Below are 56,129 nucleotides of genomic sequence, written 5' to 3'. Positions count from 1 at the left end.
GTGCGAGCGGATCATATGGCGGCAGCAGCGGCTCAGACACGATCGACATGGCGGTCAACGTACCGGCGCGACGCACAGTGGGCCTGGTGGACACATTCGCGTGATGCTGACGCCTTGAGCTCCGGCGCCACTATGGGCCGAAGGCATGGAGGTCTCAAGGCAACGGGTTATCGGCGCCCTTCAAAGGGCGCCGATTCGCGTCGGGCATTGGATGAAGAACCGCGACGGCGCGCGCAGCGCCGCTGGAAGAATGACTGCCTTGTCACGAACGTTGAATGTGCGAGGAGACTGATTCCAGATGCACCACTACCGTGACTGCGCGAGGGCCGCGCTTAAGGATTAGCGGTGTGAAGCCGCTTTCTTTGCTTACTTTCTTTGCGGCGGCAAAGAAAGTAAGTGCCGCCCCGCACAGGGGCAACGCCAATAGACCACAGCGAATTCAAGGAAAGGCCAACCCCACCGGCCGCGACAGCAAAAACCCCAAAAACCAGAGATAGCCCGCAATAACCCTTCTTTTCGACCCATCGCGCCGCAGGCAAATAAACAACAATCACCATCACCAGCACTAAAGGCAAGCAAAGCAAACCTCATGGCAACCACGACCGCACCCCAGCAAGCCGCGCCCGCCTCCCCGGGCCCCTTGAAGCGCATCATCCTGATCGTGCTCATCGCGATCATCGCCGCGGGCGCAGCCGGCGCGGGCGTATGGTTCTTCATGTCCAAGCGCGCTCCCGCCACAGCCTCGGCGGAAGCCGCGCCGGCCCCGGCACCCGCGCCGCTGTTTTTCCCGCTCGAATCGATGACCGTCAATCTGCAATCGGACGACGGCCAGCAGCACTTCCTGCGCATCGGCCTGACGCTGAAACTCACCGACGCGAAGACCCAGCAGGAACTGACCGAGCACATGCCCGAAGTGCGTAGCCGTATCCTGCTCGCGCTGTCGAACAAGCACCCTGACGAACTGGCGCCGCTCGAAGGCAAGCGCGCGCTCGCCACGGAACTCCGGACACTGATCGAACAGCCGACCGACAAGGGCGCCGTGCCGATCCATGTCCAGGACGTGCTGTTCACCGAATTCGTCGTGCAGTGACGTCGGTCGTGACGTTAATCAGCGCTGCCATCATCAACCGCCACGGGACGCACGAGGAATAAGGAATGGGCCACGAAGAGTTCATGTCCCAGGAGGAGGTCGATGCTCTCCTCAAGGGCGTAACCGGCGAGTCCGATTCGGAAGCCGAGCAAAGCGAGCGTGTGGGCGTACGGCCCTACAACATCGCGACGCAGGAACGCATCGTCCGCGGCCGGATGCCTGGCCTCGAAATCATCAACGACCGGTTTGCGCGTCTGTTGCGCGTCGGTATCTTCAACTTCATGCGGCGTTCGGCGGAAATCTCCGTCGGTCCGGTGAAGGTGCAGAAGTACAGCGAGTTCACCCGCAATCTGCCGATCCCGACCAACCTGAATCTGGTCCACGTGAAGCCGTTGCGCGGCACGTCGCTGTTCGTGTTCGACCCGAACCTGGTGTTCTTCGTGGTCGACAACCTGTTCGGCGGCGACGGGCGTTTCCATACCCGAGTCGAAGGCCGCGATTTCACGCAGACCGAGCAGCGCATCATCATGAAACTGCTCAACCTCACGTTCGAGCACTACACGGCGTCGTGGAAAAGCGTGCGTCCGCTGCAATTCGAATACGTGCGCTCGGAAATGCACACGCAGTTCGCCAACGTGGCGACGCCGAACGAAATCGTCATCGTCACCCAGTTCTCGATCGAGTTCGGCACGACGGGCGGCACGCTGCACATCTGCATGCCGTACTCGATGATCGAACCGATCCGCGACATTCTTTCGTCGCCGATTCAGGGCGAGGCGCTCGAAGTCGACCGCCGCTGGGTCCGCGTGCTGTCGCAGCAGGTGCAGGCCGCGGAAGTGGAACTGACCGCCGACCTCGCGCAGGTGCCGGTCACGTTCGAACAGATCCTGAACATGCGCAAAGGCGATGTTCTGCCGATCAACATCCCCGAACACATCACGGCGAAAGTCGATGGCGTGCCGGTGATGGAATGCGGCTACGGAATTTTCAATGGTCAGTACGCGTTGCGGGTCCAGAAAATGATCAGCGCAGCCGACACGATGAAGGAAGGTGGATATGAGTGACCTGAACGCAAAAACCGAGGCCGAGCTGGCCGCTGGCGAGCCGCAACTGGCCGCCGACGCAGCCGCAGCCGAAGACGAAGCGGCCATGGCGGACTGGGCCAGCGCGCTGGCCGAGCAGAACGACAATTCGGAAGTCAGTGCGACGACGGCCGGCGTGTTCCAGCCGTTGTCGAAAGTCGAGCCGACCTCGACGCGCAACGACATCGACATGATCCTGGACATTCCTGTTCAGATGACCGTCGAACTCGGCCGCACCAAGATCGCGATTCGCAACCTGCTGCAACTCGCACAGGGGTCGGTGGTGGAACTGGACGGCATGGCGGGCGAGCCGATGGACGTGCTGGTCAACGGCTGTCTGATCGCACAGGGTGAAGTGGTGGTGGTGAACGACAAGTTCGGTATCCGTCTGACCGACATCATCACGCCGTCCGAACGCATCCGGAAGTTGAATCGATGAAACGCGTAGCCGGTCGCGCCGCGTCGCGCACTGTTCCGATTCGCGCCGCACTGGCTGCCAACGTCGCGGTGGCGCTATCCGCCCCGGCGTCGATCTTCATGTTGCTCACACCGTCGGCCGCTGTCGCGGCGGACATGAATGCGGTCAACAATGCCGCGAAAATCGCCTCGGGTGTCGGTGCGGGTAGCGCGGTTCCGGCGCTCGGCGTCGGCGCGGTGTTGCAAACCATCGTCGGCCTGCTGGTCGTGATCGGCCTGGTGTTCGCTTGCGCATGGCTCGCACGCCGCTTCGGCTTGCAGCCGGCGAACCGCGGCGGCCTCGTGAAAACGATTGGCGGCGCCTCGCTCGGCGGCAAGGAACGCGTCGCGGTGGTCGAGATCGGCGATACGTGGCTCGTACTCGGCACGGCGCCCGGCAACGTACGCCTGCTTCACACGATGCCGGCCGGTTCGGCCGCCGTCGATGCGCTCGGCGCGTCGCAAGCCGGTCCGGCAGGCACGCAGGCTACCGGTACGGCACTGCCGGGCACTTTCGGCCAACGCTTTCGCGATGCATTGAAAGGCGAAGTGGGCAAACGTTTCAACGGGCAAGGCGGCGAGGTTCGGTAATGCAGTTCAGTCTTTCTTCGGCGCGTCACGCGCAATCCGCTCGCATGTCCAGCACCGCTTCGAAAGTGATTCCCGTGCTTGTGCGCGCTCTACGCCGCGTCACCCCCGTTGCGCCCGTCGTACTGGCGGCGCTGATGCTCGCGCTGCCGACCCTGTCGTTCGCGCAAACGGCCGGCTTGCCGGCCTTCAATACGAGCCCCGGCCCGAACGGCGGCACGACGTACTCGCTGAGTGTGCAGACCATGCTGCTGCTCACGATGCTGTCGTTCCTGCCGGCCATGGTGCTGATGATGACGAGCTTCACGCGCATCATCATCGTGCTCTCGCTGCTGCGCCAGGCGCTCGGCACGACCACGACGCCGCCTAACCAGGTGCTCGTGGGGCTCGCGCTGTTCCTTACGTTGTTCGTTATGTCGCCGGTGCTCGACAAGGCTTACACCGACGGCTACAAGCCGTTCTCCGACGGCACGATGCCGATGGAGACAGCGGTGAACCGTGGCCTCGCGCCGTTCAAGACGTTCATGCTGCGCCAGACCCGCGAAAGCGACCTGGCGCTGTTCGCCCGCATTTCGCACGCCGCGCCGATGCAGGGTCCGGAAGATGTACCGTTGTCGCTGCTGGTGCCTTCGTTCGTGACGAGCGAATTGAAAACCGGCTTCCAGATCGGCTTCACGATTTTCATCCCGTTCCTGATCATCGACATGGTGGTGGCGAGCGTGCTGATGTCGATGGGCATGATGATGGTGTCGCCCGCGACCATTTCGCTGCCGTTCAAGCTGATGCTGTTCGTGCTGGTCGACGGCTGGCAATTGCTGCTCGGCTCGCTGGCACAGAGCTTCGTTTAACCGCGCTTCTTAACTGCGTTTTTTCACCGCGTTTTTTCACCGCCCCTCGCGCCCTTCACGCTTCCGGTCCTCTCGCCATGAATCAAGAATCCGTCATGACGCTCGCGCACCAGGCCATGTATGTCGGCCTGCTGCTTGCCGCGCCGTTGCTGCTGGTCGCGCTGGTGGTCGGTCTGGTGGTGAGCCTGTTTCAGGCCGCCACGCAGATCAACGAAAGCACGCTGTCGTTCATTCCCAAGCTGCTCGCGATTGCCGTCACGATGGTGATCGCCGGACCGTGGATGCTGACGACCATGCTCGACTACCTGCGCCAGACGCTCACCAACATTCCGACGCTCGTCAACTGAGCGCAGCGCCGGTCTCGACCTCCCCTTCCCCACCACGATGTTTTCCGTCACCTACGCGCAACTGAACGCCTGGCTCACCGCGTTCCTGTGGCCGTTCGTGCGCATTCTCGCGCTGGTCGCCACCGCACCGGTGCTCGGCAACCGTTCGCTGCCAATGCGCGTGAAGATCGGCCTTGCGGCGTTCGTCACGATCATCGTCGCGCCGACACTCGGCGCGCTTCCGCAGGTCACGGTGTTTTCCGCCGAAGGCGTGTGGATCATCGTCAACCAGTTCCTGATCGGCATCGCACTCGGCGTCACCATGCAGATCGTGTTTCAGGCGATCAGCGCGACCGGCGACTTCGTCGGTCTCGGCATGGGCCTCGGCTTCGCGACGTTCTTCGACGCCCAAGCGGCCAGTTCGAGCCAGGTGCTGTCGAGCTACATGAACACCATCGCGATGCTGGTGTTTCTGGTGATCGACGGCCATTTGCAGATGATCAGCGCGCTGCTCACCACCTTCCAGTCGGTGCCGGTATCGGCGAACATTCTCGGCGCGCCCGGCTGGCGCACGCTGGCGAACTTCGGCAGCACGGTGTTTTCAGCGGGGCTGTTGCTGTCGCTGCCGGTGGTCGTCGCGCTCCTCATCACCAACCTCTCGCTCGGTATTCTGAATCGCGCCGCGCCGCAGATCGGCGTCTTTCAGATCGGCTTCCCGCTCACCATGCTGATCGGCATGCTGCTTCTGCAATTGATGACCCCGAACATGATTCCGTTCTTCATACGGCTCTTCGACGTCGGCCTCGATCAGATGGGGCGCGTGGCGGCGGGGTTCAGGTAGTGAAGTTTTGACTAAGGGTGCTACGTCGCCTTTGCGTCGACACGTTGTAGCGAGTCGCTAATCTTCATGCCCGCCCAGAGCGGGCGTTTTTTCGCGTGCAATCCGAACTGAAGCGATTCGCTTCGCGTGCGGTATTGCAACGGCGTCCGCGGTAGCAGGATAGGTTGCCGTCTTAGGTCGCGACTTCAACGCTTCCGAGAAGATCACCCTGTCTGCGTTGCTCAGTTGGCCCACATCAGGCATCCACAAATCGTTACAGAAATATCCATTTTTTCGGACTTGTCGGATACCTAATCCCTCTGTGATTCGCCGAAATGGATTGCGGGATAGGTGCGCTCAACGACCGCACGCGAATCCCATCCACGTTGGCTCATTTCATACGGGAGACATTGAGAATGCCGGGAAGCGAAAGGAACGAAACGACGTGTCGGATTACGACACTCGGTGGGACGGGGTACAGGCTCGCGTGCTTCGAGGGAGACGAGATCCATGCGTAAGGCGCTCGTGGTGCAAGGCAGCCCGACAACGACAGGCGGCGTCGTCATTGGCGGTTCGGCCACTCACATGATGGACCAAGGCAAGCCGTTCGCACTGGATGGCGACGAAGCAACATGCGGCAATTGAAAGGGCGTGTTCAGGATAGTCGGCACGGCTACGCGCCGGTGCTACAGGGGACAGCCCGGCGTTGTCGAAGGCGATCTGGTGTTGTGTCCATGCGGACTCAACTATGTGATGGCCAGCCTCAATCCTGGCTGTTTCTACTGGACTGACGACATCGCTGTGGCCGCGAGCCGTGTCGTATCCACTATCGACAATTCGGCGCTGGCAAAGGGCATCTATGACGAACAGGTGCGCGTCGCGACGACGGTGGCGAGCCTCGAAGGCTATCCGTACTTCATCGAATCGGCCAACGGCAGCACTATATCCGGGCGGCTTGACGAATACGGTTATCTGCCACGTGTCCACGCCGAAGCAGTCACCCATTACAAAGTGTATTGGGGCGATGCAGCGCTTGCGAGACAGGAAGGGTCCTGACCAATGCCGAATAAAACGACCGAGGTAGAAACCAATTCGACGCCGAATTCGATCAAGGAAGTGCAACTGAAGGCACTGACTTTTCAGGAGTTGTGGGATCACTATCCATCGGGCGATCCCTACGATAATCCAGCTTATCGCGACCAATGCGCTATTCGGATGAGTGTGACATTCCACCGGGTCGGCGTCGAAATGAAGTCATTTTCACAGAGATGGGTTAAACCGCTCTCGGGTCAATCGTCCATTGGGCGGATCATGCTTGATGGCAAAGCTACCGCGACGCGAGCCGACGAATTGGGCAAGTGGTTGCAGCTGCGTCCGTTTGCAGGGCTCCCGAAGGCGGAAGATATAACGGGCGCGGATTGGGAATCAAAGGTCAAGGGCCGCACCGGCATCATTCAGTTTTCGCGCTATTGGACGCGCGAAGGCGAAAGCGTAGGCACTGCAAGCGGTGGGCACATTGATCTTTGGAACGGTTCACGACTGACGATCAGCGGCTTCTTTGACGGCGTAGCGACTATTGGGCGTTACGTGGGTATCCAGTCATTTCGGCAGGGTGCAACCGTAGCTTCGGAGGTGAGTTACTCCGACCTGCGTGGCTCAAAATCGATCCTGTTCTGGGAGATCAAGTGAAGCGCATTGGTGTCTCGTTGGCCGGCTGTTTTTGCGGTCTATTCCTGACATGGGCATGTTTATATGCCTTCAGTCACAACCAATGGCCACATCATGCCGATAAATCCATGGCCAGGTGCCATGAGCTCGGCAAATGCGCTGTCTCGTCGTGGGATACGGCGCTTCTTCTCGCATACCTGTTGGGGCCGGCCGTGCTCCTGGGCCTCGTCAATTCGGTTGCATGGAAGCGCTGGTCCGCCTCGAAATGGGCTGGTTGGTTGTTTGGCCTATCAATCTTGACGGTCGCGTTCTACTCGACTGACTACATCTCAGCAGGTTTTTAGGTTTTCCATCGCTTGGGCCGGTGCAAGCGCCGACTGCGCAATGCAGCGCACTCCAAAAAGACGAAGGGCGGAACCGATTCACACCGGTTTGCGCCCTTCTCCGTCTCAGACCGCTCGCGTTATCAGCTCAGGTACTGGAACAGCGAGATGTTCTGAATCTTCGCGAACGCCTGTTGCGCCGCTTGCAGCGCAGCCTGCGTCATCGTGTATTTGCCGATCGTCTTGACCATGTCGGTCTGCGTCAGATCCGCCAGGTTGCTGGAGGTCTGCAGCGTGTTGGTCTGCGTGACCGTCTGCAACGCCTGCACTTCCTGCTCGCGACCACCCACCGCCGCTTGCGCCGTCACGACGTTGTTCATCGTGTTCTCGAGCTGGGCCATGCTGGTAGTCAATGCGCTCTGGAAGCTGGCCGTCGAGGCGCCGCCCGACACCGGCGTTTGCAGCGTGGTGATCAACTGGCTCAGATTGGCGAACACGTCCATGCTGCCTTGCGTGGCCGGCGTCACCGTGAAACTGTCGCCGGCGTTCGGCGCACCGGTAATCGACACCGACTGACCGCCGAGCGTGATGGCCGAACCGGCGGTGAACGCCTGCGGCGCACTCGTGGTCACCGCGCCGGTAGCCGGATCGGTCTGGCTCACGGTGTAGGTGGTGGCCGACGAGAAATTGATCGAGTACTTGTCCGCGTTGGTCGGATCGGTCGGGTTGTTCAGGCTCACGGAGCTGATCACGCCCGTACCGGTGTTACCCGTCGTCGCGGCCGGCACGGAGTTGGTGCCGATCGGCGCCACGCTGCCGAAGATCGAAATGCCATTGTCGCCGGTCTGCACGACGTGCGAGTCGGTAATCTGCACGCCGGGCGTGCCCGTGTCGCCGGAATAGGTCACGACGCCGGCCGAGTTCGTGGTGTACGGCTGCGCGCTGCTTTGATAACCGGCGAACAGGTAGTTGCCCTGCGGATCGGTCGAATTGGCGAGCGTCATCAGCTGGCTGCGCAAGCTTTGCAGCTGCGTCGCGATCGAGCCACGGTCGCCGTCGTTCAGCGAACCGTCGCCGGCGCGCAGCACCAGCGTATGAATGGTTTGCAGCACGGTGTTGACGCTGCCGAGCGTGGTGTCTTCCTGCTGGAGCGACGCCAGCGCGGTGCCCTGATTGGTCGTGTATTGCGACAGGGTCGTCGCCGTCGAGCTCAACTGCACCGCCTGTGCCGCGCCGAGCGGATTGTCCGACGGCGTGGAGAGGCTCACACCGCTCGAGATCTCGGCGTACAACTGCGACAGTTGAGCTTGCTGATCGCTCATCGTCGCGACGTTCATATTGAAGTACTGCGTGCTGGAGATGCGCATTGTCAACGCCTCACTGGAAGATGCCGAGTATCGTCTGGAACAGGGTCTGCGCGGTCTGAATGACCTTGCTGTTCGCCTGATACAACTGCTGATACTGAAGCAGGTTGGCTGCTTCTTCGTTGATGTTCACGCCTGAAACCGACTGCTGCGCGGTGGTGATCTGAGTCACCAGCGAGCTCTGCGCCGTGCTCGAGGTCTGGATCTGGTTGGTCTGATTGCCGATCTGGTTGACGTAGTTCGCATACGCGCCCGTCAGCGTGACCGTGCCGCCCGACATCGCTTTCGCGGTGGACAGGTTCGACAACGCCAGCGCATTGCGGCCGTCGTTGGTGGCGCCGGTGTTCGGGCCGATGGTGAACTTGTCGCCGGCAGCGGGTGCGCCGCTGATCGTCACCGACACGTTGTTCATCTGGCCGAGGGTCGCGTTGTTGATCGTGAGCGTGGCGCCGGTGGCCGACGAATACGGCACCACGGTCGCCGCGCTGGCGATCGTATACGTGGTGGCGGGCGAACCGGCCACCGTCACCGTCGAGCCGGCCGGGAAGCCGGACAGGCCCGTGCCGTCGTACGACAGCGTGGTGGTCGAATTCGGCATGGTGTAGCCGGCCGTCACCGTGCCCTGCGTAATCGTGCCGGTGCCGGTGTTGCTCGCCACGGCGTTGGCCAGCACCGGCGCCGCGGCGGCGATTGCCGATGCGTCGGTAGTGGCGGTCGCGAAACTGTTCAGCGCACCGCGGGTCGGCTCGACCGTGAACGAATCGCCGGCGTTCATCGTGCCGGTGGTCGAGAAATTCAGGCCGTTGATCGGCTGGCTCAGGTTGGTCGCCGAACCCACCACGCTGCCCGTCGAATTGTCGGTCAGCGTGTAAGTGGTGCCGTTGTAGGCCAGCGTGTAATCACCGGTGGTCGGTTGCGCGGGGTTCGCGAACGACACATTCAGCGACGCGTTGCCGGTGTTCTGCGTGTTCGCATAGACCGTCGGGCCGCTCACCGAGAACAACGCGCTACCCTGCGCGCCCGCGAGCGTGATACCCAGGCTGTTCTGCGCGTTGACCTGTGCGGAGAAGCTTACGGCAATCGCGCCGAGTTGCGCCTCGCCCGGGTCGAGCGTCTGGCTGCGGAACGCGAGCAGGCCGCCGAGCGTACCGCCATCGATTTTGCTGTCGGGCAGGTTCTGCGGCGCCGCCGCCGGGTTTGCGCCGGCCTGGCCGAGATATTGCACGGACAGTTCACTGGTGTCGCCGGTCGAAGGCGCGGTGCCCAGGTTGTAGCTGTTGTTGGACGACACGAGCGGCTGGCCATTGCTCATGAACACGCTGTAGCTACCGTTGCTGTTGACGACGTTCACGCCGATCAGTTGCGACAGGTTGGACACGGCGAGATCGCGCTGGTCCAGCAACTGATTGGGCGGCTGCCCCTGCGTGCTGGCCTGGGAGATCTGCCCGTTCAGCTGCGCGATCTGCTGCGTGTAGCTGTTGATCTGCGACACGGTATTGGTGAGCTGCGTGTTGACGCTCTGGCGCAGCGCGTCGTATTGCTGACCCGCGGCGTTGATCTGGTTCACCAGCGTCTGCGCGCCGCTCATCGCGGTCTGACGCGTAGCCAGACTCGACGCATTGTTCGAGACGTTCTGCAAGCCGGTGAAATAGCTGGTGATCGCACTCGCGATCCCCGCAGTCGGACTGCCGATCAGATTATTCAGCTGCGAAATCAGCGTGTTGTACGTCGACAGCGAGCTGCCCGAGCTCTGCGCGTTGTTCAGCTCGGTAGTCAGATACTGGCTGTACTGGCGCGTGACGGTCGTGGTCGAAACGCCTTGCGGCAAATAGCCCGAGCCCGTGTACTGGCCACCGCTTTCCGCGTACACCGGTGTTTCGATGGTATAGCCTGGCGTCGACGCGTTGCTGATGTTCTGGCCGGTCGTCGTGAGTCCCCACTGGGCTGCGTTCAGTCCACTGAGGCCGAGATTGATGAGATTGGACATGCGTCATCCTGAAGGGCGACACCGTACACATGCCGCCGCGTTACTTGAACATTCTGTTTAACGGCCTCAACAGGGAAAAATTGAGGTCATTCCGATGTGTGTTCGACGTTTGTTTCAACGTTTGCGAGGCTAGCCTGCCGGGTTCGTCACTCGTCGCGCATGAGCATGCGGACGGCGCGAAAAACAGGGTGATGAAGCAAGGGTGATGAACGGCAAGCGAACGGTGCGCGAGCAGTCCCGCTCACGCACCGGTGATCCAGCATTTCCGTTAACGCACCAGCGAACGGCGCTTCATTTCGAGTTGCGTAATCAGACGTTGCAGCGTGTTTTCCGCACTGCCCGGCAGCGCCAGAAAACGGAAGCCAAGTTGGTAACGCTGCGTGCCGTTCGGCAGCGCCGTGGAGCGATGCGACACGAGTTGCAGATCGAGCGAGAGCCGGCCGAGCGCGCCGAGCAACAATTCGCAATCCATGAGGCGCGTGCCCATCGGCAATTCGGCCACGCGTTCGTCGGCGGTGCGCATGCCGACGCCGCCGAGCGAGAGGTCGTGCACTTCGAAGCGGAACGTATCGCCTTCGGGCAAACGGCCGGTGCACATGTACGGATCGAGAATCGGCGCATCGACACGGAAATACTCGCGGCGCTGCACGTAGAACAGCACCTCGGGGAAGTCGGCCTCGAATGCGGGCAGTCCTTCGAAACGGGTTTCGCGCGGTGTGGTGGTGGCGAACTCAACGCGCACGCCATCCGGCTGCGCATGGAACTGGCAGCCGGGTGCGCTGAGCAGGCCGCGGTTCTGATCGGACAGTGCACCCCAATCGAACGTGAAAGTGCGTCCGCGCACGTCGACCTCGAGCAGACGCGTGACGAGCTGTCCGCCTGCGTATTGAACAGTGAGGAAATCGCCGCGATTGACGAGATTGCGCAACTGAACGCCAATCTCCAGCGGATTGCGCCGGCCAAAATCGTTGACGCCTTCGTCGGTCGCTGCGTGCAGCTGGCCGGGTGTGTCGGTCTGGCCGTTCAACTGGGTAGTATCCATGGGCTTGCCGGTATGCTTGTTCTTGCGGGCGCGTGCCAAGGCTCCTGGCAGGGCTTTCACGCGGTCTTCCTCGAAGCCGCAGCACGCGCATCAAACCGGACATTACAACGTTTTCCGGTATTGGGTCTAACTCATTAGCGGCAGCGTCCGGCCAAAATTTAGGGGCGTGCCATGAATTATTTGCGCAAACGTTAAACACACCTCACGCCTTTCGCGGGTGGACCGGCCGCCCATGGGCAGCCGGCCGTCTCCGTCTTGTTATGCACCTGGCCCCGTCGCGTGCATGGCGTTTATTCGATTCGATGCCCGGCTGATTCAAACTGCATGGGCGTGTATCAGCCCATTTTCTGCATGATGGACATCAGTTTTTTCGCGTAATGCGGATCGGTGGCGTAACCGGCGCGTTGCATGCCATTGGCAAAACCGTTCACGTCGTGCGCCGAATTGATCACCTGCGCATAACGCGGATTGCCTTTGAGCAGGCTCGCGTAGTCGGTCATGGCTTCCTGATACGAGTCGTATGCGCGGAATTTTTCGACAACACGCTGCGGCTTGCCGTTCACGTATTCGGTCGTGACCGTCGACACGGTCTTGCCAGTCCAGTCCTTGGTCGCCTTGATGCCGAACACGTTGTGGCTGGTCGAACCGTCCGCCTTTTTGATCTCGCTCTTGCCCCAGCCCGATTCGAGCGCGGCCTGACCGATGATGAAGCGCGCCGGAATGCCGGTCGCCGCGCTGGCCGCCTGGGCCGGCTCGGCGAGCTTGTCGACGAATGCGTCGACCTTCGGCGAAGTGCCGTCGCCCTTGAGCGGCGGTGTGAGCGCGCTGTTGGCCGAGTAGCCCTTGCCCATCGCCAACTGGCCATTGGCCTGAGCGTTGCCGTAGGCCTTGGCGAGCGCATTGAGCGCCGCGGTCTGGCCTTCGTCGCCGCCGCTGCCGCCGCCCAATGCGTTGGCCATGCCGGCGAGGCCGCCCGCGCCATTTGCGCCGCCGCCCACCTGCATGCCCTGATTGCGCATCATCTGCTTGAGCATGGCGTCGGCCACGCCGATGCCCTTTTGCGAAAGCTGCTGCGACAACTGTTGATCCATCATCGACGTGAAGGTGGCGCTGTCGTGCGAATCGAACGGACCGTCTTGCGGGGTCGCGTCGCGCATGCTCTTCAACATCATTTGCGTGAACACCGCGTCGAACTGCTGCGCGGCCATCTTCATGCCGGCTTGCGGCGAAGCCTTGGCCTGAGCGCTCAACTTCGCGAAACCCTGCACGTCGAGCGCGAAGCGCTGGGTCAGGTCGTTCGCCGAAGCGGCGGAATTGGTCGTATCCGAATTCATCCTGTGTCTTCCTTAGATGATTTCCAGGTCGGCGCGCAAAGCGCCCGCCGCTTTCATCGCCTGCAGGATCGACATCAGATCCGCGGGCGTCGCACCCAATGCGTTGAGCGCCTTCACCACTTCGGCGAGATTGGCGCCGGCGGTCACGAGCTTCAGTGCGCCGTTGTCCTGCTTCATCTGGATCTGCGACTGCTTGGCGACCACCGTCTGGCCGTTCGAGAACGCGCCCGGCTGGCTCACCACCGGCTGCGTATTGATCACGACAGAGAGATTGCCGTGCGCCACCGCGCAGTTCTGCAGCGTGACCATCTGGTTCATCACGATCGAGCCGGTGCGCGCGTTCAGGATCACCTTCGCGGCCGCTTGCGCCGGCTTGACGTCGAGATTCTGCAATTGCGCCATGAAGGCGACCTGCTGCTCCGGATCGCTCGGCGCGCGCAGTTGAATCGTGCGGCCGTCGAGCGCGGTCGCCGTGCCGCCGCCGAACGCGTTGTTCACCGCTGCCACCACGCGCTGCGTGGTGTCGTAGTCCATTTCGTTCAGGTCGAGCTGCATGGTGCCCGCTTGCGACACCGAGGTCGGCACCGCGCGTTCGACGATCGCGCCGCCGGCAATGCGGCCCGCGGCCAGCGTATTCACCTGCACCTTGCTGCCGTTCGCGCTGGCGCCCGCGCCGCCGACCGCGAGATTGCCCTGGCCGAGCGCATACACCTGGCCATCGGCGCCCTTCAGCGGCGTGAGCAGCAACGTGCCGCCGCGCAGGCTCTTCGCATTGCCGAGCGACGACACGGTGACGTCGATCGCTTCGCCCGGACGCGCGAACGGCGGCAGCACCGCCGTCACCATCACCGCGGCGACGTTCTTCAACTGGATGTTCGACAGCGACGACTGCGAATTGCTGGAGCCGGCCGCCTGGTTGTTAATCGAGATGCCGAGGTTCGCCAGCATGTTGGCGAGTGTCTGCGTGGTGAACGGCGTCTGGGTGGTCTGGTCGCCCGTCCCGTCGAGGCCGACGACGAGGCCATAGCCGATCAGCGGATTGTCGCGCACGCCCTGGATCTGCACGAGGTCCTTCAGACGTTCGGCGTGGGCAGGCGTCACCGCCGGCAGCGCCGCGCAGGCAAGCGCGACGAAGGCGAGCATGCGGCCGAAACCGGTGAATCGCGCGAGGCGGGTGCGGGAAAAGACGGTACGCATGATCACCACGGCGACACGTTGAGGAAGAAGCGTTGCAGGAAGCCCATGTTCTGCGATTCGTCGATGTAGCCCTTCGCGGAATATTCGATCTTCGCGTCGGCGACCTGGGTCGAGTACACGGCGTTCAGGTTCGAGATGGTGTTCGGATTCACCACACCGGAAAAGCGCACGAACTCGTTGCCCTGGTTGATCAGCATCTGCTTCTCGCCGCTCACCATCAGGTTGCCGTTCGGCAGCACGCCCGTCACGGTGACGGTGATCACGCCGCTGAACGTGTTCGATGCATTCGCACCGCCTGTTGCGGCGAACTTGTTGGCGCCGTTCGCACTCAGGTTGACCTTGCCGAACAGGCCGCTGAGAAAGCCGGCAGTCGGTACGTCGAAGTTGGTGTTGCCGCTGCGGTTGACGCCCGCACCCGACGACTTCGTTGCGTTGACGTTTTCCTGGATCACGATCGTCAGGATGTCGCCGACATTGCGCGGCCGCTGGTCTTCGAACAGCGGCCGGCCCGCATAACCCGGGTTGTAGATCGAGCCCGGCGACTGCGCCGAAGGCGGCATCGGCGGCAGCGCTGTCATCGGTTGCTGCGTGATCGGCTGCTTCGGCACGAGGCCGCAGCCACCCAGGGCGGCGAGCAGCGTGAGCTGCACGAGCGCCTGAGCGGTGCGCGAATGAACCGGATTGCGAGTGAAGTGCGACATCATGATTACCGCCTGTTAATTCCAGTCCCTCGAGCCTTAAACCTGCATCTGGCTCAGGGTCTGCAGCATCTGGTCGGAGGTCGTCACGGCCTTGCTGTTGATTTCGTAAGCGCGTTGCGTCTGGATCATGTTCACCAGTTCCTGCACCACGTTCACGTTCGATGCTTCCACGTAGCCCTGATTCAGCGTGCCGGCGCCGTTCAGGCCCGGCTGCGCGACATTCGGCGCGCCCGACGAAGCAGTTTCCGCGAACAGGTTTTCACCCTTCGCATCGAGGCCGGCCGGGTTGATGAAAGTCGCGATCTGCATCGAGCCGAGCTGCTGGCTGTTGGTCGAGCCGGCAACCGTGATCGACACCACACCGTCGCTGCCGATGGTGAGCGACGTCGCGTTGTTCGGGATCGTGATCGCCGGAATGACCTGGTAGCCGCTCGAAGTCACGAGCTGGCCTTGCGCGTTGGTCTGGAACGAGCCGTCGCGGGTATAGGCGGTCGTGCCGTCGGGCATCTGCACCTGGAAAAAGCCTTGTCCGTTAATGGCGACGTCTTTCGAGTTGCCGGTCTGCTGCAGGTTGCCCTGCGTGTACAGACGCTCGGTGGCGACTTGCTGCACGCCCGTGCCGAGCTGGATGCCGGACGGCAGTTCGGTGTTCTGCGTCGAATTCGCGCCCGGCTGGCGGATGGTCTGATACAGCAGATCCTCGAACACCGCGCGCGAGCCCTTGAAGCCGTTGGTGCTGACGTTCGCGAGGTTGTTCGAGATCACGTCCATCTGCGCCTGTTGCGCATTCATGCCGGTGGCGGCGATGTAGAGTGAGCGATTCATGGTTCTTCTCCAAGGCGCCTAAGCGCCCGTTAGCTAAAGCTGAGCAGCTGGTTGGCGGACTGGTCGTTCTTGTCGGCGCTTTCCAGCAGCTTGGTCTGCATCTGGAACTGACGCGCATTGGTGATCATCGAGACCATCGCGCTGACCGGATTCACGTTGCTGCCTTCGAGCGAAGCCGGTGCCAGCGTGACGGTCGGATCGGCGTCGGCGGCGTTGCCGTCGCCGGTGCGAAAGAGACCATCGTCGCCGCGCGTCATGGTTTGCGGATCCGGATTCACCAGCTTCAGCTGATCGACCGTCACCACCGCGGTGGGCGGATCACCCGGCGTCAGCGCGGACACCGTGCCGTCCTTGCCGATAGTGATTTGCGCGCCCGGCGGCACCGACACCGGGCCGCCGTTGCCGAGCACCACCTGATTGGTGGCGTTCACCAGCTGGCCGTTTTCGTCGATATGCAGATTACCGGCGCGCGTGTAAGCCTCGCCGCCGTCGGTGGTTTGCACCGCCAGCCAGCCCGGCCCTTGAATCGCCACGTCGAGCGGGTTGCCCGTCTGCTGGATCGGCCCCGGCGTGTAGTCCGCGCCCGGCGTCGACGACAGCACGAAGGTGCGGGTGGTGTTGTCGTTGATCGAACTGCCGTCGCCGAACGACATCGGCACGGCACGGAAAGTCGCCAGTTGCGCGCGAAAACCGGTGGTCGATGCATTGGCCAGGTTGTTCGCGACGATAGCCTGCTGTTCGAGCGCTTGCGTGCTGCCCGACATCGCGGTGTAGATCAGCCGATCCATGATGGGTGGGTCCCGGTCGCTTACAGGTTGATCAGGGTCTGGTCGACGGTCTGCTGGGTCTTGATCGTCTGCGCGTTCGCTTGATAGTTGCGCTGCGCGGTGATCAGGTTCACCAGTTCGCTCGTCAGATCGACGTTCGAGTTTTCCACCGCTCCGCCTTGCAGCACGCCGTGGTTGGTCGAGCCCGGCGCCGAAATCTGCGCGACGCCCGATTGCGAGGTTTGCTGGAACTCGTTATTGCCGAGGTTCACGAGACCGTTCTGGTTCGAGAAGTTCGCCAGCACGATCTGGCCGAGGGCCGCGGTTTGCTGGTTCGAATAGTTGCCGGTCAGCGTGCCGTCGGCGCCGATCGTGAAGCTCGTCAGCGTGCCCGCTGCGTAGCCGTCGGGCTGCAGCGAGTTCACGCCGTCCTTGCCGCCGTACTGCGTCGTGCCGGCGATGTTCAGCGTCAGGTTCTGCGGCGTCGACGAACCGTCGGTGGTCGGGATCGAGAAGTTGTAGGCGAACGGCGTGGTGGTCGCGACGCCGGCCGCGGTCGTCGTGCCCAGCAGCGTGCCCGACGAGTTGAAGTTCGCGTGGCCGATCAGGCTCGCCGTGCCGGTCGAGGTGCCCGCGTACACGTTCCACGTACCGGCCGAGGTCTTGGCGAAGTACATGTTGACCGTCTGCGAGCCACCGAGCGAGTCATAGACCGTCGTGCTGGTCGAGTAGTTGTACGTCGACGAGCTGTTCTGGTTGAACGCCACGGGCGTCGGCGCAATCGCGACGCTGTCGCCGGTCGCGGGCGTGCCGTTGAACGTGATGGTCTGGCCGTTGCCCAGCGAGATCGCGGAGCCCGCCGTGTAGGTCGCGGCGGCGGACGTCGTGCCGAGCGTCGTGTCGGTCACCGTGTAGGTCGTCGGGCTCGTGAAGTTGACGGTGTAGTTGTCGTTGTTCGTACCCGATGCAGTGTTCGTGATGGTCGCGCCGGGCGTGGTGAGCGTGCTGCCGCCGGCGAGCGTCGGCGTGACGGTCGGCGTGCCGAGCATCAGCGGATCCTGCGCGTTCAGGTTCAGGCCGGCGACGATCTTGGTGGTCGCCTGCGGTGCGATGTTCGCGGTCGGCACGGTGAGCGGCACGGTCTGCGCGGTGTTGATGATGCCCGAGCTATTCGCCGCGTAGCCCATCAGTTGCAGGCCCTGTGCGTTGGTGATGTAGCCGTTCTTGTCGAGCTGGAACACGCCGTTGCGCGAGTACACCAGCGAGCCGTTGTTCGACAGCTGGAAGAAGCCGTTGCCGTTGATCGCGACGTCGAGCGCCTGGTTGGTGCTCGTGATCGTCCCTTGCGAGAACTGCTGCTGCACTTCGGCGAGCTTCGTGCCGATGCCGACCTGGTTGCCCACCGCCGTCGCCACGGAATTGGCGTACATATCGGCGAATTGCGCGGCGCCGCTCTTGAAGCCAACCGTATTCGCGTTGGCAATGTTGTTGCCGATCACATCGAGATCGCTCGACGATGCCGACAAACCACTCAAACCTTGTTGGTAACCCATGACGGTCTCCGTATCTGGAAAGTCGTGACTGACTGAATCTGAATCAGAGGATGGCGGCGACGCTGGTCAGGCCGACCGTCGAGCCGTTCGAGAGCACGAGGCCCGGCGCACCGTTCTGCATGACGACGCTTTGCACCGTCGCACCCGTGAGCGTGGTGGCCGTGGCCTGCTGACCGTTGATCGTGCCGACCGCGCTGATCGTGTAAGTGCCGTCCGGCAGCGTATTGCCGGCCGTATCGGTCGGCGTCCAGCCCACCGGAATCGTGCCTGCCGACTGCTTGCCCAGGTCGATCGTGTTGACGATCGTGCCCGCCGAGTTCTTCACGACGACCTGCAGATCGCCCACCGAGTTGGCGAGCTGCACGCCGAACGCGCCGGCCTTGCCGCTCGCGACCGACACGGAGCTGCCCGGAGCGAGCACGGTCGAGCCGATCAGCAGCGCCGCTTGCGACTGCTGGCCTGCCGACATCTGCGTGGCGAGCGAGCTGAGCGTCGTGTTCAACTGGCTGATGCCCGAGACCGTGTTGATCTGCGCCAGCTGCGAGGTCATCTGCGAGCTGTCCATCGGATTGGTCGGGTCCTGGTTCTTCAACTGCGCGACGAGCAGTTGCAGGAAGGTGTTCTGCAGATCCGTCGCCGACGTGCCCGAGGTGCTGCCCGTCGAGCTCGTGGAACTAGAGGCACTGTTCGTGCCGTTCATCGTATCGAGCAGCGTTTGCGACACGGTCGTGCCGCTGCTGCCGATGGTGGTGTTGGTGGTCAAGGAGCTCTCCTCAGGTTCCGATCGTGAGCGTTTTCAGCATCAGTGTCTTGGCGGTGTTCAGGGTCTCGACGTTGGCCTGGTAAGAGCGCGAGGCCGAAATCATGTTGACCATTTCCTGCACCGGATCGACGTTCGGCAACGTGACGTAGCCGTCCGAATTCGCGGCCGGATTGCCGGGGTCGTAGGCGGTCTTCATCGGCGTCGGGTCGTCGACCACGCCGGTCACCTGCACGCCGCCGACCTGCTGGCCGGATGCCGTGCGCGCGCCGCCGAGCGGGCTGACCGCGAACACGACCTGCTTGGCCTTATAGGGCTGGCCGTCCGGGCCGGTCGTGCTGTCCGCGTTGGCGAGATTCGACGCCGTCACGTTGAGCCGCTGCGACTGCGCGGACATCGCGGAGCCTGCAACACCAAAAATGTTCATCAGGGATGGCATGGTTTCCTGACCTCTCTCCCACCGGGTTGAGCCGGTTTCAAGTTAATTCCCGTAGCGATTGTTCTTGCGTACCGCTGAGTCTGTCGCCGCGGCTTCTTACGAGCCCGACTGGATCGCCGACAGCATCGTTTTGATCTGGCTGGACAACACCGTCATGCCCGATTCGAAGTGCAGCGTGTTATCCGCGAACTGCACCCGCTCCGTGTCGATGTCGACCGTGTTGCCGTCGAGCGCGGGTTGTGTCGGCACGCGGTATTGCAGATTGCCGTAGTCGTCGGACGTGCCGCCGGTCGGCGTCAGCGTCGACTTGCCGGCCATATGGCCCGGCGCGGTCGACGCCATCGACATACCGCTCGTCACGCCCGCGGGCTGCGCCATGGCCAGCGTCGAGTTGTTCGACGCGGCGGTGCCGGCGCTGCCGCCGGCCTTCTTCAGCGCGCCGGCGAGCGACGAGGCGAAGTCGACGTCGCGCGCCTTGTACCCGGGGGTATCGGCGTTGGCGATATTCGACGACAGCAGCTCCTGCCGGTAGGCGCGCACATCGAGCGCTTCACGGCCAAAGGCGAATTCGGCATCGAGTTTGTCCAGCATAAGAATCTCCGGAGAACGTTCCCGAGGCTTCCCATGCGTGCCTCGCGAGAGGACTGCGCCAGGCGGGAAGACCTTTTTGCATGAGGTGCATCTTATGGGCCGAACGCAAGCGGCAATCGGACGAATAACCGGGAAAGGGGGCTTCTATTCAACGTTTGCGCAAAGGGGGCGCTCACTAGAATGCAAGGCGTACCGATGCATTCGATGGAGAAACACGATGGACCAGCCCACCTTCGATCCGACGCACCGCGCAAACCGCGCGGCGGCGCATCGCGTCGGTGCGGGCGCTCACGCCGCACGGCGTGCCGCGCGGGCCGTCTCGCGTCTCCTGACTCGCCTCGCGGTGAGTCTGACGGTATGGGTCGCCGGCGGCATCGTGCTGCTGCCGGCCAGCGGCCAGGCTCAGGAAGCGGGCGGCCCGATCGTGATTCCCGGCCCCGGAGAAAAGAATCCGGCCGCGCTCGCCGATCTGGCCGAGCACATGCAGGCGGCGCCCGCGAAGCGCGCCGGCTCCGCCGCCACGCTGGCCGCCGCCACCGCGCAGTCGCTCACGCCGGGTCCGACGGCTCGCGACGCCGATTCGTTCACGCGTGCCGCCAATGCGAGCGGCTCGATCGTCATCCCGGGCGCGGGCGAACCACCGGCCGCGCCGCAAATGATTCGAACCAACTTCAAGCCCGACGCCAACGGTGTCGTGACGATTCCCGCGCCGGGCAGCGCCAATGCGGCGAACGCTGTCGCAAGAGTCAACGTGGTGCCGGGGTCGCGTCAGGTGGTGCCCGTCGTGGTGACGCCCGCACCGCAGTTAAACAGTGCACGGCAAACCGCGGGCATCCAGCCGGTGGCCGCCAACGCTCCGCTCGCCGCGGCCGCCGGCGCGTCGGCGGGCTTCGACAGCCTGGCATCACGCGGTGAGCCGCCGCAGTTAGGCGCGAACGGCAAGCCGATCGTGACCAGGGCGGTCGCCGTTCCGGCTGCTGTCCCGGCTGCGCCGGCGATTGCGCGTGCGTCGGCGACGCGGCCTGTCGCACCTGCCGTCGCCCAACAGAATCTGCGTCCCGCGACGCTTGCACAGGCTCTGCCGCTGCCCGGCCAGCAGGATCCGGAAGCAATCCGCAGCGCCGCGCTCGGTTTCCTGCAACAGCAATCCGCCGGCTTGCCCGGCAAGGTCGACATCACCGTGGCGCCGGCGTTTCCGCGCGGTCTCGCGCAATGTTCGACGCTCGAGCCGTTCATGCCGAGCGGCGCGCGTCTGTGGGGCCGCATGACCGTTGGCGTGCGCTGCGCGGGCGAGCGTCCGTGGACCATTTATCTGCAGGCGCGCATCTCGCTGCACGCCACCTACTATCTGGCCGCCCGTGCCATGGCGCCAGGCGAAGTGCTCACTGCCGCCGATCTCGTCGCGCGCGACGGCGACCTGACGGGCTTGCCGCAAGCCATCGTCACGGACCCTTCGCAGGCGGTTGGCTCGGTCACGCTCACGCGGGTCGCCGGCGGCATGCCGCTGCGCCGTGACATGCTGAAAAGCGCGTCGGCGGTGTCGATCGGACAGACGGTGCGGGTTGTCGCGGCGGGCGAAGGTTTCGCGATTTCGGCGGAAGGCAGCGCGATGAACAACGCGTCGCCGGGCCAGCAGGTGCGGGTCAAGACGGCCAACGGCCAGATCATTTCCGGCATCGTGAAGGACGGGTCGACCGTGGAGATTCAGCTGTGAAACACCGGGACGCGCACGCCGTGCCGGTTCATCGCGCCATGCCCTTTGCGGCTCGCGCGGGCGGCACGACGGACGGGACAGAAATCGGACCCACGAGAGGGTTGTTTCGAGATGTAAGGAAAGGTAACGCCTGGATCGACTGCGCTAAAGTTTTGATCAGCGGTAGCCGTTATAAGGATCAAATCGTTCAGGAAGCCAATCGTGAAAGTCGATTCCACAACCAATTCGAATCTGCCGACGTTGAAAGACGCCCTGTCCCGCTCGCAACAAAGCGATGCGACGACCGCGAACAGCAACGCGCAGAGTGCGGGCACGAGCTCGCCGGCCACCACCAGCGGTTCGGGCGACGCCAGCGTCAGCCTGTCGGGTCTGTCGCAGCATCTGCGCAGCCTCGCGGCGTCCGGCTCGGCCGACATCGACACGGCGCACGTCGAGTCGATCAAGCAGGCCATCAAGGACGGCTCGCTGAAGATCGATTCCGGCAAGATCGCCGACGGCGTGCTGAACACCGCGCGCGAACTGTTGCAAAGCAAAACCTCGTCGACCGACAACTGATCGACGCATCGAAGTACGGTGAAGTGCCGGGCGGCGTTCGACAAACCCGGCTCGCGAAGCATGCGCGAGCCGCCGTGTTCAGCGAGTTGTTGAGATGAAAGACGCCCTGCTTGCCACCCTCGTCGAAGAATATTCGGCCGTCGAGGCGTTCGCCTCGATTCTGACGCTCGAGACCAAGGCGCTCACCGCCTTGTCGCCGCTAGAACTGCTGCCGCCGATCGTCGAGCAGAAAACCGAACTGATCGGCGTGCTCGCGAGGCTCGAAACCACGCGTGACGGATTGCTCGCCGAGATGGGCTTTCCCGCCGGCTGGCCCGGCATGGAACTCGCGGCCAGCGCCGACGCGCGCGTCGCCGAACAATGGTCGCTGCTGCAAAAGGCCGCCGAACGCGCGCGCCGCAGCAACACCAGCAACGGTGAACTGATCCGCGTGCGGATGGACTACAACCAGCGGGCGCTGACGACGCTGCAAGTGGCCGTGCCGCAGAAAGTCGGTTTTTATGGCCCGGATGGCCGCATTCCGGCGCGTCCCGCCGTTTAAAGATTGTCGCTCGACCCGCATGGCCTGACCCGCGGGTCCGGTCGAAACAGGTGGTTTGCAATCAGCCGTTCGAGGGCTCGTCTTTGACGAGCCCTTTTTGCTTTTCAGGCCTCTCCTCTGCGCGTGCCCGACTTCTTCAGCCACGCGTTAGCCATCCGGCCAGGTGGCGCGAATCTCTTGGCCGCGTTGAAATCACTACTTCCCCTTACTGATTCTCCCCGCCGTCCCAAGCTTTTTTAAGGCTGCCCGGACGCGTATCGGCGGAGAGCTACCCCCTAGCGAGGTTGTGTAATCGTGTGTATGATTCAAGGAGCGCAGTATGAAAAGTGCCGAGGTCGTCAAATTGATTCAAGCGGCTGGTTGGCGGCTGATCCGCATATCGGGCAGCCACCATCATTTCCGTCACGCAGCAAGATCCGGTCTCGTGACCATCCCGCCCCCGAAGCAAGATCTTCCGCCCGGCACATTGAACAGCATCCTGAAACAGGCGGGCGTGAAATGAAAAACCTGATTTTCCCGATCGCGATTGAATCGGGCGACGAGGATCACGCGTTCGGCGTTGTCGTGCCCGACATTCCGGGCTGCTACGCCGCGGGCGATACGTTGGAAGAAGCCTACGCGAATGCGAAAGAAGCCATCGAGGCACATCTGGATGTACTGCTCGACGAGGGCTTGCCGATTCCCGCGCGACTCACGCTCCCTGAGCATCAGCGCAATCCCGAGTACACGGGCTTCGCGTGGGGATTCGTCGCCACCCGGAATATTCCCGCCTTGAAGAAGGCGGTGCGTATCAATATCTCACTGCCTGAGGTGCTCGTTCAGGAGATCGACACTTACGCCCAGACACGTGGCATGTCGCGTTCGGCCTTTCTGGCGCTCGCCGCGGAACATGAAATGGCTTAGGTGTGAAGCGGCCGGGGTTCAGTCCCGCCGCTCACCTGGCGAATTGCTCGCGCGTTGAAACACTGAACCCGCGCTTCAGGTTGCCTCGGCGTTCGCCCAAGCCATCTCGCGCAAGCGCGTGCGCAAACGGGCCACGGCCTGGCTGTGCAACTGGCACACTCGCGATTCGCTCACTTCCATCACCGCGCCGATTTCGCGCAGGTTCATGCCGCGTTCGTAGTACAGCGACATCAGCAGCTTCTCGCGTTCCGGCAGGCGATCGATCGCCTCCACCAGCGCCGAGCGCAGGCTGTCGTCGAGCAGCGCCGACAGCGGGTCCGAATGATCGACGCAGTAGCGGTCGAGGAACGGCTCGTCGTCCGCCGAACGGTCGAAGTCTTCGTAATAGATCAGCTGGCTGCCATGCAGATCCTGCAGCATCGACTGATACTCATCGAGCGGCATTTGCAGGTGTTCGGCAATCTCCGTTTCACTCGCCGAGCGGCCAAGGTTCTGCTCCACCTTGTGCACCGCCGTTTCCACTTCGCGCGAGGTGCGCCGCAAGCTGCGCGGCAACCAGTCGTTGCTGCGCAATTCGTCGAGCATCGCGCCGCGAATCCGCTGGCTGGCATACGTCTCGAACTGCGCGCCCTGGTCTTCCTTGTAGCGGCTCGCCGCGTCCAGAAGTCCAATCATGCCGGCCTGGATCAGGTCGTCGAGATCGACGCTCGCCGGCATCTTCGCGACGAGTTGCAAGCCGAGGCGACGCACGAGCGGTGCGTACTTGGTCAGAACTTCGGCTTGGGAAATCTTTCCCTGAGCGTTATACATCGTGCTCCCCTTGTCCTTGTGCCGCCTCTCAGGCGTGCTGCGCAGACGGTTGGTCGGCGTGTTGCGCCGCTGTAACTGTCGCAGGCGCCATCCAGGGCGTTTGCGACGACATCGCTGACCGCATCGGCCAGTACTGCAATTCGGCGGCGAGATGCCGGTAGTCGCGCGCAGCCGGTGTCGACGGGAACGCATCGACGACACAACGCGACAACTCCAGGGCTCGCGCCATCCGCGCATCGGCGGCAATACAACCGGCGTCTTCCAGCGCGACCGTCAGGTAGCGCCCGGCCACGCCGGCCAGGTTTGCAAAAGCGGTATGCGCGTCGTTCACGCTCTGCACGTAGTTCACCAGCACCCGAAACTGCGCGATCGCATGGCCGTAGTGCAGGCGCTTCATGCACGCGTACGCGTCGGTGATGGCCTGCGCGGCCATGCGCGTGACGATCATCACGTCGTGCGCCTGTTTCGCGAGCGCCGACAGGTGGCCTTGCGGATCGAGTTGCGCATCGATCAGCACGACGTCGGCGGAGCCGCGCAGCACCACACCTAATTCGGCGGCGGTGTGACCCTCACGGTTCAGCCGCGAGGCGGCCAGTACCGAGAAGCCGAGCGCGTTGCGCGCGGCAGCGTCGTCGAGCGTCATCTCGCCGCGCATCACGGCGGCGAAATTGCCTGCGCCGCGTACGCCGCCGAGCATCGCGCTCACCGACTTCTCGCCGAGGCATTCGTCGATCACCAGCACGTCCTTGCCCTGCTGCGCCAGCGCGGCGGCAAGGTTCACCACCGTCGTCGTAGAGCCGGCGCCGGCCGAACCGGCCGTCACCGCAATCACACGTGAGCCGCTGCGCGCCAGCATCCGCCGCAGTCCTTCAGCCTGATCGGAGATGAGCTTATCCAAAGCGGACCTCGTGCAATTCGGCCGTCGAGCGCGCGGACAACGCGGACAGCAATCCCGGAATGTCGTCGTCGTGCGGCACGAACGGCGAGTTGTCGCGCGGTATGCAGAAGGTGCTCTTGATCAGGAATTTGCGAGTCGCGACGTACAGGTTCTCCGGCACCTTCTGACCGGTCGACACGTAGTGCACCGGCAGCTTGTAGCGGATCACCGTATCGAGCACGCCACCCAGGTTGGTGGCTTCGTCGAGCTTGGTCAGAATGCAGCCGGCGAGCGGCTGTTGGTCGGGCGCGCGCTGATAGGCCTGCACGACCTCGTTGAGCGTGTCGCCGTGGCTCGTTGCGTTGAGCAGCAACAGGCGCTGCACCGGCTGTCCGGCGTAGCACAGCATGGCGATCTGATCGGAGACGAGGCGGTCGCGCTGGCTCATGCCGATCGTGTCGATCAGCACGATGTGCTTGTTGCGCAGTTCGGAGAGCGCGAGTTGCAGGTCGGCGCCGTCTTTCACCGCGTGCACCGACACGCCGAGAATCTTGCCGAAGATGCGCAGTTGTTCGTGGCCGCCGATCCGGTAGCTGTCGGTGGTGAGCAATGCGACCTTGCTGGCGCCGAAGCGCATCACGCAGCGCGCGGCGAGCTTGGCGGTCGTCGTCGTCTTGCCGACGCCCGTCGGGCCCATCAGCGCGAATACGCCGCCGCGCTCCATCAGCGCGTCCTCGTCTTCCATCACCGGCAGGTTCGATTCGAGTACCGAGCGCACCCAATCCATGCCGCCTTCCATGCTCTCGATGTCGTCCGGCAGGTTGTCGACCATCATCTGCACGAGCTGCGCGGAAAAACCCGCGGCGAACAGATGCTTGGTGAGCGCGGCGCGCGCCGGGTTGCGGCGCTGACGCTCGCCCCACAGCAGGCCGGCGAAGTGTTCTTCCATCATTCCGCGCATCGACGACAGTTCGCTCATCACGGTGTCGTTGACGACCTGCTCCATGCGCGCCTTAATCGCTTCGGCAACCGAAGCGGGCGTGCGGGCGTCGTCGTGCGAGGACGGCGGCGGTGCGTTTTTCTGCGCGGCGCGGCGCGCGGCGGCTTGCGCGCCTTCGCGGGCCCAGTCGGGCGTATCGACGGCTTGCGGCGCGGCGGCGTTGCCCGGTTCGACAGCGGCGCCGAGGCCCTTGGCCATCGCCGCGGCCGGCGTCATCGCGGCGGGACGCGCGCTGTATTCGCCCTGCTGCTGTTGTTCGGCGGCAATGCGGCGAGCGTGGTCGATCAGCCAGGGATTCGATTCGGCCATCGTGCGCGGCGTCTGCGCGTCGCCAGTCGGCGCCACGGCTGCGGCCGGCACGCCGGCAGCTTTGAGCAGATCGGCGCGAATGTCTTCAGTGAGACGCGAAGCCGCGGCACGAGCGCTCGGCCGCTCGGGGCTGACCGGTTGCGACGGCGAGCTCGCGGCTGCCTTGACCGGGGCGGCAGGCGACGCTTTCGGCGTGCCCGGCAGCGCGGCCTTCGGCGCGCTCACAGCCGGCTTCATGGCGGCGGGCGGGGCGTCGTTCGAGTCATCGTCGGCGAAGCTGGAATGGGCGGTGGAAGCGCTGTTGCCCTGATTCTCCGCACCGGCTTCCGGGCTCGCGCCGAACACCGAGGAGAACACGTCAGGCATGCCGCTCGCATACGGATTCGTCTGCATCGTCGATGCGGCCGGCATGGCGCGCGGCGCGGCCAGCGCGGCTTGTCCAGCCATGGCATTCATCGGCCCAGCCTGCGGTGCGCCGGCGCTCACGCGCGGGACTTTCGGCGTGATGGCGGCGAGGTCGCTGTCGGCCAGCGCGACGATCTCGACGCTGCCGTCGTCCATCGTGCGATTGGACAGCACGACGGCATCCGCGCCCAACGCTTCGCGCACGAGACGCAGCGCATCACGACTGGTAGCACCGACAAATTTACGAATGTTCAAGCTGGACCCCCGATGAGGTAAACGGACTAACGGACCGGCAACATACCGCTTCCCATTGAGATCATTATTGCGAAACCCGTCGAGTCACGATCGATGGATAAAGACCGTTAAACGTGGGCAATTCGGGCGATGGAAACGTGCAGCAACTCACGCGCACGACGCTCGCAAGCGTGCCTTTGCCGCGCGCCCGGCGGTGCGTTCGCGGGCAGAGCATGGGCGCGGCCGTCCGCTTGCGGGATAGAGAATCGGGCGCCGAAATGAAAACCGGCGCTCATCGAGCGCCGGCAAAGAACATCGGCCAGAAGCGGCCTTCGGTGAACGATCCGTCTTAGCCGTGCGCGCCGATCAGATTCACCACCTTGATATTGCGCGTGTCAGGCACTTCCGCATACGACAGCACCTTCAGCTGCGGCAGGCTGCGGCGCAGGAAGCGCGCGAGCATCGGCCGCAATGCGTGCTGCACCAGCAGCACCGGTGCGAGCCCAAGGTTCTGCTGACGCGTCATCGCCTTCTGGGTTTCGTTCAGCAGCGTGTGTGCGAGCCCCGGTTCGAGACCGGGATTGGAACCGGTCGAGAGCGCCTGCGACAACACCCGTTCGAGATTCGAATCGAGGCCCATCACTTGCATGTCGCCGGTGCCCGGGAACCACTGCTGCGTGATCGCGCGGCCCAACGCGAGACGCACGGCGGCGGTGAGATCGTGCGCGTCGGTGATCTTCGGCGTGTGCTCGGAGAGCGCTTCGAGGATCGTGCGCATATCGCGGATCGGCACACCCTCTTCCAGCAGGTTTTGCAGCACCTTTTGCAGCGTGGTGAGCGGCAGCGACTTCGGCACCAGATCGTCGACCAGCGACGGCGTGTCCTTCTGCATCCGCTCGAGCAGTGCCTGCACTTCCCGACGGCCAAGCAGTTCGGATGCATGCGTGACCACGAGGTGATTCAGGTGCGTCGCCACCACCGTGCTCGAATCGACCACCGTGTAGCCGTACACCTGCGCCTGTTCGCGCAGGTTCGTGTCGATCCAGATGGCCGGCAAGCCGAACGCGGGGTCTTGCGTCGGCGTGCCCGGCAGCGCGGCGGACACTTGCCCCGGATTGATCGCCAGCCACTGGCCCGGATACGCTTCGCCAACGCCCACTTCGACGCCCTTCAGCGCGATGCGATAGCCGTTCGGCCGCAATTCCAGGTTGTCGCGAATATGAATGACCGGCGGCAGAAAGCCGATTTCCTGCGCGAACTTCTTGCGGATGCTCTTGATCCGCTTGAGCAGTTCGCCGTCCGAGTTCTTGTCGACGAGCGGAATCAGCCGGTAGCCGACTTCAAGGCCGAGCGTGTCGATCATCGTCACGTCGTCCCAGCTCGCTTCGGTGTTTTCGACCGGCGCCATCGCGGCCGGTGCGACATCGACGAGCGCCGTGGTGTTCTTGCGTTCCTCCGCGCGCTTTTTCATGGTGCGGCCAAGCTGGATAAGACCGCCGCCGAGAATCAGAAACGCGAAGTGCGGCATGCCCGGAATCAGGCCCATCAGCACGAGAATGCAGCCGGTAATCACCAGCACGCGGGGATTCGTGAACAACTGGCCGGTGAGCTGCGTGCCGATGTCTTCGTTGGTCGCCACCCGCGAGACGATCACACCAGCCGCCGTCGAAATCACCAGCGAAGGGATCTGCGCGACGAGGCCGTCACCGATGGTCAGCAGCGTGTAGTTCTTGCCCGCGGACGCGAAGTCCATGCCGTGCTGAACCATCCCGACGATCAGGCCGCCGACGATGTTGATCACCATGATCAGCAAACCGGCGATCGCATCGCCGCGCACGAACTTGCTCGCGCCGTCCATGGAACCGTAGAACTCGGCTTCCTGCGAGACCTCGGAGCGGCGCTTGCGGGCCTGTTCTTCGTTGATGAGGCCGGCGTTCAGGTCGGCGTCGATCGCCATCTGCTTGCCGGGCATCGCGTCGAGCGTGAAGCGCGCGGACACTTCCGCGATCCGCCCCGCGCCCTTGGTGATCACCATGAAGTTGATCACCATCAGGATGATGAAGACGACGATACCGACCGCGAAGTTGCCGCCCACGAGGAAGTGGCCGAACGATTCGATCACCTGACCCGCCGCATCGGGGCCGGTATGACCTTCGAGCAGCACGACCCGCGTGGACGCCACGTTCAGCGACAGGCGCAGCAAGGTCGAGAACAGCAGCACGCTCGGGAACGCGGCGAAGTCGAGCGGCTTCATCGTGTACATGCTGACGAGCAGCACCATCACGGAAAGCGCGATGTTGAAGGTGAACAGCAGATCCAGCAGGAACGGCGGCAACGGCAGAATCATCATGCCGAGGATCATGCAGATCAGCACCGGCCCGGCGAGGGCGCGCAAATTGGTGCCGCTCAAGGCATCGGGCCGTCGAGCGAGGAAACCGGCGCGAGCGTTCATGCGGAGGCTCCTGAAGCGTCGTCGTTATCTGGGTTGGCAGGGTTGAGCGTGTCGGCGGCTTCCTGATCGGCTTCGTCGTCCGATACGCCGCCCTTGTCGAGTTCCGCGGGCACGTCAAGTTCGGTCGGCGCCATCGGCACGGCGCCGCCTTCGGTTTTGAAGCGCCGCAACTGGTACACCCACGCGAGCACTTCGGCGACCGCGCCATACAGCGGGCCCGGAATCTCGCGGTTCAGCTCGACGTTGTGATACAGCGCCCGCGCGAGCGGCGGCGCTTCCAGCAACGGCACGTTGTTCTCGGCGGCGATCTCACGAATCCGCGCAGCCACCAGGTTCACGCCCTTGGCGACCACCTTCGGCGCACGCATCTCGCCATCGGTGTATTGCAGCGCCACGGCAAAGTGCGTCGGGTTGGTCACCACCACGTCGGCCTTCGGCACGTTGGTCATCATGCGGCGGCGAGCAATCGCGCGCTGCTGCTGGCGAATGCGGCCTTTGACGTGCGGATCGCCTTCGCTTTCGCGGTGTTCGCGCTTCACTTCTTCCTTCGTCATGCGCAGCTTTTTGTGGAACTGCCACAGTTGATACGGCACATCGAGCGCGGCGACGACGAACATGCCCGCTACCGTCATGCCACAGCACACGGCGATCAGATGCGTGCCGTTGGCCAGTGCGAGCTGCAATGGCTGAGTCGCCAGCGCGAGAATCTCTTCGCGGCGATTCCAGATCGCGGTCCCGCCGATCACCCCGACCACCAGCGTTTTGACGAGAGACAAGCCGAGCTGGATCGGCCCGTTGATCGAAAACATCTTGCCGAGACCGGAGATCGGATTGAGGCGGTCGAACTTCGGCTCGAGGCCTTTGGCCGACAACTGCCAGCCGCCGAGCGCCATCGGCGCAAGCAACGCGGCCGCGCCGGTGAAGCCGAGAATCGGCAGCAGCGCGTAGAGCCCTTCGCGACTCGCCACGCCCGCGCCGATCATCATGCGGCGGGTTTCGAAAGCGCCGGCATGATCGAACGTGAAGGCCGCGCGCAGCATGCTCTGCAAATGGTCGCCAATGCTGCCCGACATCCCCCACACGCCGAAGAACCCCGCCGCGAGCAGCGCAAACGTGGACAGTTCCCGCGAACGCACGATCTGCCCTTCCTCGCGCGCCTTTTGCAGGCGCCGGGGAGTGGCTGATTCGGTTTTCTCGAGGTCGCTATCCTCTGCCACAAAAGCTCTCCAGTCGGCTGAGGCACGGCGCCTCTTTCCAGTGAGAGCGATTATTCCCGCTCGACGCAAGCACCGATCGGCGGATAAGGGCGGAGAAAGGGGGGTATTTCGAGGGATGAAAGCGCAGGCAAGCCAGTCGGTCCGCCTTGCTGGCAGCGCCGGGGCGGCGCAACGGGATGCCTTCGGGTGGGTCTGGGCGAGCCTTCAGGAGTGGGCCGCCCGCAGCGCCCGCTCGCGTTCGGCCCCGACGCCCACGCGAACTCGCGCGGGCGTCGGATGAACCTTCAACCGTTCAGTGCGGAGCCTTGATCAGAAGGCCACGTAAGGCGTCTGGCCGCCATTCGCGGTCTGATCGAGGCCGTAATAGACGTGGCGGCCATAGAAGAACGGCAGACCGAGATCGAAGCTGCTGTTGCCGCCGATCTGTCCGGCGAGGTCGTTGAACGCATAGTTGTTGCCTTTGCCGAACAGCGTGGCTGCGCTCAGAATGCCGATGCTGGCGCTGGCCCGGCTATTGTTCAGTCCGACCAGCGTCACCGAACGGGTTTGCGCGGACGACGGGCAATAGAAGCCCGCATAGTTGCTGCCGCACAGCGTGAGGGAGCTATCGGCAAAGAAGTAGCCGTTCGAGCCCGAATCGAGGAACGCCTGCACCGTCGTGCCATTGAACACGCTGTTGTTCAGATTGCCGTAGGTGTCGGTGGTGAAGACCTGGGCGCCGGTGAGCGCATTGTTCGACTGCGTACCGATGCCGAACACTAATGTGCCGGTAGCCGAGGGCGCGCCGGTGTCCGGCACCGGCGGCATCTGCACGATCACACCGTTGTTGTCGGTCGGGAAATAGGCGACCGGATTAGCCACCTGTTGGGCGAGCGGCACCGGCGTGCGGGTACAGGAGGCGCCGCCCGGACACGCGAAGTAGTTGCTGTAATTCGCCGCCGTCGACGCGTTCGCACAGGTCGCGCCGCAATCCGTGGTCGAGTTGCCGATGCCGAGAATGCCGTTGGCGCCGAGATCGCCGACCGTGTTTTGCGGCGAGCCGCTGCCACAGCCGGCAGTAGGCACGGTGCTGGCGTCCTTGTCCCCGATGATCTGCAGCGGGATCGCCGCCGTGGTTCTCTCACTGCCGATCGCAATGGTCGCGGTGCGCACGGTGCCCCACGTGAAGCCGTCCGCGAAAGTCGCGCATTCGGCGAGCTGCGCGCCGCTGACGGTGCCGACGGGCAACGCATTGAGCACGGAAGCGTTCAGGGCCGAGCTGACCACGCGCAACCCGAACGAGCCGGTATCGACCTGGATATTGTTGATCGTCTGGCAATTCGAGCTCGAGCCGGGCGCGCAGATGGTCACGCTGACCGTCGGAATATTGACGACCCCACTTACGCCCGGGCCAACTGTGATCGGCACGGTGTTCGCCGCAGTCGCGGCGATCGGTTGCTGGATCGGGCTGGCCGGCAGCGAGCCGCCGTTCAGCGTGGTCGACGAATCTCCGGAACTGCCGCCACCGCCGCCGCACGCGACGAGCGCCGATACCAGCGCCAGGGCCGCGACAGCCTGCATCCAACCCTTGAACTTCACAGCAATATGCTTGGTTCGCATGTCTCGTCCTCGCTATTACTGGATGTCGGAACCGCTGACGCCGGCGGGCAACGCCGGAGGCAACCACGCCTGACCGCTGAACGCGCCCATATGGCCGCCGGAGCGCACCACGAGGCTGCTCTGGTCGACCGCGACAGGGCCACGGCCGCCGCCGCGCGACGCGCGTGCGGCCTTCACGCCGGCCACGTACTGCGGGAAATAGGTGCCTAACAGGTCGTTCAGATCCGGCATTTGCGGGCCGTGCCATGCAATGCCGAAGACGGAGCCGTCCGCGGCAAGATACTCGCGAATCACGGTGCCGCTGCCGAGCGTGGTTTCACGCACGGTATAGGACGTGGAGGAAGTGGAAGCCGAAGCGGAGGATGCCGCGCTGGACGCGGAGCGCATCACGCTTTGCGCCGCATTGGCGGCGCCGCTACCAGGCTGAATGGTGCGGGACGAGACCGACGCGTCCGAAGGAGGCGTCATTGGGGTGCCGCCCAGTCCCGCATGAGCGGACTGCACGGCGATAAGCGAACAAGGCAAGGCAAGCGCCGTAACGATCCCGGCGCGGCGTACACGACTCCACATGACGAAGCTCCTCCCGATCTGCTGCTCGGCTCGCATCCGCGCGAACCGGCTGCATTTATGCAAATCATACGACACGGCTGCGGTCGCACCGCGAGGAGGTTCCCCACCGTGCCACCGGCCGGAGGCAGCCTCCTCCGGCACGCCGTGGCGCTGCTTGAGGTCGTAGTATGCCTGTGGTTTGTGTCCGCGGGCAGCAAGCACGCGCGAAGGCGTGGCTTGCTATGCGTCATCGTCCTGTCGCGCGACCCGGTGCGGCGGTCCGCGAAGTGCCGTTGCCGTGCGGTGGCTTCGGCAGGTCAGAAGCCGAGGCTGGCCAGCAGATCGTCGACTTGCGACTGGTCCTGCACCACATCCGTTTTGCCTTCCGGATTGATCTGCGGACCGTTCAGCAGATGTTCGGGGCTGCCGGTCGGCGAGACTTCGGCCGCCAGCGCCGCCGCGTTCGCCGCGAACTGCTCGCGCCGTTCGAGCGCGATGTTCTCGACCAGCACGCCGAGCAGTTGCTGCTCGATCAGGTACACGACATCCGTGATCTTCTTGATGACCTGGCCGGTCAGATCCTGGAAGTCCTGCGCCAGCATGATCTCCATCAACTGCGCGTTGGTCGCGCTCGCCGCCTCGGGCACGCCGCGCAGGAAGGTTCGCGTGTCGTCCATCAGCGCGCGCACTTCCTCGCGCTCGATCGGCGCCGCGTACCACTGCTCCCAACGCGCGTCGAGTTTGCCCGCGTCTTCCTTCAACTGCTCCTGGAGCGGCTTGGCGATGTCGATTGCGGACAGCACGCGCTCGGCGGCCTGCTCCGTCATATCCGCGATGTACTTCAGACGGTCGCGAGCATCGGGCACGGCTTCCGCCGCACGTTCGACATGCTTGTCGAGCCCAAGCTCACGCATCGAGTCGCGCAGAGTGCGCGTCAGTTGTCCGATACGGGCGAGGATACGGTCGGACGCGAAGTCGCCGCTCTCATTGACCGCTTCGGCGCCTTGCGCGTTGGTCGGCAGATTCACATCAGCTCCCGGCTTTGGCCATCTTCTCGAGAATCTTGTTGAGCTTCTCGTCGAGCGTCGCGGCCGTGAACGGCTTGACGACATAACCGCTCGCGCCGGCCTGAGCCGCCGCGATGATGTTTTCCTTCTTCGACTCGGCCGTCACCATCAGCACCGGCAGGTGCGTCAGGTTGGCGTCGGCGCGGATTTCCTTGAGCATGGCCAGACCGTCCAGGTTCGGCATGTTCCAGTCGGAGATCACGAAGTCGTACGTGCCTCCGCGCAGACGCGCGAGACCGGCCTGGCCATCTTCGGCTTCGTCGACGTTCGAGTAGCCGAGCTCTTTGAGCAGGTTGCGGACGATCCGGCGCATCGTCGGAAAGTCGTCAACCACCAGAATCTTCATTCCCTTATCCATTTCATTCCCTTTGCTTTTTCCATGGTGCGGCGCCTGACTGCCTCAAACCGCGTCTCAAATCCTACTGGCGCGCATCATACCCGCTGAACGCGATCGCCCATCGACGACAGACGCGCCATCACACGCCGGCTCATTTCCGGCAACGACGCGATCTCGTCGGCCGCGCCGAGCGCAATCGCTTCACGCGGCATGCCGAACACGATACAGCTCGCTTCGTCCTGCGCAAGGGTATACGCCCCTGCTTTTTTCATGTCCAGCAGTCCGGCGGCGCCGTCGCGCCCCATCCCGGTCAGAATCACCCCGACCGCGTTCTTGCCCGCGTGCTGCGCGGCCGAACGGAACAGCACATCCACTGACGGACGATGCCGGTTCACCGGCGGTTCGTCCGAAAGGTGAGCAATATAGTTCGCGCCACTGCGAGCAAGCAACAGGTGAGCGTGGCCTGGCGCGATATACGCATGTCCCGGCAGTACGCGTTCGCCGTGCTCTGCCTCTTTAACGGTAATCCGGCACAAACCATTGAGGCGTTGCGCAAAAGATTTTGTGAAGCCCGGCGGCATATGCTGCGCGATCAGCACGGCGGGCGCGTCCGGCGGCAGCGGCACCAGCACTTCGCGGATCGCTTCGGTGCCGCCCGTCGATGCGCCGACGATAATCAGCTTCTCGGTACTGAGCAGCGGATTGTTGAAGAGCGGCGCGGCGCCGACCGGCGCATGCGCGGCATGCGCCGCCGCGTGCTGCACCGGCGCGGCCTGTCGCACGCGCGCGCGGGCCGCCGCGCGAATCTTGTCGGCGAGCTTTTCCGAGTAGTCGAGCATGCCGTCGCGAATGCCGACCTTCGGCTTGGTTACAAAGTCGACCGCGCCGAGTTCCAGCGCGCGCAGTGTGATTTCGTTGCCGCGCTCGGTCAGCGACGACACCATCACGACCGGCATCGGCCGCAGGCGCATCAGCTTCTCGAGGAAATCGAGGCCATCCATGCGCGGCATTTCGACGTCGAGCGTCAGTACGTCCGGGTTGTGCTGCTTGATGAGCTCGCGCGCGACCAGCGGGTCGGGTGCGGTCGCCACCACCGTCATGTCCGGCTGGCCGTTGATGATTTCCGTCATCAGGCTGCGGATCAGCGCCGAATCGTCGACGCACAGTACTTTGATCTTTTGCACAGCGCTCACGCCTCCTCTGTAGTTCTGGCGTTGTTTGAGTTAATCGGGCGCGGCGTGGTCCCGAACAGCTCGACCTTCGGGCGGGCTGCTGCGGGCGTCGAAAACAGTTCGACCTTGGGTTTCGACGCGGCCGGCGTCGAGAACAATTCCACCCGCTTGCGCGCCGCGGCGAGCCGCTCGGCGCGCGCTTGCGCGCTTTGCCGCATCAGCGCCTGTTCGCGCTCGGCCACGCCCGCTTCCTGCTGCAGGCGCAACTTCTTCACCATCACCTGGCCGGTGCGCGGCATGAACGCCACCTTGCGCGGGTGCGAGCCCTGCAAGTCCTCGGCGACGATGCGGATCTTTTCGAGCGCCAGATAGCGGCGCACGAATTCCGAATTGCGATCGCCGATGTTCATCGTGGTCATGCCCGCGAGCACCGCGCCGCCGCCGAACACCTTGGCTTCGAAGCGCTCGCGCCGGCCGCCGGCCTTGATGAGTTCGTTGATCAGCACTTCCATCGCGTACGCACCGTAGCGCATCGAATCCGATGCGGGCTGGCCGACGTCCGCGCCGTCGTCGGGCAGCATGAAGTGATTCATGCCACCGATACCCGCCGTGCGATCCTGAATGCAGGCCGCCACGCACGAGCCCAGCACGGTGACCAGCACCATGTCTTCGTGGGTGGTGTAAAACTCGTTGGGCAACAGCTTCACGCCGGGGCGCTGGAAGTGGTTGTCGTAATACAGATTGGTCGCGATCGGCAGGGCGCTGCTCATACCGTCACCCCGCTCGTCGTGTGGCGCGCCGCGGTTGCGCTCGTGCGTGCCGCCGTCCGCTCGCCGGCGGCGTCGCGCGTCAATTCGTAGACGGTCTGGCCGCGCAGCTTGAACGCTTGCGTGACGTACGTGAAGTTTTCCGAATGACCGGCGAACAACAGCCCGCCCGGCTTCACTAGCGGCTCGAAGCGTGCGAGCACTTGCGCTTGAGTCGGCTTGTCGAAATAGATCATCACGTTGCGGCAGAAGATCGCGTCGAATTGCGAGCGCAACTGGTAATCGCGGTCGGTCAGGTTCAGTTGCTGGAAGCGCACCAGCGCGCGCACTTCCGGGCGCACCTTGACCATGCCGGCATGCGCGCCGGTGCCCTTCAGGAAGAAGCGTTTGAGCCGCTCGGGCGACAGGTGCTTCACCTGGTCGAACTGGTACATGCCGGCTTCGGCCTTGGCCAATACCTGCGTGTCGATGTCGGTGGCGAGCACGGAGGCCTGGCGCGCGCCGCTCTCGCCGAGCGCTTCGATTAGCGTCATCGCGATCGAGTACGGCTCCTCACCGGTCGAAGCCGCCGAGCACCATACCGAAACCGGCTGCGCGCGGCGCGGCACGAACTCGGCGAGAATCGGAAAGTGGTGCGCTTCGCGAAAGAAGGCCGTCAGATTGGTGGTCAACGCATTGGTGAACGCTTCCCACTCGGCCGGATCATTCTCCGCTTCCAGCAGATCGAGATACTGCTTGAACGTGTCGAGGCCGCGGGTGCGCAGTCGGCGCGCCAGCCGGCTATACGCCATATCGCGCTTGTGATCCGACAGCGAGATGCCCGCGCTGCTGTGAATCAGTTCGCGAATACGGGCGAAATCCGCCGACGTGAACTCGAAGTCTCTTCCCTGTTCGCCGGACCTAACCGGCTCCGCCCGTTCGGGACGGTGCTGTGCGCGCGTTGCCATCATGAAGATTCCTGCCTGCGATACGAGCCATCCCGCTTTCCGCCCAGGCGACTTTCCTGAGAAGAAGGGATTGTGTTCGCGGGGTCGCGCCCGCCCACGAGTTCTGGCAACACGCAGTCGGCCCGCGACACGCTGCTAAAGCGTGCTTCGATGATTCGCCCCTCATGGAACGAGATGTCGAATGACTGCATGTCTTTGTGCCACTTCCTAGAATGTTTCCCAGTCCGCGTCCGAGCTTGCCGTGGCCGCGCTGACGGCGGCCGGACGTGCTGCGGATTCGGATGGCGCACGAGCCGGCTTCGGCTTGAGCGCCGGTTCGACGCGTGCCGAGCCTGCATCGTGATTGACCGACGCCTGCGCGGTGTTCGTTGCCGCCGTAGCCGCAACCGGATGCGCTGCGCCATGCGCGGACACCTGCGGCGTGGCTTTGGCGGCCGGCTTGCTCTTGCTGCCGGTGACGCGAGGCTGCGCCGTGTGCGGACGTACCGCTGCGCTGCTGCGCACCGCCGGGCCGCCGGCCACTTTCCAGCCGTTCACCACCGCCTGCAATTGGCGCGTCTGATCTTCGAGCGAAGCAGCCGCGGCCGCCGCCTGTTCGACCAGCGCCGCGTTCTGCTGCGTGACTTCGTCCATCTGCACGACCGCGCGATTCACCTGTTCGATGCCGCCCGATTGCTCCTCGGACGCCGCGCTGATTTCACCCATGATGTCGGTCACACGGCGCACGGCCTGCACGATCTCATCCATCGTGGTGCCCGCGCGGCCGACCAGCGCCGAGCCGCTTTGCACCTTGTCGACCGAGTCGCCGATCAGTTCCTTGATTTCCTTCGCGGCACTGGCGCTGCGCTGCGCGAGGCTGCGCACTTCGCCGGCCACCACGGCAAAGCCGCGGCCCTGTTCGCCGGCGCGCGCCGCTTCGACTGCCGCGTTCAACGCGAGAATATTGGTCTGGAAGGCAATGCCTTCGATCACGCCGATGATGTCGACGACCTTGTTCGAACTGCTCGCGATATCCTGCATGGTCGTGACGACCTGGCTCACCACGTCGCCGCCGCGCGTCGCGATATCGGACGCGTTGACCGCCAGCTGGCTCGCCTGACGCGCGTTCTCGGCGTTCTGCCGCACGGTGCCGGTCAGTTGCTCCATGCTCGACGCGGTTTCCTGCAACGAGGCAGCCTGCTGTTCGGTGCGCTGTGAGAGATCGGTGTTGCCCATCGCGATTTCGCGGGCGCCGGTGTCGATCGATTCCGTGCTGCTGTGAACCGCTTTCACCATTGTCGACATGCTGTCCTGCATGCGCTTGATACCCGCGAACAACCGCCCGATTTCATTGCTGCTGAATACGTTGATCGTCTCGGACAGATCGCCCGAAGCAATGCGCTCGAAGCATGCCGTCGCGTCGGCGAGCGGCTGCACGATCAGGCCGCGCAGCGCGAAACGGATACCCACCACCATCAGCAGCGCGAGCGCGGTGATGGCGATGATCAGCGTGGTCATCAGCGAGATGTTCGATTGCGCGCTCGCCTGCTGATCCACGGCGTGTTGCTGCAAGCTCTTGATCACAGCGGCCGCCGCGTTGTCGTAAGCCACGAACCACGGACTGATCTTCGTGTCCGCGATGGCGTGGTAGGCCGCCAGATCGTTCGCGCGCAGCGCGGCGAACTCTGCCTCCATGCCGTCACGCATCAGCGCCGTACGGCGCGTCAGCAGTTCGTCGAGTTGCGCCTGCTCCACGCCGTTTTTGGGCGCGTCCAGATAAGCCTGCCAGCTCTGATTGCCCTTGCCGTACAACTCCTGCGCACGATCGAGCACCTTCTTCGCCTGCTCCGTGTCGCCCGCCGCGCTCAACGCATTGAAGCGGTCCAGCGACACGCGCGAGCGCAGTAGATACGACGAAGCTTCGTCGAGCGCATGAATGGCGACCAGATCGCCGCGTGAAATGCGGTCGAGCGACTGGCTCGCGCTATTCAGCGCGGTTAGCCCAAGTACGCCGACCGTCACGGTCAGCGCGACCAGAATGATCCCCACCATCGTCAACGACGTGCGAATCGACCACCTGCTCAACATTTCGATGCTCCCTATCCCAATCGTTCGTGAAGGCTGCCGCCGTTAGACGCCGAGCGTTTCGATCAGCGCCATTTCGCGGCTGGTCATGAGCTTCTCGATGTCCATCAGGATCAGCATGCGGCCGTCGACGGTGCCCAGCCCCGTGAGGTACTCGGTCGTCAGCGTGGCGCCGAATTCCGGCGCGGGCATGATCTGGTCGGTGGCGAGCGTCAGCACGTCCGACACGCCGTCCACCACCATCCCGACCACGCGGTGCGCGACATTCAGGATGATCACCACCGTCTGGTGGTCGTACTCGACACGGCCCAGATGGAACTTGATGCGCATGTCGACGATCGGCACGATGATGCCGCGCAGATTGATCACGCCCTTGATGAACTCGGGCGCATTGGCGATACGCGTCACGTTGTCGTAGCCGCGGATTTCCTGCACCTTGAGAATGTCGATGCCGTACTCTTCGGCGCCGAGCGTGAAGACGAGGAACTCCTGACCGCCGGCGTCTGCCTGCTGCACGTCGCGCCGGCCAGTCGTACCGTTCGCGTTCGCGACGCTCGAATTGATGGATTGGACTTCTGCCACGTTAGCCCCCAAACGGTTGGGATGAAATGAGTTGATTAAGAGTCGAGACGAGTTTGACCGGCATCATGCGAGGCTCATCGCGCCATGCGCGTTGCGCGTTTCGCGGTTCAACGCGGCCACGTCGACGATCAGCGCGACGCTGCCGTCGCCGAGAATGGTCGCGGCGGAAATGCCGTGCACCTTGCGGTAGTTCGTTTCCAGATTCTTCACGACCACCTGCTGCTGGCCCACCAGTTCGTCGATCAGCATCGCAAAGCGGCGCCCCTCGGTTTGCATGATGGTGACGATGCCTTGCGTGGGTTCCTGCTTCGCGTCTTCGACGTTGAACACTTCGTGCAACGCCACGAGCGGCAGATATTCACCGCGCACCCGCACCACACGCTCGCCGTTGGCCACCGTGTAAATATCTTCGGCTTGGGGTTGCAGCGACTCCATCACGAAGTTCAGCGGCAGAATGAAGATCTCGTTGCCGACCTTGACCGACATGCCGTCGAGAATCGCCAGCGTGAGCGGCAACACGATGCGCGTGGTGCTGCCCTTGCCGGCGTGCGAGGTGATTTCCACGTGACCACCCATCGACTGGATGTTGCGCTTCACCACGTCCATGCCGACGCCGCGGCCCGACACGTCCGTGACCTGTTCCGCTGTCGAGAAGCCCGGCAGGAAGATCAGGTTCCAGACTTCTTCGTCGGACATGGTCTCGCTGACCTGCATGCCCTGCTTGGCCGCTTTCGCGAGAATCTTGTCGCGGCGCAGGCCCGCGCCGTCGTCGCTCACTTCGATGACGATGTTGCCGCCGTGATGCGCCGCCGACAGCACCAGCTGGCCGGTCGAATCCTTGCCCGCCGCGCGCCGCGCTTCCACGGTTTCGATGCCGTGGTCGAGACTGTTGCGCACGAGGTGAGTCAACGGATCGATGATCCGTTCAATGAGGCTCTTGTCGAGTTCGGTCGCCTGACCGAAGGTGACGAGTTCCACTTCCTTGCCGAGTTTCGCCGCCAGATCGCGCACCAGACGCGGGAAGCGGCTGAACACGTAATCCATCGGCATCATGCGGATCGACATGACCGCTTCCTGCAGATCGCGCGCATTGCGTTCGAGCTGCGCCATGCCGTTGAAGAGCCGGTCGTGCAACGCCGGGTCGAACGTGCTGGTGGTTTCCGCGAGCATGGCTTGCGTGATCACCAGTTCGCCGACCAGGTTGATCAGCTGATCGACTTTTTCCACGCCGACGCGAATCGAGCTGCCTTCCGCGCCGCCTGCCGCCGCAGCCGGACGTGCCGCCTTGCGGTCCTGCTCGGCGGGCGCGGCCGCGCTTGCGGCTTGTGTCGTTGCGGCTTGAGTTGCTGCTGCCTGAGCCGGCGCCGCTGCGCCAGTCGCCGCTGCGGATTGGGCCGCGGCAGGCGCCGGTGCGGCCGGTGCGTCGAACAGGCCGTGCGTGGCCGCCGAAGCGGGCGCAGCGGTGCCGGCAGCCGGTGCCGGCGATGCTGCGTGTCCCGCCTGATTGGCCGGTACTGCTTGCGCCGGGGACGAATCGGCAGCGTCGGGCGTTCCAGGTTCGCCTTGCTGCGTCTCATCCGCCGGTGCGGTGCCGCGGCCGATCACGATCTGACTTTCGTCGATCACGAAACAGCACACGGCGATGATGTCGTCGGAGGTCACATCGGTCGCGAGCCACAGCGTCAAATCGCCGCCGCTCTTGACCTGCCCAACGATGTTGCCCAGGTTGCCGAGCTCTTCGGCCAGCAGTTCCTGGTCCTTCTCACCAACGCCCCGTAGCGTAATTTTCAGATGGGGACCGGCGCTGTCATCCGCACCGCCGGCACCCGCGGCTTGCCCGGTCTGCGCCGGTTCGCCGTCAGTCCATTCACCCGCTGCCTGCACCGCCTGTTCGACGACGTGCTCCGGCGCGGTTCCTCCCTGATTTGCCTCTACTGCAACTGGTGCCACGGCTGCTGCGGCGGCGGGCGCGCCGCCTTCGGCGCTTTCCTTGTGCAGCCGTTCGAGCTTCGCGCAGATCGCGCGGGCAGTGGCCGCATCCGGCTCGGCGCTCGCGCGGTAATCGGCCAACTGGCCCGACAGCACGTCCTTGGTTTCGAGGAACGTGTCGATCATGTCCTTGCGCAGCACGAGTTCGTTATTGCGCGCGCGATCGAGCAGCGATTCGAGAATGTGGGTCGTTTCCGTCAGCGCGGTAAAGCCGAACGTCGCCGCGCCGCCCTTGATCGAATGCGCCGCGCGGAAAATGGCCGCGAGGTCTTCGGGGTCCGGGTGCGCGATATCCAGATTGAGCAGCAACTGCTCCATCTGCGCGAGCAGTTCGTCCGCTTCGTCGAAAAACGTCTGATAGAACTGAGTGATGTCGAGTGTCATGCCTGGGTCACCGCGAGAGTTCCTGTCTAGGCGTGGGCTACCGTGCCGCCGCGTCGAGAGCTTCTATAACTGGGTCTATGAGTGGTGCTTATGCGTGATCTGGCTCGGCTAACGCCGCCACCAGTTCGGTCAGCATGTCCGGGTCGAGCGGCTTTTCGATCCAGCCGGTCGCGCCCGCAGCCCGCGCCGCTTCCTTGAACGGCTCGCCCGATTCCGTCGTGAGGACGAGGATGGGCGTGGCCTGGTAAGCCGGGTTGTTGCGTAGCGCGGCGATCAGATCGAGACCGGTCTTGCCCGGCATGTGCTGATCGGTCAGCACGAGATCGAACGACATGGCGAGCGCGTTTTCGAGCCCTTCGTTGCCGTCCGCGGCGAGCGTCACCTCATAGCCGGCCGTCGTCAACGTGGCGGCGAGAATCTGCCGCATCGATGCCGAATCGTCGATTGCCAGGATGTGCCTGATCATGAAAACCTCGCTGCACCTACGCTATGGATCGCCCCGCGCTCCGCGCCGGCAGGGCGCGTGAGCCAGCGGAACGATCGCTGTCTGTTACTGGGCCGCCGGCGCTACCGCCGGCAACTTCGGGGCAACCGTTACCGGTTGCGCAAGCTTTTGCAGCAGCGGCTTGGAGCCGGCTGCGTCGTCCGACAAGGTCGTCGTGGTGGAATCGTCGTGATTCAGCGCATCCTCCGACTTCCTGTTCAACACGATGATGCTGATGCGGCGATTCTCCGGATCCATCGGGTCCGCCTTGTTCAGGTTTTGCGTCGACGCGAGGCCGAGCACGCGCATCACCTTCGCTTCATCCATGCCGCCGGCGATCAGTTCGCGGCGCGACGCATTGGCGCGGTCCGCGGACAATTCCCAGTTGCTATAGCCCTTCTCGCCGCCCGCGTATTGCGCGGCGTCGGTGTGTCCCTGCACGATGATGCGGTTCGGCACGTCGTTCAGCGTGTGGCCGATTTCGCGCAGGATGTCGCGCATATACGGCTCGACCTGGTCTTTCGCGGTCGCGAACATGGGCCGCTTCTGCGAGTCGACGATTTCGATACGCAAGCCGGTCAGCGTCGAATCGATGCGGATCTGCTGCTTGAACTGGCGCAGCACCGGATTCGCTTCGATCGCGGCCATCAGTTTGACCTGCAGATCGTGCAGGCGAACCTGCTCGCGACGCTCCAGTTCGCCCTGCAACTGCTTCATCGAGTCTTCGCTACCGTGCACTGCGGTGTGTTCGGAACGGTTGTTCGCACCGTCGCTAGAGCGCGTCACGCCCTGCGCGTCGGTCGAAATGTCGCGGCCGCCGCCCTTCAGAATGCTCGAATCCTCCGCGCTGCGGTCACCGCCCCACAGCGTGATCTTCAGCGGCTGATTGAAGTAATCGGCAATGCCCTTCAACTGCACCGTGGACGCCGAACTCAGCAGCCACATCAGCAGGAAGAACGCCATCATCGCGGTCATGAAGTCCGCATACGCGAGCTTCCAGGCGCCGCCATGGTGGCCGGCTTTCTTCGGCGCGGCGCGCTTGACGACAATGGCGCGGTCTTTGTCCTTGCTCATGGGTTCGGTTTCCGGTGGCCTTTACTTGGCCTTGACGCGGCGCACGTGCTCTTCCAGCTCGGCGAACGACGGGCGTTCGGTCGAGAAGAGCACCTTGCGGCCGAACTCGACGGCGATCGCCGGCGCGTAACCGTTCAGGCTGGCCAGAATCGTCACCTTGATGCACTGGAACATCTTGGTCGATTCGGTCACGCGCTGTTCGGCGACGCTCGCGAGCGGCCCGATCAGCCCGTACGAAAGCAGAATCCCGAGGAAAGTGCCGACCAGCGCCTGGGCGATCATCTCGCCGAGCACCGCTGGCGGCTTGTCGGCGGAGGCCATGGTGTGCACCACGCCCATCACCGCGGCCACGATACCGAACGCCGGCATCGCGTCGCCGACCTTGTTCAGCGCATGCGCGGGCGCCTCGCCTTCCTGGTGGTGCGTCTCGATTTCCTCGTCCATCAGGCTTTCGATCTCGAACGCATTCATGTTGCCGCCCACCATCAGACGCAGGTAGTCGGTGAGGAATTCGATGATGTGATGGTCGGCAAGAATCTTCGGGTATTGGGTGAAGATCGGACTCTTCGACGGATCGTCGATGTCCGCTTCCAGCGTCAGCGTGCCTTCCTTGCGCGCCTTGGCCAGCAGGACGTAGAGGAGCGCCATCAGCTCCATATAGACGTCCTTGTTGTACTTCGCGCCCTTGAACAGGGTCGGAATGACGCGCAGCGTCGCCTTGATCGTCTTCATTCCGTTACCGAGAATGAACGCGCCGACGCCAGCGCCCACGATCATCAGCACTTCAACGGGCTGCAGCAGCGCGCCGAGATGGCCGCCTTCCAGCGCGTAACCGCCGAAAACGGACAAAAGCGTCACGAGTGTTCCCACGAAAATCAGCACTGCCGAGCCCTCACAAAGAAGCGACGGTGACCGTCGTTATTCAGGTTTACGGCAAAGGAACAGAAAACTTTGGTGGAAATGTGGCTCGGCGATCCGGTGTAAACCAGAGGTCGAGGTCAGCGGCCCGGTTCAATCGGGCCTTGGGCGAGCGGGCTGAAAGGCCCGCCCCATGGGACGCGGACGGCGGACCGCACTTGCGCGGCCGCCTTGCGGGTCAAGCTTCGAGGGCGGCGAGGCTTTCGCGGGCCCGGGCGTCGGCAGATTTCTTTGTCTTACCGGCGCGCGAGGGCGGCTGGCACAGTCCGCAGACGAACGCGTGCTGCGGATCATGCGCATGCGCTACAAAACGTCCCCCGCAGCGGCAGCAGGCGGTCATTTGCAGCATCCCGGAGTCGAAGAAACGCACCAGCGTCCACGCGCGCGTGAGACTGAGCACGGGCTCGTCGTCGTGCAACCGGACGTGTTCCAGGTAGAGCCGGTAGCTCTTCACGATCGACTGGATCGTCAGGCAACCGCCGTGTCCGGCCATGAAACGGTAGATGTTGTAGAACAGCGATGAGTGAAAGTTCGGCTGCCAGGTCATGAACCAGTCGGTCGAAAACGGCAGCATGCCTTTGGGCGGCGAAACCCCTTTCAATTCCTTGTACAGCTTGATGAGGCGGTCGCGCGACAGACTGGTTTCGGCTTCCAGCAATTGCAAACGCGCGCCAAGCTCGATCAGTTCAATGGCCAGGGTGATCTCCCTGACTTCAAGTACAACACTTTTATAGGCCATCCGTTGGCGTTTCCCCCGTCCTGATTATTCGGCTTTGAATACAACGTGCCATCAGCCGAGCTGCTCGACCGGCTGGCTTGCCATCAGGATCGCGGAATGCGCCTGTGCCACGGCGCTGGATTTGCCTTTGTCCGCCAGAGCGGACAGCACGGCATGGTCGTCGAAACGGAAACGGCACAACACCTGATTGGACGCCGCCAGCTTGACGGTCTGCGCCAACGACAGATTGGCGAGCACATCGGCTAACTGGTCCGAAATCCCCATGCGAAACATGCCCATCGGCTTGTCTTCGCGCAGCAGTCGCTGTGCGAGCAGGAGATAAGACAGGTTGACTTCTCTGATCTCATTGAGCATTTCGCTTGTCGCGCTCATGATTCCCCCGGGGTGTATCTGGCTGGTCAGGCCGTTACGAAAACGTTTGCTCGGACGCGCGCGCTTAAACCGCACGAATCGGCTCGTTTCTGGTCTTGCGAGCATTGTGTCGAAAGGGGGAGCGGACGAAAATCGGATAGACACCCAGCCTTGTTGACGGATAAATCCGTCATTCATGTAGGAATTTTTCCTACAAAGTCATGCAAGGACGGGGCTAAAGAGGGCTATTGACGGGCAGTCTGGACGGCTATGCCCTTTGAATGACTGCCTGAGGTGATGCGGAATGCGGCTAAAGGGTGAGCCAAGCTAACTCACGCTCCGCACCGTTGCTGCGGTGAGGGCGAATTATAAGACGTTTTCACTTCCGCGTAATCCGACCAGGATAGGCGCCACGCTCGGTCGGTCGGGCCCGCGGATTGCTCATGGAATGCGCTGCGTTCGAATAAAACGGCCGGTTTTCGCTCTCAATTATCGGGACTGCCATCCAGACGACCTGTAACGCCGCATGTTTCGCGCTGTAACAACATTAAGCGTTTGAAAAATAACTCGAATTTGCGCGGTCGATCCCGATAATGAACCTAAGGGATTACCCGATGCAGGTTCGGAACACCCCCGGGCGGCGGCTTACCGCGCCCAACCGTCCGTCAGGCATTCACTCCTCGCTCTACTCGAGCGCCGCTGTGCGATGCCGATCTGATTAGGAGAAAACGCATGCGAATCGCACAAATTGCGCCGTTGTATGAAGCCGTCCCGCCGAAACTCTACGGTGGTACCGAACGCGTCGTATCGTATCTGACCGAAGCACTGGTCGGCCTCGGCCACGACGTCACGCTGTTTGCGAGCGGCGACTCGGTCACCTCCGCGAACCTCGACGCCTGCTGGCCTCGTGCACTGCGCCTCGATCCGACGATCCGCGACGCGCTGGCTCCGCACATCCTGATGATGGAAAAGGTGCGAAAGGTCGCGCACGAATTCGACGTGCTGCATTTCCACCTCGACTACATGCCGTTCCCGCTTTTTACCACGATGGACACGCCGTTCGTGACGACGCTGCACGGCCGCCTCGACTTGCCGGAACTGCAACCGGTATTCGACGCGTTCTCGGACGTGCCGGTGGTGTCCATTTCCGATTCGCAGCGTGCGCCGCTGCCGCAAGCGAACTGGCTCAACACGATTTATCACGGCTTGCCGGAACAGCTGTTGACGCCGCAAACGCACAAGAAGCCGGAATACCTGGCGTTCCTCGGCCGTATTTGCCCTGAGAAGCGCGTCGATACAGCCATCAAGATCGCTGCACAAAGCGGTTTGCCGCTGAAGATCGCCGCCAAGGTGGACAAGGCCGACCAGGAATATTTCAAACGGGAGATCGAGCCGCTGTTGTCGCAGGCGCACGTGGAATTCGTCGGCGAGATCAATGAGGCGCAGAAGCCCGAGTTTCTCTCCGGCGCGAAGGCGCTGCTGTTCCCGATCGACTGGTCCGAGCCGTTTGGCCTCGTGATGATCGAATCGATGGCGTGCGGCACGCCGGTGATCGCCTTCAACCGCGGCTCCGTGCCGGAAGTGATCGACCACGGCGTGACGGGTTATATCGTTGAGGACGTACAAGGAGCGGTCGCGGCACTGCAACGCCTGGACGAACTGTCGCGCACCGAAATTCGCGCCCAGTTTGAACGCCGCTTCAGTTCGAAGACCATGGCGCAGAACTATGTGGATGGCTATTCGGCGCTGATCGAAGCCACGCGCCGCCCGGTACTGCGTCAAGTTGCGGTGGGCTAACGTGGCATTCGAGCGGCCGTGGCAATTTATGCGCTCGGCCGCGCGAGTGTTCGAATCCGCCTCATGTGCCGATTCCGATTTGCAGATGAATAGCGGGTCATTTCGTCGTGTGAATCGTTTGCGCGAACGGTAAATCACACTTATCCCGCTTCTTGTCCAAAAAAGCCGCCCCTCGAGGGCGGCTTTTTTAATACGGGTATGGATGCGCTTCCATCGCGGATTAGCGCTCAACCAATAAAGCCGGAGTGCCAATAACCTTCAGTTGGCTTTCGTCTCTAGCGGCAATCGACTCAAGCCGCACCAATCAGAAAGCGCTCGCGATTCTTGCCGACGATCCACTTGGGCGGTTTGCCACGCCCGCTCCACGTATTTCCCGATTTTGGGTCCTGGTATTTCGCCGGCAGCGGCGCCTTCTTGGGCGGGCGACCGCGCTTGGCGGCGACGGCAAAGCCTAAGTCTTGAGCCGTGAGACCGTATTCAGCGATCTTTTGGCGGATGTCGGCGACCACGTTGTCGATTTCGGTACGCCGCGCTTCTTCTGCCTGTGCCTGCAATTTGGCGATCTGCGCCTTGAGGTCTGCATATTGAGACATTCCGGTTCTCCCCTTTTTAGAACTCATTGGCTCGCAGACTAACTGCAATTATAAAAATTCGCAATGGACAAGAATACCGATTTAGCGAGATATCCTCTGATAATTATTAACACGGATGAATTGTTAAACCCCCTCTTTATCTCGCAATAATAGGTAAGCACGATGCCACATTGACAATTCTTGACACCCGAATTGGCAACCTTTCCCTAGAATTGCGCGCTCAAGGCATGGCATCCGGGCTTAGCCGTGCGTGCTAGCGGAAACGTCATTTTTTAGGATTACCAATCATGCAGTTGTCAAAACGCCTCGCTGCCGAATTGTTCGGCACCTTCTGGCTCGTGCTGGGGGGCTGTGGCAGCGCTGTCCTCGCCGCCAATTTCGCCGGCCCGGTTCACGGGCTGGGCATCGGGTTCGTGGGCGTGTCGCTCGCCTTCGGCCTGACCGTACTGACAATGGCTTACGCGATCGGCCACATTTCCGGCTGTCACCTGAATCCCGCGGTGAGCGTCGGCCTGACCGTCGCCGGCCGCTTTCCGGCTCGCGATCTGCTGCCGTACATCGTCGCGCAGGTGATCGGCGCGGTGTTGGGTGCGCTGGTGCTGTCGTTGATCGCATCGGGCAAGCCTGGCTTCGACCTCGTTGCCAGCGGTTTTGCCAGCAATGGTTACGGCGAGCGCTCGCCGGGTCACTACTCGCTCGCCGCGGCATTCATTTGCGAAGTGGTGATGACCGGCTTCTTCCTCTTCGTCATTCTAGGCGCGACCGACAAGCGTGCGCCTGCCGGCTTCGCGCCGATCGCCATCGGTCTGTGCCTCACGCTGATTCACCTGATCTCGATCCCGGTGACCAATACGTCGGTCAACCCGGCGCGCTCCACCGGCCCGGCGCTGTTCGTCGGCGGTGCGGCGGTGGATCAGTTGTGGCTGTTCTGGCTTGCGCCGGTTCTCGGCGCGGTGGTCGCCGGCGTGTTGTATCCGGCCCTCGCCGAAAGCCGCGGCGGCAATTCTCAAAAGCTCGCGCTCGACTGACAACGCGCGGTAATTCAGGCATTCAAAGCGGGCGCTGCGGCGCCCGTTCTGTTTGGCTATCGCGGGCACCGTGACAGCGCGCCAATGGCGCACGCGAGCGCCGCTGCTAGAATCGTGCGACCTTCCAAGCTCGCACAGGTGTTACCTATGAAGCGTTTCCGCGGATTTCTGCATGGCGTCGCACTCTCCGTCGGCGGCCTGTGCGCGGGTCTGTCGGCGCTGCCCGTCGCGCATGCGGCCGACAGCGACGTTGAAACGCTCGTGTTCGTACGGCACGGTGAGAAACCAGCTCAAGGCTACGGCCAGCTCAACTGCCAAGGACTCAACCGGGCGCTGGCGCTGCCGGCGGTGATCGCTGCCAAGTTCGGCAAGCCGGACGCAATCTACGCCCCCGATCCCGGGCAGCAAAAAGACGACAGCGGCAAGCCCTACTACTACATCCGGCCACTGGCGACGATCGAGCCGACCGCCATCCAGTTCCAGATGCCTGTGCAAACGCCATATGGTTTCGCGCAGATCGACCAGCTCGGCACCGCACTGGTCAATCCGGCCAATCGAAACAAGCTGATCGTCGTGGCGTGGGAACACAAACTGATCGTGAAGCTATTGCGCCAGATGCTGAGCGCGCACGGCGGTAGCGCCGCTGATGTCCCGAACTGGAAGAGCGACGACTTCGACAGCATTTACATTGTTCGCCTCAATTGGCAGAACGGCAGCGCGCGGGCAAGCTTCAAACATGATCGGCAAGGATTGGACGGACGCGCGACCGACTGCCCTTGCGCGTCGCTGCCGGGAGCGTCGGCGGCGGCTGCATCGGCGCCTTCCGCGAGTGCGGCAGATTAATCGGGTAATACAGATGTAAGCCGCGATTACCACTGCGGCCGCTTGATTTGGGCCGAACGTGGCGCCGACCGTTCGCTGAATCGGCACAACGGAGCGCACGCCCTTATATGGCGGGGCTTTGACCAGGCAACGCGTGACACGTCCCGCACCCGAATCCCGCCGTGCGCACGTTTCAATCCCCGCGACGATGCTTGCAGTCCGTAACATCTCGTCGCAGTTCCCACCGGCCGGAATGGGTAGATTGGTCCTGTGCGACAAACATACGTCGCCTCACAGGAGAACAAACATGAAACGCATCGTCACTCACTTGCTGGTTGCCGCAGGACTCGCAGCGGGCGCATGCGGTGTCGCGCAAGCGCATACGGATCTGAACATCGGCCTGTCGCTCGGCGCACCGGTTTATGCCAGCCCGGCTCCCGTCTATGCCGCACCGCAGCCTGTGTATTACGGCAACGGCGGCTGGGACCACCGTTACGACCGCGGCGACTACTATCGGGGCGACCATCGATATGATCGCAACTGGAACCACAATGGTCGTGGCTGGGGCCACGACGACCGCGGCGACCATGGTGACCGTCGCGGCGGATGGCACGGCTGATCGCCTTGAGTCCGCAAGCGGCAGCTAACAAAGTAGTTGGCCGCCGCTGATCAACGGGAAGCACGCAGCGCTTTCCCGTTGCCCGCCGCGCCGCTAATCGCCGCCGCAAGCGCACAAAAGCTCGCGCGAAGAAACGGCCCGCATCCATCAAGACGGATGCGGGCCGTTTCCATTTCAGATCAGGACATCAATTCGTCGTCGAGCGAGAAGAGCTTGCGCAGATGATGCGCGACGCCGGCTTCGAAGTTGTTGCCGATGCGCGGCACGTTCGGCAGGCGCGTCATGAGATCGGGATTGGCGTTGCTCATCATGAACGGATGGCCGGCCGTTTCCAGCAGATCGATATCGTTCATGTTGTCGCCAAACGCCACGCAGTGCGAGGCATCCACGCCCACGCGTTCGAGCACGATCTGCAACGCGCGTCCCTTCGACACGTTCGCCGTCATCACTTCCAGGCAGTCCGGCAGCGAGTAGGTCACGTAAAGGGCGTCGCCGAATTCACGAGCGAGGTTCGCCGCGACCTGTGCAAGATCGGCGGGCTCGCCAATGTAGAGGGCCTTCGCGATGTCGGCGCCGTCGTGTTTCGGCAGATCGGTCACCTCATAGGTGAAGCCCGAGTCCTGATGAAACTTCAGCAGATGCGGTGCGTCGCGGTCGATCAGCCAGGCCTGATCGGCGAACAGATTGACGATCACGCGGCCATGAGCACCGGCGATTTCCGGCTGCACCAATCGTTGCACGATAGCGGGAGGCAGGTCGCCGGCATGGATGACCGTGTTGTCCGGCGCGTGGACGCGCGCGCCATTCGACGTGATCAGATACGGGTTGATGCCGAGCACGTCGCGGATGCCGGCGACGTCGCAATAATGACGGCCCGTTGCAATCACGAACCGCAGGCCGTCGCTCTCGAGCTTACGCACGGTGGCGACCGTGAACGGGTCCACCTGGTGATCGGCGTTGAGCAGCGTGCCGTCGAGATCCGTGGCGATAACTTTGTACATGGTGTGAGCGGTCGGGCAGCGTCGAAGTGCGTATTTTACCGTTGCCAGCCACGCTTACCGGAAACGCGCCGGCCGTGCCCGACGGGTCTCGCCCGCGAGCGCGCCGCGAGCGGCTGTTTCTAGCTGCCGTTTTTAGCCGCCGACGCGGCCTGCTTCGCGCTGCGCCAGTTGCAATCCGCCGTGCGCCGAATCGGCCAGCGGCTCGCGCAAACGCGCCTGATGGATCTGCGGCACGTACTCACGCAACGGCGCGCCGAGGCCGCCGCACAACGCGACCGGCAGGCTCGCCGAGGGATCCAGCGCGGCGATCATCTTGCCCACTTCCGCGCCGGCCTCGCCGAGCAACCGCGCCGCGAACGGATGCGTGCGATTGGCGACGACGATCCGCGCGAGCCTCGCATAAGCTGTCTGATTGGCTTCGCAAAGCCACACGACGAGACTGTCGCGGTCATGCGCGCCGGTGTGGCTGATCAGCGCCTGCGCGAAATCGTCGTTGGGGCCGCGACCGTCGAGCGCATGTTGTGCATGCACGATGCCCCGCAGCCCGAGCCATGCGCCGCTTGCTTCGTCGCCCGAGGGAAAGCCGTAGCCGCTGACCGAACGGCATTCGCCATTGCTATCCAGCACGGCCGCCACGCTGCCGGTGCCAAGCGCAACGATCACACCAGGCGTGCCGGCGTGCGCGCCCAGCAGGGTGGTATAGGCGTCGCTTTCCACGGCGAGTCCGGCGACCGCGGGAGCCTGAGCGCGAAACGCGCTCAGCCAGTCGCGATTATTGACGCCCGCCAGTCCGCAGCCGAGCACGCAGCGCGACCAGTCCAGCGCCATGCCGACGCTTGCAAATGCTTCGCCGCAGCCGGCCGCAATGGCCTGCCAAGCACGTTCGACGCCGAGCCCCAAGCCAGACGGCCCGCTTGCCGCCTGCGCCAGCTCGCGGCCTTGTGCGTCGCCGAGCACGACGCGCGTGCCGCTGCCGCCGCCGTCGATGCCGATCAGAAAGAAGTCTTTGCTCATGAAGTCGAGTGAGTTCAGTGGGTGAATAACGCGTAGCGTGGCAGGTCAGTTTCAATCCCGCAATCGGCCGAACGGCCGACTTGCAGTGCGCACGGCTTCAGCTATGCTGGCGAGCGACATCACAATACAGGAGCGCGACAGTGACACAGCGATGCAACTGGGTATCGAGCGAGGCGCTCGCGCACTATCACGACACCGAATGGGGCGTGCCCTCGCGCGATGACCAGCATCTGTTCGAGATGCTGGTGCTGGAGGGCGCTCAGGCAGGGTTGTCGTGGTCGACGATTCTCAACAAGCGGGCCGGCTACCGCCGCGCTTTTGCCGACTTCGACATCGACAAGGTTGCGCGCTTTACGCCGAAGCATGTCGATGCCCTGGTGAAAGACGAAAGCATCGTGCGTCATCGCGGCAAGATCGAAGCGGCCATTAACAACGCTCGGGCGGTCCAACAGATACAGGCCGAGCACGGCTCGCTCGCCAATTTCGTTTGGTCCTTCGTCGATCAGACGCCGATCCAGAACGATTGGGCTTCGTACAAACAGGCTCCCGCGTCGACCGACATTTCCGACGCGCTGAGCAAGGGGCTGAAGCGCTATGGCTGCAAGTTCGTCGGCTCGACGATCTGCTACGCATTCATGCAGGCGGTCGGCATGGTCAACGACCACGAGGCGAGTTGCATGTGCCGGGCGCGATGCGCGGCACTCGGCAAGAAAGGACGGAATCGCAAAGCGGGGTAAGGCAGGGCAGGCGCTTCTGCGGTGGCGCGCCCGGCGCACACCGTTAGCCATTCACGACCGTGCCCCGCAACCGCGTTGCCCCGCCCGTGACTGAGTGCCCCAGCAACGAACGGGCATCAAAGGCCCAAGAAGAGACCACAAAAATGCCCGAAAGAGGCCCCAAAAAGCAAAACGGCGATGTGGCTTCTTTCGAAGCTCACACCGCCGTTCGGCCGCGCGGAAAAAGCGTGCTTAGTGCAGCTTCTTCGGCAGCATCTGGCTGCGCAGGCGCTTGTGCAGGCGCTTCACAGCAGCAGCCTTCTTGCGCTTACGTGCCGTGGTCGGCTTTTCGTACGATTGGCGCTCACGCAGTTCAGCGATCAGGCCATTCTTTTCGATTGCGCGACGAAAGCGGCGAATCGCCACTTCGAACGGCTCGTTTTCTTTCAGAAGAATCGTCGTCATGTAATTCCTAACTCAATCACTTGATAGGGGTAAATTGCGTGGCGGCATACCGCTCACGCGCCGGCCCTCCGGTCGTTCCAATTCATGGCCAGTAACAGGCAAACGCGGGCAGAACCCGGCCAAACCACGATTGAAACGAGAGGCAAAGCGGCCACGGAGGCCGGAAAAGAGAGGTGGGGAGTTCACCGCGGAACGCGGACAGACAACATGCAAAAGCCGCGTCTGCTGCCGTTTCGCCAACCTTTCATCAACAGAAAAGCATTGACGAAACAGGCAAAGATCTCAATTCACTCCCGATGATATCAGGAAACTCTCCATCCTACCAGGGGTTTAGCGATTGCGCCAGGTCACTTGCGCCTCAGGCGCTCGCTTCGTCCAGTTCGCGGATATCTGCGCCTGTCAGCATCAGGTGGACGGCTGCCGCGAGACTTTTGAGCTGGTCGACCGATGTTGCGCTGGCAATAGGGGCCGTAACACTGGGCCGCGCGATCAGCCATGCCAACGCGACAGTGGCCGGCGTGCTGCCGTGCGCCTCCGCGATCCGGTCCAGCGCGGCGAGAATGCGCAAACCGCGCTCGTTCAAGTATTTTTCGACCCGGCTGCCGCGCGCCTTGTTGGCCAGATCCGCCCGCGACCGGTATTTGCCCGACAGAAATCCGCTTGCAAGACTGTAGTACACCACCACGCCAAGCTGATTGGCGAGCGCCACCGGTTCGATGTCGCGCTCATAGTCCGCGCGGTCATACAGGTTGTATTCCGGCTGCAGCAGCTGATATTCGGGCAACCCGTGCTGGCGGGACACCGCGAGCGCCTCCTCGATACGCGCGCCAGTGTAGTTCGACGCGCCGATCACCCTCACCTTCCCCGCCTCGATCAGCTTCTGATACGCGCCCAGTGTTTCGGCGAGCGGCGTTTCGGAGTCGTCGTCGTGAGAAAAGTAGACATCGATGTAATCGGTTTGCAAGCGCCGCAGCGAATCCTCGACCGCCGCCTGGATGTTGGCCGCCGACAACCCCTTGCGCTGCGGATGCTTCGAGACCTTGGTGGCGAGCACAATTTTGTCGCGCTTGCCGCTCTGACGGAACCACTTGCCGATGATGGTTTCCGACTCCCCGCCCTGATTGCCAGGCACCCATGCGGAATAGACATCGGCGGTATCGATAAAGTCGAGACCGGCATCGACAAATGCATCAAGAATCGAAAACGAGGTGGCTTCATCGGCGGTCCAGCCGAAAACATTGCCGCCGAACATCAGCGGCGCGACCTGTAATTCCGAACGTCCGATTCTGCGCTTTTGCATGATTTTTCCAGGGTTTGTCACAAGAGAGAAAAGAGAATACGCCGACTTTTCAATACCTGCAGTGGGTCCGCAGACCAAGGCTGCAAGCGGCTTTCAGCGACATTGCAATAAACCGGCATGGAAAACGTTTGGCGCGCCATTGCACAAAGTTCCTCAAGTTTTTTTTAGGGCCGCCGTCAACCTTCACTGAGGCGGCCAGCAATGAACGAGTGCTTCCGCCGATGCCAACGTGGCGTATTGGGCTCAAGGCTTATTTAGGAGATTTTCCATGCTCGGAATCAATAGCAACATCAACTCGCTGGTTGCACAGCAAAACCTTAATGGCTCGCAAAGCGCCCTTTCGCAAGCCATCACCCGCCTGTCGTCGGGCAAGCGCATCAACAGCGCGGCTGACGACGCAGCAGGTCTGGCAATCTCGACGCGTATGCAAACGCAGATCAACGGCCTGAACCAGGGCGTGTCGAATGCGAACGACGGCGTGTCGATGATTCAAACCGCATCGAGCGCACTGTCGTCGCTGACCTCGAGCCTGCAACGTATCCGCCAACTGGCCGTGCAAGCATCGACCGGTTCGCTGTCGTCGAGCGACCAGGCAGCTCTGCAGAAGGAAGTCTCGGCGCAGATCGCTGAAGTGAACCGTATCGCTTCGCAAACGACCTACAACGGCACGAACATTCTGGACGGCTCGGCAGGCAGCGTGACGTTCCAGGTCGGCGCGAACGTCGGTCAGACGATCAGCCTGGACCTGAGCCAGTCGATGTCGGCAGCGAAGATCGGTGGCGGCCTGGTGCAAACGGGTCAAACGGTTGGCACGATCGCCGTCAGCACGGACGCGACCGGCACGTACACCAGCACGGGCGCGACGATCACGTCGGTCAACGTGCTGTCGGACGGCAAGGGTGGTTACACCTTCACCGACCAGAACAACCAGGCTTTGTCGGCGACCGCCGCCTCCGCTATCTTCAGCGCGGGC

Annotated in this window: 59 protein-coding genes (2 of these 59 only partly in view); 22 read left to right on the top strand and 37 right to left on the bottom strand. The window is 63.1% G+C overall.

Features of this window, described 5'->3' with window-relative positions:
• The 11 genes from AC57B1_RS12030 to AC57B1_RS11980 form a co-directional block, all read left to right on the top strand.
• Window positions 1–104 carry the end of a flagellar hook-length control protein FliK gene (locus tag AC57B1_RS12030; RefSeq protein WP_496417599.1) on the top strand. 1,408 nt of this gene lie to the left of the window's left edge, so the window shows 104 of its 1,512 coding nt (coding positions 1,409–1,512); the start codon falls outside the window, past its left edge; its stop codon occupies window positions 102–104.
• Between the two features lie 485 nt (window positions 105–589).
• The gene (fliL, locus tag AC57B1_RS12025) at window positions 590–1,090 is read left to right on the top strand and encodes a flagellar basal body-associated protein FliL (protein WP_091798091.1); all 501 of its coding nucleotides are present in this window, start codon (window positions 590–592) and stop codon (window positions 1,088–1,090) included.
• A 65-nt stretch (window positions 1,091–1,155) separates the two neighbouring features.
• A complete protein-coding gene (gene fliM / locus AC57B1_RS12020; protein ID WP_091798088.1) occupies window positions 1,156–2,154 on the top strand; it encodes a flagellar motor switch protein FliM in 999 nt (332 codons plus the stop codon).
• Window positions 2,147–2,611, top strand: a complete 465-nt coding sequence (fliN, locus tag AC57B1_RS12015) for a flagellar motor switch protein FliN (RefSeq protein ID WP_091798085.1) — start codon at window positions 2,147–2,149, stop codon at window positions 2,609–2,611. The genes fliM and fliN overlap by 8 nt, the downstream gene beginning before the upstream one ends.
• The gene (fliO, locus tag AC57B1_RS12010) at window positions 2,608–3,219 is read left to right on the top strand and encodes a flagellar biosynthetic protein FliO (RefSeq protein WP_496417598.1); all 612 of its coding nucleotides are present in this window, start codon (window positions 2,608–2,610) and stop codon (window positions 3,217–3,219) included. Before fliN ends, fliO begins: the two co-directional genes overlap by 4 nt.
• The gene (fliP, locus tag AC57B1_RS12005; protein WP_496417597.1) at window positions 3,219–4,064 is read left to right on the top strand and encodes a flagellar type III secretion system pore protein FliP; all 846 of its coding nucleotides are present in this window, start codon (window positions 3,219–3,221) and stop codon (window positions 4,062–4,064) included. The genes fliO and fliP overlap by 1 nt, the downstream gene beginning before the upstream one ends.
• Before the next feature lie 77 nt (window positions 4,065–4,141).
• A complete protein-coding gene (gene fliQ, locus AC57B1_RS12000) occupies window positions 4,142–4,411 on the top strand; it encodes a flagellar biosynthesis protein FliQ (RefSeq protein ID WP_011490196.1) in 270 nt (89 codons plus the stop codon).
• A gap of 37 nt (window positions 4,412–4,448) precedes the next feature.
• Window positions 4,449–5,231 (top strand): flagellar biosynthetic protein FliR, encoded by a 783-nt coding sequence (gene fliR, locus AC57B1_RS11995; protein WP_091798075.1) that lies wholly within the window; start codon window positions 4,449–4,451, stop codon window positions 5,229–5,231.
• Between the two features lie 489 nt (window positions 5,232–5,720).
• The gene (locus tag AC57B1_RS11990; RefSeq protein WP_496417596.1) at window positions 5,721–5,855 is read left to right on the top strand and encodes a PAAR domain-containing protein; all 135 of its coding nucleotides are present in this window, start codon (window positions 5,721–5,723) and stop codon (window positions 5,853–5,855) included.
• A 6-nt stretch (window positions 5,856–5,861) separates the two neighbouring features.
• A complete protein-coding gene (locus AC57B1_RS11985; RefSeq protein WP_496417595.1) occupies window positions 5,862–6,266 on the top strand; it encodes a PAAR domain-containing protein in 405 nt (134 codons plus the stop codon).
• Window positions 6,267–6,269: 3 nt separating this feature from the next.
• The gene (locus tag AC57B1_RS11980; protein ID WP_408181587.1) at window positions 6,270–6,899 is read left to right on the top strand and encodes a type VI secretion system amidase effector protein Tae4; all 630 of its coding nucleotides are present in this window, start codon (window positions 6,270–6,272) and stop codon (window positions 6,897–6,899) included.
• A gap of 445 nt (window positions 6,900–7,344) precedes the next feature.
• Here the strand turns inward: AC57B1_RS11980 and flgL are convergent, their stop codons facing one another.
• The 12 genes from flgL to flgB form a co-directional block, all read right to left on the bottom strand.
• Window positions 7,345–8,568, bottom strand: coding sequence for a flagellar hook-associated protein FlgL (flgL, locus tag AC57B1_RS11975; RefSeq protein WP_091798066.1), 1,224 nt, complete (start codon window positions 8,566–8,568; stop codon window positions 7,345–7,347).
• A gap of 10 nt (window positions 8,569–8,578) precedes the next feature.
• A complete protein-coding gene (gene flgK, locus AC57B1_RS11970) occupies window positions 8,579–10,552 on the bottom strand; it encodes a flagellar hook-associated protein FlgK (RefSeq protein WP_496417594.1) in 1,974 nt (657 codons plus the stop codon).
• 268 nt (window positions 10,553–10,820) lie between these two features.
• Window positions 10,821–11,594: a flagellar brake protein gene (locus AC57B1_RS11965; protein ID WP_496417630.1), complete on the bottom strand. Its 774-nt coding sequence runs from the start codon at window positions 11,592–11,594 to the stop codon at window positions 10,821–10,823.
• A 335-nt stretch (window positions 11,595–11,929) separates the two neighbouring features.
• Window positions 11,930–12,928 (bottom strand): flagellar assembly peptidoglycan hydrolase FlgJ, encoded by a 999-nt coding sequence (gene flgJ / locus AC57B1_RS11960; protein ID WP_408299847.1) that lies wholly within the window; start codon window positions 12,926–12,928, stop codon window positions 11,930–11,932.
• A 12-nt stretch (window positions 12,929–12,940) separates the two neighbouring features.
• Complete coding sequence (locus AC57B1_RS11955; RefSeq protein ID WP_408344149.1) at window positions 12,941–14,125, bottom strand: flagellar basal body P-ring protein FlgI; 1,185 nt, start codon at window positions 14,123–14,125, stop codon at window positions 12,941–12,943.
• A gap of 2 nt (window positions 14,126–14,127) precedes the next feature.
• Window positions 14,128–14,826 carry a flagellar basal body L-ring protein FlgH gene (gene flgH, locus AC57B1_RS11950; RefSeq protein WP_091800954.1) on the bottom strand — a complete coding sequence of 233 codons (699 nt, stop codon included), beginning with the start codon at window positions 14,824–14,826 and terminating at the stop codon, window positions 14,128–14,130.
• Window positions 14,827–14,862: 36 nt separating this feature from the next.
• The gene (gene flgG / locus AC57B1_RS11945; RefSeq protein ID WP_011490205.1) at window positions 14,863–15,651 is read right to left on the bottom strand and encodes a flagellar basal-body rod protein FlgG; all 789 of its coding nucleotides are present in this window, start codon (window positions 15,649–15,651) and stop codon (window positions 14,863–14,865) included.
• A gap of 29 nt (window positions 15,652–15,680) precedes the next feature.
• The gene (flgF, locus tag AC57B1_RS11940) at window positions 15,681–16,439 is read right to left on the bottom strand and encodes a flagellar basal-body rod protein FlgF (protein WP_091798057.1); all 759 of its coding nucleotides are present in this window, start codon (window positions 16,437–16,439) and stop codon (window positions 15,681–15,683) included.
• Between the two features lie 20 nt (window positions 16,440–16,459).
• Window positions 16,460–17,971 (bottom strand): flagellar hook protein FlgE, encoded by a 1,512-nt coding sequence (locus AC57B1_RS11935; protein ID WP_091798054.1) that lies wholly within the window; start codon window positions 17,969–17,971, stop codon window positions 16,460–16,462.
• 43 nt (window positions 17,972–18,014) lie between these two features.
• Complete coding sequence (locus AC57B1_RS11930) at window positions 18,015–18,734, bottom strand: flagellar hook assembly protein FlgD (protein WP_408344143.1); 720 nt, start codon at window positions 18,732–18,734, stop codon at window positions 18,015–18,017.
• A 10-nt stretch (window positions 18,735–18,744) separates the two neighbouring features.
• Window positions 18,745–19,170 (bottom strand): flagellar basal body rod protein FlgC, encoded by a 426-nt coding sequence (gene flgC, locus AC57B1_RS11925; protein ID WP_012434707.1) that lies wholly within the window; start codon window positions 19,168–19,170, stop codon window positions 18,745–18,747.
• A 96-nt stretch (window positions 19,171–19,266) separates the two neighbouring features.
• On the bottom strand, window positions 19,267–19,761 hold the full coding sequence (flgB, locus tag AC57B1_RS11920) for a flagellar basal body rod protein FlgB (RefSeq protein WP_496417593.1): 495 nt from the start codon (window positions 19,759–19,761) through the stop codon (window positions 19,267–19,269).
• A gap of 217 nt (window positions 19,762–19,978) precedes the next feature.
• On the opposite strand from flgB, the gene flgA reads away from it, so the two are divergent.
• From flgA to AC57B1_RS11895, 5 genes are all read left to right on the top strand, one after another.
• Window positions 19,979–21,475 (top strand): flagellar basal body P-ring formation chaperone FlgA, encoded by a 1,497-nt coding sequence (gene flgA, locus AC57B1_RS11915; RefSeq protein ID WP_496417592.1) that lies wholly within the window; start codon window positions 19,979–19,981, stop codon window positions 21,473–21,475.
• 201 nt (window positions 21,476–21,676) lie between these two features.
• Window positions 21,677–22,030: a flagellar biosynthesis anti-sigma factor FlgM gene (gene flgM, locus AC57B1_RS11910; RefSeq protein WP_496417591.1), complete on the top strand. Its 354-nt coding sequence runs from the start codon at window positions 21,677–21,679 to the stop codon at window positions 22,028–22,030.
• Between the two features lie 94 nt (window positions 22,031–22,124).
• A complete protein-coding gene (locus tag AC57B1_RS11905) occupies window positions 22,125–22,571 on the top strand; it encodes a flagella synthesis protein FlgN (protein ID WP_496417590.1) in 447 nt (148 codons plus the stop codon).
• Between the two features lie 319 nt (window positions 22,572–22,890).
• Window positions 22,891–23,073: a type II toxin-antitoxin system HicA family toxin gene (locus tag AC57B1_RS11900; RefSeq protein WP_496417589.1), complete on the top strand. Its 183-nt coding sequence runs from the start codon at window positions 22,891–22,893 to the stop codon at window positions 23,071–23,073.
• On the top strand, window positions 23,070–23,474 hold the full coding sequence (locus AC57B1_RS11895) for a type II toxin-antitoxin system HicB family antitoxin (RefSeq protein WP_091798033.1): 405 nt from the start codon (window positions 23,070–23,072) through the stop codon (window positions 23,472–23,474). Before AC57B1_RS11900 ends, AC57B1_RS11895 begins: the two co-directional genes overlap by 4 nt.
• 75 nt (window positions 23,475–23,549) lie before the next feature.
• Here the strand turns inward: AC57B1_RS11895 and AC57B1_RS11890 are convergent, their stop codons facing one another.
• The 20 genes from AC57B1_RS11890 to flhD all read right to left on the bottom strand — a co-directional run bounded on the left by AC57B1_RS11890 (window position 23,550) and on the right by flhD (window position 45,822).
• Window positions 23,550–24,284: an RNA polymerase sigma factor FliA gene (locus tag AC57B1_RS11890; RefSeq protein ID WP_091798030.1), complete on the bottom strand. Its 735-nt coding sequence runs from the start codon at window positions 24,282–24,284 to the stop codon at window positions 23,550–23,552.
• A gap of 28 nt (window positions 24,285–24,312) precedes the next feature.
• The gene (locus AC57B1_RS11885; RefSeq protein ID WP_091798026.1) at window positions 24,313–25,182 is read right to left on the bottom strand and encodes a nucleotide-binding protein; all 870 of its coding nucleotides are present in this window, start codon (window positions 25,180–25,182) and stop codon (window positions 24,313–24,315) included.
• Entirely contained in the window at window positions 25,175–27,130 is a 1,956-nt protein-coding gene (flhF, locus tag AC57B1_RS11880; protein ID WP_496417588.1) for a flagellar biosynthesis GTPase FlhF, read from the bottom strand. Before flhF ends, AC57B1_RS11885 begins: the two co-directional genes overlap by 8 nt.
• Before the next feature lie 328 nt (window positions 27,131–27,458).
• The gene (gene flhA, locus AC57B1_RS11875; protein WP_091798019.1) at window positions 27,459–29,561 is read right to left on the bottom strand and encodes a flagellar biosynthesis protein FlhA; all 2,103 of its coding nucleotides are present in this window, start codon (window positions 29,559–29,561) and stop codon (window positions 27,459–27,461) included.
• A complete protein-coding gene (gene flhB / locus AC57B1_RS11870) occupies window positions 29,558–30,778 on the bottom strand; it encodes a flagellar biosynthesis protein FlhB (RefSeq protein ID WP_496417587.1) in 1,221 nt (406 codons plus the stop codon). The genes flhA and flhB overlap by 4 nt, the downstream gene beginning before the upstream one ends.
• Window positions 30,779–31,087: 309 nt before the next feature.
• Window positions 31,088–32,377 (bottom strand): DUF3443 domain-containing protein, encoded by a 1,290-nt coding sequence (locus tag AC57B1_RS11865; protein ID WP_496417586.1) that lies wholly within the window; start codon window positions 32,375–32,377, stop codon window positions 31,088–31,090.
• A gap of 15 nt (window positions 32,378–32,392) precedes the next feature.
• Window positions 32,393–32,947: a DUF2844 domain-containing protein gene (locus AC57B1_RS11860; protein WP_408181610.1), complete on the bottom strand. Its 555-nt coding sequence runs from the start codon at window positions 32,945–32,947 to the stop codon at window positions 32,393–32,395.
• A 296-nt stretch (window positions 32,948–33,243) separates the two neighbouring features.
• Entirely contained in the window at window positions 33,244–33,954 is a 711-nt protein-coding gene (gene cheZ, locus AC57B1_RS11855) for a protein phosphatase CheZ (RefSeq protein ID WP_091798007.1), read from the bottom strand.
• A 1-nt stretch (window position 33,955) separates the two neighbouring features.
• Complete coding sequence (cheY, locus tag AC57B1_RS11850) at window positions 33,956–34,351, bottom strand: chemotaxis response regulator CheY (protein WP_007179968.1); 396 nt, start codon at window positions 34,349–34,351, stop codon at window positions 33,956–33,958.
• Window positions 34,352–34,425: 74 nt separating this feature from the next.
• Window positions 34,426–35,514 (bottom strand): protein-glutamate methylesterase/protein-glutamine glutaminase, encoded by a 1,089-nt coding sequence (locus AC57B1_RS11845; RefSeq protein WP_177205052.1) that lies wholly within the window; start codon window positions 35,512–35,514, stop codon window positions 34,426–34,428.
• Window positions 35,515–35,519: 5 nt separating this feature from the next.
• Window positions 35,520–36,272, bottom strand: a complete 753-nt coding sequence (gene cheD / locus AC57B1_RS11840; protein WP_496417585.1) for a chemoreceptor glutamine deamidase CheD — start codon at window positions 36,270–36,272, stop codon at window positions 35,520–35,522.
• On the bottom strand, window positions 36,269–37,219 hold the full coding sequence (locus tag AC57B1_RS11835; protein ID WP_091797998.1) for a CheR family methyltransferase: 951 nt from the start codon (window positions 37,217–37,219) through the stop codon (window positions 36,269–36,271). Before AC57B1_RS11835 ends, cheD begins: the two co-directional genes overlap by 4 nt.
• Window positions 37,220–37,423: 204 nt before the next feature.
• Complete coding sequence (locus AC57B1_RS11830; protein ID WP_496417584.1) at window positions 37,424–39,283, bottom strand: methyl-accepting chemotaxis protein; 1,860 nt, start codon at window positions 39,281–39,283, stop codon at window positions 37,424–37,426.
• A gap of 42 nt (window positions 39,284–39,325) precedes the next feature.
• Complete coding sequence (locus tag AC57B1_RS11825) at window positions 39,326–39,862, bottom strand: chemotaxis protein CheW (protein ID WP_091797992.1); 537 nt, start codon at window positions 39,860–39,862, stop codon at window positions 39,326–39,328.
• 63 nt (window positions 39,863–39,925) lie between these two features.
• The gene (gene cheA, locus AC57B1_RS11820) at window positions 39,926–42,235 is read right to left on the bottom strand and encodes a chemotaxis protein CheA (RefSeq protein ID WP_496417583.1); all 2,310 of its coding nucleotides are present in this window, start codon (window positions 42,233–42,235) and stop codon (window positions 39,926–39,928) included.
• 88 nt (window positions 42,236–42,323) lie between these two features.
• Entirely contained in the window at window positions 42,324–42,701 is a 378-nt protein-coding gene (locus AC57B1_RS11815; protein ID WP_408181625.1) for a response regulator, read from the bottom strand.
• Window positions 42,702–42,785: 84 nt separating this feature from the next.
• Window positions 42,786–43,793, bottom strand: a complete 1,008-nt coding sequence (gene motB, locus AC57B1_RS11810) for a flagellar motor protein MotB (protein ID WP_496417582.1) — start codon at window positions 43,791–43,793, stop codon at window positions 42,786–42,788.
• Between the two features lie 21 nt (window positions 43,794–43,814).
• Window positions 43,815–44,675, bottom strand: coding sequence for a flagellar motor stator protein MotA (gene motA, locus AC57B1_RS11805; RefSeq protein WP_006050895.1), 861 nt, complete (start codon window positions 44,673–44,675; stop codon window positions 43,815–43,817).
• Between the two features lie 214 nt (window positions 44,676–44,889).
• Window positions 44,890–45,450, bottom strand: coding sequence for a flagellar transcriptional regulator FlhC (gene flhC, locus AC57B1_RS11800; protein WP_091797981.1), 561 nt, complete (start codon window positions 45,448–45,450; stop codon window positions 44,890–44,892).
• Between the two features lie 51 nt (window positions 45,451–45,501).
• Window positions 45,502–45,822, bottom strand: coding sequence for a flagellar transcriptional regulator FlhD (gene flhD, locus AC57B1_RS11795; RefSeq protein WP_006050893.1), 321 nt, complete (start codon window positions 45,820–45,822; stop codon window positions 45,502–45,504).
• Between the two features lie 711 nt (window positions 45,823–46,533).
• Between flhD and AC57B1_RS11790 the strand changes: the two genes are divergently transcribed.
• Window positions 46,534–47,598, top strand: coding sequence for a glycosyltransferase family 4 protein (locus AC57B1_RS11790; RefSeq protein WP_091797975.1), 1,065 nt, complete (start codon window positions 46,534–46,536; stop codon window positions 47,596–47,598).
• Between the two features lie 290 nt (window positions 47,599–47,888).
• On the opposite strand, the gene AC57B1_RS11785 is transcribed toward AC57B1_RS11790, so the two are convergent.
• On the bottom strand, window positions 47,889–48,191 hold the full coding sequence (locus AC57B1_RS11785) for an H-NS histone family protein (RefSeq protein WP_007179981.1): 303 nt from the start codon (window positions 48,189–48,191) through the stop codon (window positions 47,889–47,891).
• 287 nt (window positions 48,192–48,478) lie between these two features.
• On the opposite strand from AC57B1_RS11785, the gene aqpZ reads away from it, so the two are divergent.
• The 3 genes from aqpZ to AC57B1_RS11770 all read left to right on the top strand — a co-directional run bounded on the left by aqpZ (window position 48,479) and on the right by AC57B1_RS11770 (window position 50,660).
• Window positions 48,479–49,219, top strand: a complete 741-nt coding sequence (gene aqpZ / locus AC57B1_RS11780; RefSeq protein ID WP_091797972.1) for an aquaporin Z — start codon at window positions 48,479–48,481, stop codon at window positions 49,217–49,219.
• 147 nt (window positions 49,220–49,366) lie between these two features.
• Complete coding sequence (locus tag AC57B1_RS11775; RefSeq protein ID WP_496417581.1) at window positions 49,367–50,062, top strand: histidine phosphatase family protein; 696 nt, start codon at window positions 49,367–49,369, stop codon at window positions 50,060–50,062.
• A 286-nt stretch (window positions 50,063–50,348) separates the two neighbouring features.
• A complete protein-coding gene (locus tag AC57B1_RS11770; protein ID WP_408299817.1) occupies window positions 50,349–50,660 on the top strand; it encodes a PXPV repeat protein in 312 nt (103 codons plus the stop codon).
• Between the two features lie 179 nt (window positions 50,661–50,839).
• Here AC57B1_RS11770 and AC57B1_RS11765 read toward each other — a convergent pair whose 3' ends face one another.
• Window positions 50,840–51,661, bottom strand: a complete 822-nt coding sequence (locus tag AC57B1_RS11765) for a Cof-type HAD-IIB family hydrolase (RefSeq protein WP_496417580.1) — start codon at window positions 51,659–51,661, stop codon at window positions 50,840–50,842.
• Between the two features lie 132 nt (window positions 51,662–51,793).
• On the bottom strand, window positions 51,794–52,675 hold the full coding sequence (locus AC57B1_RS11760; RefSeq protein WP_496417579.1) for a glucosamine kinase nucleotide-binding domain-containing protein: 882 nt from the start codon (window positions 52,673–52,675) through the stop codon (window positions 51,794–51,796).
• A gap of 140 nt (window positions 52,676–52,815) precedes the next feature.
• Here AC57B1_RS11760 and AC57B1_RS11755 point away from each other — a divergent pair, with 140 nt between their 5' ends.
• Window positions 52,816–53,412, top strand: coding sequence for a DNA-3-methyladenine glycosylase I (locus AC57B1_RS11755; RefSeq protein WP_408299813.1), 597 nt, complete (start codon window positions 52,816–52,818; stop codon window positions 53,410–53,412).
• A gap of 231 nt (window positions 53,413–53,643) precedes the next feature.
• Here the strand turns inward: AC57B1_RS11755 and rpsU are convergent, their stop codons facing one another.
• Window positions 53,644–53,856, bottom strand: a complete 213-nt coding sequence (rpsU, locus tag AC57B1_RS11750; RefSeq protein ID WP_006050883.1) for a 30S ribosomal protein S21 — start codon at window positions 53,854–53,856, stop codon at window positions 53,644–53,646.
• A 358-nt stretch (window positions 53,857–54,214) separates the two neighbouring features.
• Window positions 54,215–55,156 carry an aldo/keto reductase gene (locus tag AC57B1_RS11745; RefSeq protein ID WP_408299811.1) on the bottom strand — a complete coding sequence of 314 codons (942 nt, stop codon included), beginning with the start codon at window positions 55,154–55,156 and terminating at the stop codon, window positions 54,215–54,217.
• Window positions 55,157–55,424: 268 nt separating this feature from the next.
• Between AC57B1_RS11745 and AC57B1_RS11740 the strand changes: the two genes are divergently transcribed.
• Window positions 55,425–56,129: the 5' portion of a flagellin gene (locus AC57B1_RS11740; protein WP_408344107.1), read on the top strand. 444 nt of this gene lie beyond the right edge of the window; the window shows 705 of its 1,149 coding nt (coding positions 1–705); its start codon is at window positions 55,425–55,427; its stop codon lies beyond the right edge, outside the window.

Source organism: Paraburkholderia sp. BGA-UO-ETr-F21, from assembly GCF_059567925.1.
Note: the sequence above shows the minus strand (reverse complement) of the source record. Positions and strands in the feature narration are given on the sequence as shown.

Bases quoted from the DNA above. Each gene is read 5' to 3' on its own strand.
- flgJ (WP_408299847.1), bottom strand. From the start codon at position 12,928: ATGAATTCGGATACGACCAATTCCGCCGCTTCGGCGAACGACCTGACC.
- fliL (WP_091798091.1), top strand. From the start codon at position 590: ATGGCAACCACGACCGCACCCCAGCAAGCCGCGCCCGCCTCCCCGGGC.
- flgF (WP_091798057.1), bottom strand. From the start codon at position 16,439: ATGGATCGGCTGATCTACACCGCGATGTCGGGCAGCACGCAAGCGCTC.
- flgA (WP_496417592.1), top strand. From the start codon at position 19,979: ATGGACCAGCCCACCTTCGATCCGACGCACCGCGCAAACCGCGCGGCG.
- AC57B1_RS11890 (WP_091798030.1), bottom strand. From the start codon at position 24,284: ATGTATAACGCTCAGGGAAAGATTTCCCAAGCCGAAGTTCTGACCAAG.
- AC57B1_RS11955 (WP_408344149.1), bottom strand. From the start codon at position 14,125: ATGCGTACCGTCTTTTCCCGCACCCGCCTCGCGCGATTCACCGGTTTC.
- flgK (WP_496417594.1), bottom strand. From the start codon at position 10,552: ATGTCCAATCTCATCAATCTCGGCCTCAGTGGACTGAACGCAGCCCAG.
- fliM (WP_091798088.1), top strand. From the start codon at position 1,156: ATGGGCCACGAAGAGTTCATGTCCCAGGAGGAGGTCGATGCTCTCCTC.
- AC57B1_RS11830 (WP_496417584.1), bottom strand. From the start codon at position 39,283: ATGTTGAGCAGGTGGTCGATTCGCACGTCGTTGACGATGGTGGGGATC.
- fliO (WP_496417598.1), top strand. From the start codon at position 2,608: ATGAAACGCGTAGCCGGTCGCGCCGCGTCGCGCACTGTTCCGATTCGC.
- AC57B1_RS11935 (WP_091798054.1), bottom strand. From the start codon at position 17,971: ATGGGTTACCAACAAGGTTTGAGTGGTTTGTCGGCATCGTCGAGCGAT.
- AC57B1_RS11835 (WP_091797998.1), bottom strand. From the start codon at position 37,219: ATGATGGCAACGCGCGCACAGCACCGTCCCGAACGGGCGGAGCCGGTT.
- flgB (WP_496417593.1), bottom strand. From the start codon at position 19,761: ATGCTGGACAAACTCGATGCCGAATTCGCCTTTGGCCGTGAAGCGCTC.
- AC57B1_RS11745 (WP_408299811.1), bottom strand. From the start codon at position 55,156: ATGCAAAAGCGCAGAATCGGACGTTCGGAATTACAGGTCGCGCCGCTG.
- motB (WP_496417582.1), bottom strand. From the start codon at position 43,793: ATGAGCAAGGACAAAGACCGCGCCATTGTCGTCAAGCGCGCCGCGCCG.
- AC57B1_RS11775 (WP_496417581.1), top strand. From the start codon at position 49,367: ATGAAGCGTTTCCGCGGATTTCTGCATGGCGTCGCACTCTCCGTCGGC.
- AC57B1_RS11785 (WP_007179981.1), bottom strand. From the start codon at position 48,191: ATGTCTCAATATGCAGACCTCAAGGCGCAGATCGCCAAATTGCAGGCA.
- flhA (WP_091798019.1), bottom strand. From the start codon at position 29,561: ATGAACGCTCGCGCCGGTTTCCTCGCTCGACGGCCCGATGCCTTGAGC.
- flhD (WP_006050893.1), bottom strand. From the start codon at position 45,822: ATGAGCGCGACAAGCGAAATGCTCAATGAGATCAGAGAAGTCAACCTG.
- AC57B1_RS11765 (WP_496417580.1), bottom strand. From the start codon at position 51,661: ATGTACAAAGTTATCGCCACGGATCTCGACGGCACGCTGCTCAACGCC.
- AC57B1_RS11790 (WP_091797975.1), top strand. From the start codon at position 46,534: ATGCGAATCGCACAAATTGCGCCGTTGTATGAAGCCGTCCCGCCGAAA.
- AC57B1_RS11965 (WP_496417630.1), bottom strand. From the start codon at position 11,594: ATGGATACTACCCAGTTGAACGGCCAGACCGACACACCCGGCCAGCTG.
- rpsU (WP_006050883.1), bottom strand. From the start codon at position 53,856: ATGACGACGATTCTTCTGAAAGAAAACGAGCCGTTCGAAGTGGCGATT.
- cheA (WP_496417583.1), bottom strand. From the start codon at position 42,235: ATGACACTCGACATCACTCAGTTCTATCAGACGTTTTTCGACGAAGCG.
- cheD (WP_496417585.1), bottom strand. From the start codon at position 36,272: ATGAGCAGCGCCCTGCCGATCGCGACCAATCTGTATTACGACAACCAC.
- aqpZ (WP_091797972.1), top strand. From the start codon at position 48,479: ATGCAGTTGTCAAAACGCCTCGCTGCCGAATTGTTCGGCACCTTCTGG.
- AC57B1_RS11770 (WP_408299817.1), top strand. From the start codon at position 50,349: ATGAAACGCATCGTCACTCACTTGCTGGTTGCCGCAGGACTCGCAGCG.
- flgL (WP_091798066.1), bottom strand. From the start codon at position 8,568: ATGCGCATCTCCAGCACGCAGTACTTCAATATGAACGTCGCGACGATG.
- flgG (WP_011490205.1), bottom strand. From the start codon at position 15,651: ATGAATCGCTCACTCTACATCGCCGCCACCGGCATGAATGCGCAACAG.
- flhC (WP_091797981.1), bottom strand. From the start codon at position 45,450: ATGGCCTATAAAAGTGTTGTACTTGAAGTCAGGGAGATCACCCTGGCC.
- fliQ (WP_011490196.1), top strand. From the start codon at position 4,142: ATGAATCAAGAATCCGTCATGACGCTCGCGCACCAGGCCATGTATGTC.
- AC57B1_RS11900 (WP_496417589.1), top strand. From the start codon at position 22,891: ATGAAAAGTGCCGAGGTCGTCAAATTGATTCAAGCGGCTGGTTGGCGG.
- AC57B1_RS11760 (WP_496417579.1), bottom strand. From the start codon at position 52,675: ATGAGCAAAGACTTCTTTCTGATCGGCATCGACGGCGGCGGCAGCGGC.
- flgH (WP_091800954.1), bottom strand. From the start codon at position 14,826: ATGTCGCACTTCACTCGCAATCCGGTTCATTCGCGCACCGCTCAGGCG.
- fliN (WP_091798085.1), top strand. From the start codon at position 2,147: ATGAGTGACCTGAACGCAAAAACCGAGGCCGAGCTGGCCGCTGGCGAG.
- fliP (WP_496417597.1), top strand. From the start codon at position 3,219: ATGCAGTTCAGTCTTTCTTCGGCGCGTCACGCGCAATCCGCTCGCATG.
- fliR (WP_091798075.1), top strand. From the start codon at position 4,449: ATGTTTTCCGTCACCTACGCGCAACTGAACGCCTGGCTCACCGCGTTC.
- AC57B1_RS11990 (WP_496417596.1), top strand. From the start codon at position 5,721: ATGCGTAAGGCGCTCGTGGTGCAAGGCAGCCCGACAACGACAGGCGGC.
- AC57B1_RS11860 (WP_408181610.1), bottom strand. From the start codon at position 32,947: ATGTGGAGTCGTGTACGCCGCGCCGGGATCGTTACGGCGCTTGCCTTG.
- AC57B1_RS11980 (WP_408181587.1), top strand. From the start codon at position 6,270: ATGCCGAATAAAACGACCGAGGTAGAAACCAATTCGACGCCGAATTCG.
- AC57B1_RS11815 (WP_408181625.1), bottom strand. From the start codon at position 42,701: ATGATCAGGCACATCCTGGCAATCGACGATTCGGCATCGATGCGGCAG.
- cheY (WP_007179968.1), bottom strand. From the start codon at position 34,351: ATGGATAAGGGAATGAAGATTCTGGTGGTTGACGACTTTCCGACGATG.
- flgC (WP_012434707.1), bottom strand. From the start codon at position 19,170: ATGCCATCCCTGATGAACATTTTTGGTGTTGCAGGCTCCGCGATGTCC.
- AC57B1_RS11865 (WP_496417586.1), bottom strand. From the start codon at position 32,377: ATGCGAACCAAGCATATTGCTGTGAAGTTCAAGGGTTGGATGCAGGCT.
- AC57B1_RS11895 (WP_091798033.1), top strand. From the start codon at position 23,070: ATGAAAAACCTGATTTTCCCGATCGCGATTGAATCGGGCGACGAGGAT.
- AC57B1_RS11905 (WP_496417590.1), top strand. From the start codon at position 22,125: ATGAAAGACGCCCTGCTTGCCACCCTCGTCGAAGAATATTCGGCCGTC.